The sequence below is a fragment of the Amaricoccus sp. genome (assembly GCF_036846665.1).
In the GTDB taxonomy this organism is placed as follows: Bacteria; Pseudomonadota; Alphaproteobacteria; order Rhodobacterales; family Rhodobacteraceae; genus Amaricoccus.
Genome location: NZ_DAIUBO010000003.1, coordinates 1 through 51112 on the forward strand (window position 1 = coordinate 1; position 51112 = coordinate 51112).

Consider the following 51112-nt stretch of genomic DNA (forward strand, 5'->3'; position numbering starts at 1 on the left):
TCCGCCCGCCGCAGGCGAGGCCGGCCGCGAAGGCGTCGGCGTCGCTCACGCCGTAGTCGAGGATCCGCGGCGCGCCCGCCTCCAGCGCCTCCAGCGCCTCGGCCACCACCGCGCCCTCGACGCAGCCGCCCGAGACCGACCCCATCATCTCGCCGTCCGACCGGATCACCATCTGCGCGCCGCATTGCCGCGGCGCCGAGCCCCAGGTCTCGATCACGGTCGCGAGCGCGGCGCCCTTGCCCGCGCGCGACCAGTCGAGCGCAATCTCGGGAATGCGGTCGAGATCGGCGATCATGCGGCATCCTGTCTCAGGGTCACAGCCGTGATATAGACCTCCGGCCGCGGCAGGGACAGAGGCTGCGCCGCAGCGCGGCGCGGCAGGCTACCGAGCAATCCGCACGGGCGGGGCCGGGACCGGCGGCGCCCCGGTCTCAGCCCCGGCGCTCCGCCGGGAAGAGATGCCGATAGGGTCGCGCCTCCTCGACCACGCGGGCGACGGAAGGCCGCGCCCGCAGCCGCGCCAGATAGGCAGCCGCAGCGGGATGGTCCGGCAAGAGCGGCTGCACCCAATTGGCGTAGAAGAGCGCCGGCGCCGCGGCGCAATCGGCCATGCCGAAGCGATCGCCGGCAGCCCATTCCCGCGCGCCCGCCTCCGCCTCGATCATGGCATAGGCGGTCGCCAGCGTGGCGCGCGCCTCCTCCACCCCCTGCGGATCGGCCCGCCCCTCCGGCCGGATGCAATCGGTGACGATCTTCTGCATCGGCAGGTGCACGTAGGTGTCGTAGAAGCGGTCGGCCGTGCGCACGGCGAGCGCCGAAGCCGGTTCCTCCGGCACCATGCGTGGCGCCCGGGGATGGCGCAGGTCGAGATATTCGATGATCGAGCTCGATTCGGCCACGACCCGCCCGGCATCCTCCAGCACGGGAAATTTCCCGAACGGCCAGAGGCGGGTGAGCGCGGCGCGTTCCTCGGGATCTCCCAGGTCGACGAGGTTCGGCCGGAAGGGGATTGCCTTCTCGTAAAGCGCGATCAGCACCTTCTGGCAGAAGGAGGCGAAGGGATGATAGTGCAGCGTCGGCTGTTCGGCTTCGGTCATTCGCTCCTCCCCGCCCGGCCTTCGCCCGGCCTGCGCATGGCGCGCAGCATAGCAGCCATTCGCGGCAAGGGATCGGTCGAAAGCGTCGCGGGAAACCGGCCGGCGGCTATCCGGCGGCGCGGGGGTCGGCGAGAGGCCGCGCCGGCGTTGTCACGGGCGAGCGCGCCGTCTAGCCTCCCCGGGCGCCGTCGCGGCGCCGGGAGGGCAAGACATGACGCTCAAAGTCATCGGGACCGGATTCGGCCGCACGGGCACCGATTCCATGCGCGAGGCGCTGAACATCCTCGGCTTCGGTCCCTGCCACCACCAGCGCGAGGTGATCGCCAATCCCGAGACGCGGGCGCATTGGCGCGCCATCGCCTGCGGCGCGACCCCGGACTGGGACCTGCTGCTCGGTGGCTACCGCTCCTGCCTCGACTGGCCCTCGGCCTATTACTGGCCGCAGCTGGTCGAGGCATTCCCGGACGCGAAGGTCCTGCTGACCTGGCGCTCTGCGGAAAGCTGGTGGGAGAGCTATTCGAAGACGATCCTGCGCGTCGTGCTCGCGGATACCGAGACCGAGGAGAGCGCGCCGGGCAGCCAGCTGCTGTCGCTGCGCGTCTTCGGCGGCAGGCCCGCGGACCGGGAGCATTGCATCGCCGTCTACGAGGCGAATGTGGCGGCGGTGAAGGCGCGCGTGGCGCCGGAACGGCTGCTGATCCACAAGCTCGGCGACGGCTGGGGGCCGCTCTGCGACTTCCTCGGCGTTCCGGTTCCGGATGTGGCCTTCCCGCGCGTCAATGCGACGAAGGATTTCCAGAAGGGCGTGGACGAATTCCTGGCGAAACGGGCCGCCGAGCAGGCCGGTCGGCAGGCCTAGGGATCGTCTCGCGCCAGCTTTCTCATGTCGCTCTGGTGCGGGAAGGCGCCCCTGGCGAGATATTCGGCCTCCTCCGGGGTCGAGGCCCGGCCGAGGATCACGTTGCGGTGCGGATGGCGTCCGAAGGCGGCGATCACGGCGCGCACGGCGGGCGCCTGTCGACGGGCCATGTTCCGGTACATCGGTCTCAGCCGCTCCGGCGCCTCCTCGGCGATCCGCGCCGCGAGCGCGAGGTTGCGGTCGAGATTGGCGAGATGGCCGGGGCATTCGCAATGCACCAGCGGCAGCTTGAAGGTGGCCTTTTGCCAAGCGTTCTCCAGCGCGTCGAAATCGCCGTTGTCGAGCCCTTCGAGGCAGAGGGCGAGCGCCTTCGGGTCCTGGGCGAAGGCGCGCGGCGTGCCTTGCCAGACCGAGCGGGAGAACTGGTCGAGCAGGATGATCAGGGCGAGGCGGCCGCGCGGCGTTCCGGCCCAAGCGTCGAACTCGCCCGCGGCGGCGCGTTCGGTCGCGCCGGAGAAGCGCGCGACGACCTCCGCATGGGCGCCGCCGCGCATGCGCCATTCCCAGAGGCCGATATGGGCGTCGGGCTCCGGATCGGGGCCGTCGGGGAACCAGAAGGCCAGGATCTCGTCGGGCGTCGGATCGCGGTCGGTCATGGGCCAGCCCTACTTTGTGCCGAACATGCGGTCGCCGGCGTCGCCGAGGCCGGGCAGGATGTAGCCGCGGTCGTTGAGCCGCCGATCGAGCGCGGCGGTCACGATGCGCACGTCCGGATGGGCGTCCTTCATGCGCGCCACGCCTTCGGGGGCGGCGAGCAGGCAGAGGAAGCGCACGTCGGTCGCGCCGGCCGCCTTGATGAGATCGACCGCCGCGGCCGAGGAATTGCCCGTGGCCAGCATCGGGTCCACCGCGATCGTCACCCGCTCGGCCAGATCGGCGGGCAGCTTGGAATAATATTGCACCGGCTGCAGCGTCGCCTCGTCGCGGTAGAGGCCGACGAAGCCCACCCGTGCGGAGGGGATCAGCTCCAGCACGCCGTCGAGCAGCCCGTTGCCCGCGCGCAGGATCGAGACTAGCGCGAGCTTCTTGCCCTTCAGCACCGGCGCCTCCATCTCTTCGAGCGGCGTCTCGATGGTGCGCGTGGTCATCGGCAGGTCGCGGGTGACCTCGTAGGCGAGCAGGTGGCTGATCTCGCGCAGGAGCCGCCGGAAGCTCGCGGTCGAGGTGTCGCGCTCGCGCATGAGCGTCAGCTTGTGCTGCACCAGCGGGTGCTCGACGATGGTCAGGTGCTCGGGCATCGGGGCCTCCTCGCAGGCGGCTCGGCAGGGTTGTGCGCGCGCGCACATCTCAGCAAACAGTTGATATTTCAGCGTTATCGTTTCGGCGTTAACCCGGTGTCAATCCTCCTCGATCGGTGTCCGCGCCCACCGGAGCCGCTGACGCGCCCTGCACATCCACCCCGCCCGGCGGGCATCGCCGGGCAGCGACAGGTCGGCCATCGTCACAGGAAGCTCCGCCCGTGCCTGCCCGGCGGGATGCCGAGATGCGCCGCGAGCGTCTCGCCGACATCGGCGTAGCCGACGAGCCCGATGCTCCGCGGCGCGAGCCCCGGCCCGCATCCCAGCACCGGCACGCGCTCGCGGGTGTGGTCGGTGCCCTCCCAGGTCGGGTCGTTGCCGTGGTCGGCGGTGACGACCATCAGGTCGCCGGGGCGCAGCCGCGCGAAGACCTCCGGCAGGCGCGCATCGAAGGCCTCCAGCGCCCTTGCATAGCCCGCCACGTCGCGGGCATGGCCGTAGAGCGTGTCGAAATCCACGTAATTGGCGAAGATGAGATCGCCATCGTCTGCCGCCTCCAGCGCCGCCAGCGTCGCATCCACCAGCGCCATGTCGTCCTTGCCCTTGGCGAGCGTGGTGATGCCGCGATGGGCGAAGATGTCGCCGATCTTGCCGATGGCATGGGTTCGCCCGCCCGCCGCCACCACCCGGTCGAGCAGCGTCGGCTCGGGCGGCGGGATCGCGAGGTCGCGGCGGTTCGGCGTGCGGAAGAAGGTCTCGGCCGTCTCGCCGACGAAGGGCCGGGCGATCACCCGGCCCACCCGCAGGGGATGCACGATCTCCGCGGCGATCCGGCAGGTATCGTAGAGCCGCTCCAGCCCGAAATGCGTCTCGTGCGCGGCGATCTGCAGCACGCTGTCGACGGAGGTATAGAGGATCGGCTTGCCGGTGCGGATATGCTCCTCGCCGTATTCGCGCAGCACCGGCATGCCCGAGGAATGCACGTTGCAGAGCGTGCCCTCGAGGCCGGCGCGCGCGATCAGCGGCTCGGTGACCTCCGGCGGGATGGCCGGATCCTCGCGCGGGAAATAATGCCATTCCCAGGGCACCGGCACGCCGGCGAGTTCCCAATGGCCCGAGGGCGTGTCCTTGCCGCGCGAGACCTCCGTCGCCGCCCCCCAGAGGCCGCGGGGCGGAGCATCGAGCCCCGGGAGCGCGATGTCGGAGGCGAGCCGCAGCGCGCCGCCGAGACCCAGCGCCGCGAGGTTCGGCACCTGGAGCGGGCCGGAGCGCCCCTCCTCGGCCCGGCCCTCGGCGCAGGCCTGCACGATATGGCCGAGGGTATTGGCGCCGGCGTCGCCGAATTCCGCCGCATCCGGCGCGCCGCCGCAGCCGGCCGAATCCATCACCATGAGGAGCGCGCGCGGCATCAGGCGATCCGCTCGCGGATCAGCGGGCCGGTCTCGGGCGCCTCGGGGCCGATCGCATAGGCGGCGAGCAGGCGCGCCCGCGCTGCCTCGAGGCCCGCGGCATCGGCGGCATGGATGCGCGCGAGCGGCGTGTCGGCCTCGACCGCGAGGCCGAGCCCGGCGAGCTGGTCGAGCCCGACCGAATGGTCGATGCGGTCGCTCGCCCGCCGCCGGCCGCCGCCGAGCTCGACCACGGCGAGCCCCAGCGCGCGGGTGTCGATCGCGGTCACGAAGCCCTCGGCCCCCGCGGGCACGTCCTCGACAACGGCGGCCTCGCGCAGATGCGTCTCGAAATTCTCCAGGAAATCCGCCGGCCCGCCCAGGGCCGCGACCATGCGCCCGAAGCGCTCCGCCGCCCGGCCCGACTGGAAGGCCTCGCCCATCGCCTCGGCCCCTTCCGCCGCGTTCGCGGCGAGCCCCGCCTGCACGAGCAGCGCGCCCCCGAGCGCCACGGTCACGTCCCAGAGCCGCGCGTCGACCGCCTCCATGCGCAGGAAGCGCGCGGCATTGGCCATCTCCAGCGCATTGCCGGCGGCGCTGGCGAGCGGCTCGTTCATGTCGGTGACGAGCGCCGAGGTCGGGCAGCCCGCGCCCTTCGCCACCTCGACCAGCGCGCGGGCCAGCGCCTCTGCGTCTTCGAGCCGGGCCATGAAGGCGCCCGTGCCGGTCTTGACGTCGAGCACCAGCGCGTCGAGCCCGGCGGCGAGCTTCTTCGACAGGATCGAGGCGGTGATCAGGTCGATCGATTCCACGGTCCCGGTCACGTCGCGGATGCCGTAGAACCGCCGGTCCGCGGGCGCGATATCCGCCGTCTGGCCGATGATCGCACAGCCGGCCTCGGCGACGACGCGGGCGAAGGTCGCGGTGTCGGGCTGGGTCGCATAGCCGGGGATCGCGTCGAACTTGTCGAGCGTGCCGCCGGTATGCCCCAGTCCCCGCCCGGAGATCATCGGCACATAGGCGCCGCAGGCAGCGAGCGCCGGGGCGAGCATCAGGCTCACGTTGTCCCCCACCCCGCCGGTCGAATGCTTGTCGACCACCGGGCCGGGCAGGTCCCAGTCGAGCACCCGGCCCGAGTCGCGCATCGCCAGCGTCAGCGCCACCCGCTCGGCGGTCGTCATGCCGCGGAAGAGGACCGCCATGGCGAAGGCCGCGACCTGGCCCTCGGAGATCGTCTCGTCGCTCAGGCCCGCGACCATGAAGCGGATCTGGTCCCCGGTCAGCTCCCCGCCGTCGCGTTTGGCTGCGATGATCTCCTGGGGCAGCATCAGTAGTCCTCGTCGTCCTCCGCGGCCTCGGTCCCCTCGAGCGTCGCGAGCAGGGCGTCGAGCAGCCCGGAGGCGCCGATGCGGAAATGCCTCGGCCCGGCCCAGCCCGGCCCCATGATCTCGTCGGCGAGGCCGAGATAGACCCCGGCGTCGGCGACGCTGCGCACGCCGCCGGAGGCCTTGAAGCCGGCGCCGCCGCCGTGGCGCGCGATCGCGTCGAGCAGGATGCGCGCCGCCTCGGGGGTGGCGTTGACCGGGACCTTGCCGGTGGAGGTCTTGAGGAAATCCGCCCCGCCCCGGAGCGCGCGCTCGGCGGCCACGCCGATCAGCGCGGGGTCGCGCAATTCGCCGGTCTCGAGGATCGCCTTGAGCGGGGCCGGGCCGCAGACCGCCTTGATCCGGCGCACCGCCTCGGTGACCGCATCCTCGCCGCCGGCGCGCAGCCCGCGCCAGGGCACCACCATGTCGATCTCCTCGGCGCCGGCGTCGAGCGCCGCCCGCGTCGCCGCCTCCACGGCATCGAGCTTCTCGTCGCCGCCGGGGAAGTTCACGACCGTGGCGACGCGGATGCCGGTATGGGCCAGCGCCGCCTTCGCCTGCGCCACGAAGCGCGGCCAGATGCAGACCGCCGCCACCGAGCCATGCGGCGTCTGCGCGCGCGCGCAGAGCTTCTCGATCGCCGCGGCGTCGCTGCCCTCGTCGAGATCGGTGAGATCGAGGCAGACCAGGGCGCGGCGCGCGATGGTCCTCTGCTCGCTGTCCACAATCATGTCTCGCCCCGCTCCAGATGTTGCCGCGTGAAGGCGCCCGGCAGCAGGGCGCCGAGGGTCATGCGCGCCCGCTCGCCTTCGGGGCCGGCGAGGATCACCGGCGTCTCCGGGCCGGCGAATTCCGCCAGCTTCTGGCGGCAGCCGCCGCAGGGCGGGACCGGATCCGGGGCGTCGGCGAGGACCAGCACCTCGGCGATGTCCCTTTCGCCCGCCGCCACCATCGCCGCGATCGCCCCGGCCTCCGCGCAGGTGCCCTGGGGATAGGCGACGTTCTCCACGTTGCAGCCGGCGAAGACCCGGCCGTCGCGGCAGCGGATCGCCGCCCCGACCCTGAAGCCCGAATAGGGTGCATGCGCGTTCTCCCGGGCCCGCGATGCGGCGTCGAAGAGGCTCATGGCTCAGGATCCGATCCAGCTTGCCGGCCGAGTATTGGCGAGCGGGCCGGGCTTGGCAAGCGCGGGCGGCCGCGGCCTCCCGGTCAGGCCCCGGTCAGGCCCCGGCCTGGCGCTGGCCCGCGGACCAGCTCTCGATCTTGCGGTAGATCGTCGAGGGGGAAAGCTCGAGCACCTTGGCGGCGCGCGGGATCGAGCCGCCGCAATGCTCGATCGTCGCCTCGATCAGCTGGCGCTCGACCTCGGCGAGCGGCGTTCCCACCAGCGGCGCGATGCGGTCGCCGAGACTGCCGGCGCTCCGCACCCCGTTGCCGCCGGCCGCCGGCTCGGCCGCCGTCGCGGGCGCCGGCACCGGTGCGGACGGGGCCTCGGTCAGCGACAGCTCGACCGGCAGCATGCCCGCCGTCACCAGCGGGCCGTCGTGGAGCACCACCACGTTGCGCAGCACGTTGAGGAGCTGGCGCACGTTCCCCGGCCAGGGCCGGCTCGCGAGGATGCGCGAGACCTCGGGATCGAAGCCGGTGAAGGTCTTGCCCTCCTCGGCGGCGAAGGCGGCGAGATTGGCGGAGGCGATCTCGATGATGTCCTCGGGCCGGCCGCGCAGGGGCGGCATGTGGATCGGCACCACATGCAGCCGGTAGTAGAGATCCTCGCGGAACCTGCCGGCGCGGACCTCCTCGGCCGGGTCGCGATTGGTGGCGCAGACGATGCGCACGTCGACCGGCGTGGCGCGGGCCGAGCCGACCGGCTGGATCGTCGAGGTCTGCAGGAAGCGCAGGAGCTTGGTCTGGAGGCTGAGATCCATCTCGCAGATCTCGTCGAGGAAGAGCGTGCCGCCATTGGCGACCGCCGCGGCACCGGGCTTGTCGGAAAGCGCGCCGGTGAAGGCGCCCTTGAGATGGCCGAAGACCTCCGATTCCAGCAGGTCGCGCGGGATCGCGGCGCAGTTGAGCGGCACGAAGGGCCTGGCCGCGCGCGCCGAGACCGCGTGGATCGCCCGGGCGCAGACGTCCTTGCCGGTGCCGCTCTCGCCGGTGATGAAGACCGTCGCGGTGGAGCGGCCGATGGAGCGGACCATGCGGTAGATCTCGCGCATCGCCGTGGAGCGCCCGATGAAGCCCTCGAAGCCGTCGCGCCCGGTCTCCGCCTCCACCGCCGCCTCCGGCACGAAGGGCGCGGTCGCCAGCGCGTTCTGCACCGCGCTCAGCAGCCGGGTCTCGTCGAACGGTTTGACGAGGAAGTCGAAGGCGCCGGCGCGCATCGCCTGGACCGCGCGGTTGATCGAGCCGTTCGCGGTGATGACGATCACCCGGACCTCGGGCCGGTCGCGATGCAATTCGTCGAGCAGGTCGAGGCCGTCCCCGTCGGGCAGCTGCAGGTCCAGCATGACCAGCCGCATGCGCTCCGCGCCGATCTGTGCCCGCGCCTCGGCCAGGGTGGAGGCCGAGATCACCGGATGGCCGGCGCGTTCCAGCACCTGCCGGTAGACCATCGAGAGCGATGGCGTATCCTCGACGAGCAGCAATCGGCCGGGCATTCAGGTCTCCGTCCGCCGGGCCTCGGCATAGATCACCGCGGCGTCGATCTCCGACATGCAGATGCGGACCAGATCGGCGATGCCCGTCAGATCCTCGGCATGGGCCGCGGTGTTGAGCTTGCGGGCGCAGCGCTGGAGCCGGTTCGCCCCGATCGCGCCCGCCACCGAGATGAGGATATGCGAGGCCGAGCGGATCGGGCCGCGCTCGACCGGGGCGAGGCTGCCCGCCAGATCGTCGCGGGCGCTGCCGAGATCGGCCACCACCTTCTCCAGCAGCTCCGACATCATCTCCGCGCCGATCGCCTCGGCGAGCGCGTCATAGATCGCCAGATCGACCACCGGCTCGCCATCCGCCATCGCCGCCTTCCCCGCCGGTGCCGGCGCGGCCTGGGGTCCCCGCCGCACATGCTCGGCGAGCCCCCTGGCAAGGGCCTCGATGCTGGCGATCGGCTTGGAGATCAGCCCGTTCGCCCCCGCCCCGGCGATGCGGTCGCGATGCTCGCGCAGGGCATAGGCGGTCAGCGCGACGATCGGCGTGTCCTGGCGGCCGTCGCGGCGCGACCGGATGGCGCGGATCACGTCGAGGCCGGTCATGCGCGGCATCTCGATATCGACCACCACGAGATCGAACGCGGTCTCCTCGAAGCGTTCCAGCGCCTCGATCCCGTCCGCGCTGAGCGTGACCTCGGCATCGAGCATGTTGAGCATCTGGGTGGCGACCATCTGGTTGGTCGGATTGTCCTCGGCGAGCAGGATCCTCAGGCCGGCCAGAAGGCCGCGCCGCTTCTCCCCGGTGCGCATGGAGGGCAGCACCGCGGTCTCGATGCAGAGCGCCGCCGGCAGTTCCAGCAGGGCCTCCACGCCGCCCGCATCGCGGTTGCCGATGGCGATGCGCGCACCGATTTCCGCCGAGAGCTCCTGCACGATGCGGAGCCCCAGCCCGTGCCCGGAGCTGGCGAGGCCGGTGACGCGGCCGCGGGAGCCCGAGACCGCGGCCAGCGCGGCGGCATTCAGCCCCGATCCCTCGTCGGTCAGCCGGAAGGCGATGCCGCCTTCGGGCGCGCGCCGGACCGCGACCGAGACCGTGCCGCGATCGCTGTGGGCGATGGAATTGCCGACGAGATTGCCGAGCACCCGCGCCAGCGCCAGGCCGTCGGTCGCGAGCGCCGAGGGCAGGCTGCGCTCCGCCATGAGCTCGAAGCCCAAGCCCCTCGCCCTTGCCTCCGGCGCCCAGCGGCTCTCGAAGGCATCGAGAAATCCGCCGAGATCGGTGCAGCCGTCGCTGGCCACGGCGCTCTCCGCCGCCCGCCTGGAACCCGCCAGCACGTCCGACAGCGCCTCGATCGTCCGCGCCGCCGCGGCGATCCGCTGGATCTGCGCCCGCGCTTCGGACGGAGGATCGGCGGCTTCGAGCGCCCCGAGGCCACCGAAGATGCCTTGCAGGGCGTTGCGCATGTCATGGGCGAGCATCGCCAGCTCGAGCCGGCTCTCGGGCAGCGGCGCCGCGGCGGCCGGGCTCAATCCGGAATCGAACGCTGCGTTCAGTGGTTTCATTCTATCCTCGGGCACTCCGGGAAACGCCCCTCGCGTCACCGCCCGACAACACTCAATAGTTGAATCGGCCTGGGCGATTTCAGCGTACAATACACGAGGTGCTGCAAAATGCAAAAGCAATGCATCCAGCGGTCAGGAGGCGACCCGGCTGAAGATGCTCCGGCGCAGGCCGTTCACGTCGCTTGGAATTTCAACGACATCGTCAAAGATATCAGGCTTCTGCGGCAATCCGAGCGATACGAAGAGCGCGCCGGGAAAGCGCTCGCGCAAACGTGACATCAGCGGATCTTCGCCCACGCTCGTGGTATCGACCAGCACCACGTCGACGGGCTCCGTATCCTCGGGCTCGGCGAAGGTCACCCGCTCGGAGCGCAGCGCGGCCTGGTAGATCGTCGCCAGCGCCGAGGAGCGCGTCTCCAGATGGATGCGGATCCGCTCGCTCTTCACCGGCGCGGCCGGGAGGGAGACCCGGATCACCTGCCGCCCGCCGGGCCCGTCCTCGAGGCTGAGCATGCCGCGCGCCGTGGCGATCAGCCCCCGGGAGATCAGCGGCCGCAGGGCGTCGGCCGAGACCTGGTCGGCCGCCACGTCGCTGAGGCCCATCAGCAGGTCGAGCTTCCAGTCCATCGTCGCGTCGCCGGCCCCGAGGGCAATCTCGCCGACCAGCGCCTTGCCGTCATGGCCGAAACTCAGCGAGACGTTCTCCGTCGGCCGGGCCTCCAGCACGAATTCGGTCAGATGCACGAAGATCTGGCAGATGCGGTCGACATCCCCGTCCAGCCGGTCCGGGGTTTCCGGCAGGACCTTCACCTCGAGGTCGGCCGCACCGTCGCTCGCCAGCGCCTCGCGCACCGAGTTGCACAATTCCGCCACCGAGAACGGCGCGCGCACCAGGAAGAGCCGCCCGTCCTGCATCTCGGAATAATCGAGCAGGCCCGCGAGCATCTGCAGCATGGAGCGGCCGCATTGCTGCGCCTGCCCCACCAGGCGCTGCTGCACGCCGCCCAGCTCGGTCTGGTTGAGCAGCGCCAGCGGCCCGAGCACGCCGTTGAGCGGATTGCGCAATTCGTGGCTCATCATCGTCAGGAAGCGCGATTTGGCCCGGCTCGACAGCTCGGCTTCCTCGGCATGCTGGCGGCTCAGCCGGACCAGCTCGCGCTGGCGCCGGTTCTCGCGCAGGATCAGGAAGAGCGACAGCACGCTGAGCAGCACCGCCGCGATGCTGACGATGGCGGTGGTCTGCGCGCTGGACTGGATCCGGTCCCGCACCAGCGCGCTCGCCGCGGTGTCGGCGCGCACCACCCGCAGCGTGTAGAGCCGGAGCTCCTGCTGGAAACCCTCCAGTTCCACCTGCATCCGCTCGATCGTCACGATGTCCTCGGGGTGGAGCGCCTGCAGGACGGGGTCGATCTCCTCGAGATAGGTGGCGATCTTCTTGAGCGACCCGAAACCCTCGTCGTAACCGCGCATCACCTGGCCCACGCGGCCGCGGTTCATCAGGAAGACCCGGCTCCAGAGAATGTCGAAGCGCTCCCGCACGTCCTCGAGCGCCTCTTCGGTCAGGTCGCTGCGGAGCTCGGCGAGGCTGAGCTCGAAGCGCAGGAGCTCGACCTCCATCTGCGTCGCCGACCAGAGGATGTTGTCCTGGCTGATCACCCGCAGACCCTCGACGTCGCGGCGGATCGTGAAGAAGCCCACGGCGGCGAACCCGGCCATGGCCAGGAGCACGATCAAACCGAGGTAGCGGGGGGTGGGACGCATCAGCGGTCAGAGCGATTCGATGCGGACGACCTGCCAGATGAGGCGCGAATAGATCTCCCGGGAACGCAGCTCGTCGTGATCCGAGATCGGATACATGACCCAGAGCGGCCCCTTGTCGCGCCGGGAAAGGGGCTTGCCGTCGGCCTCGATCGCGATGATCGCGTCGTATCGGCGGAAGTCGCTGCCGGGGATGTCGACATAATAGTCGTTGGCCGCGGTGAAGCGCAGGGTCTCCGCATCCTGGAGCGCGAGGCGCTCGAGCACGTCGCGAACCAGCGGTCCGGTGTAGCTGACCGGGCCGTCGGTCCATTCGTTGTCGGTCCGGATGGTGACCTGCGGCATGGCCGCGAGATCCGCGAGCGTGAAGGCGAGCGTCTCGACGTTCTCCGGTCCGCGGCTGAGCGAGAGGAGGATGTCGTCATCGGCCGAAGCGGGGCGCGCCGCGGCAAGGATCACAAGGATCGCCATCGCGGCGGCGCGGCGCGCCCAGGCGGCCAGAACGGGCTTCACAGGCACGCTCGTTACTCCTCGACTCACCCCGCCGCATCTCAGCGGCGAGGACTCGCCCCGTTGCACCCACCCATGATCAAGCAAGACTCGTGCCAAAGACGCCGGATCGGGTCAATACTCGCAGATCGAATATTCAAGACTTCGAACTCAACCAGATTTGCAAGACGCCACGCTTTCCGCGAGATCCCTTGCAAAATGCAACGCCCAGTCCCTGGAGGGGCCGGATCAATGGGCGTGCGGATAGCCGATCTGCGCCAGCGATTCGCTGATCTCGCCGAGGATCGCCGGGTCGTCGATGGTCGCCGGCGCCTTGAATTCCTGGCCGTCGGCGATCCGCCCCATGACCCCGCGCAGGATCTTGCCCGAGCGCGTCTTGGGCAGCCGGTCCACCACCACCGCCGCCTTGAAGGCCGCCACCGGCCCGATGCGCTCGCGCACGAGCTTCACGCATTCGCGGATGATCGCGTCGTGGTCGCGCTCGCAGCCGCGGTTGAGGCAGATGAAGCCCATGGGCAGCTGGCCCTTGAGCTCGTCGGCCACGCCGATCACCGCGCATTCCGCCACGTCGGGATGGCTCGCGAGCACCTCCTCCATGGCGCCGGTGGAGAGACGATGCCCGGCCACGTTGATGACGTCGTCGGTGCGCGCCATGATCGAGACATAGCCGTCCGCGTCGATGATCCCGGCGTCGCCGGTCTCGTAATAGCCCGGGTAGGTGGTGAGATAGGATGTCACGAAGCGCGCCTCGGCGTTCCAGAGCGTCGAGAGCGTGCCCGGCGGCAGCGGCAGCCGGATCGCCACCGCGCCGAGCTGGCCGGTGGGCAGCGGCTCGCCCGCCTCGCCGAGGATCTGCACGTCGTAGCCCGGCATCGGCACGGTGGGCGAGCCGAGCTTGACCGGCAGGAGCTCGATCCCCGCCGGATTGGCGGCGATCGCCCATCCGGTCTCGGTCTGCCACCAATGGTCGATCACCGGGACCTTCAGGTGGCGCTGCGCCCATTCGATCGTGTCGGGATCGGCGCGCTCGCCGGCGAGGAACAGGTATTTCAGCGAGGAGAGGTCGTAGTCGCCGACGAGCTTCGCCTCCGGATCCTCGCGCTTGATCGCGCGGAAGGCGGTCGGCGCGGTGAAGAAGCTCTTCACCCCGTGCTCGGCGATGACGCGCCAGAAAGTGCCGGCATCGGGCGTTCCCACCGGCTTGCCCTCGAAGACGATGGTGGTCGCGCCGGCGATCAAAGGCCCGTAGCAGATGTAGGAATGGCCCACGACCCAGCCCACGTCCGAGGCCGACCAGAAGACGTCCCCCGCCTCGACCCCGTAGATGTTCCTCATCGTCCAGGCCAGCGCCACCAGATGGCCGCCGCTCGGGCGGACCACGCCCTTGGGCGCGCCGGTCGTGCCGGAGGTATAGAGGATGTAGAGCGGGTCCATGCCGCCGACCGGGACGCAATCCGCCGGCGCGGCGCCTTCCTGGAAGGCCTCCCATTCGTGGTCGCGGCCGGCGACCAGATCCGCCCGCGCCTGGTCGCGCTGGAGGATGACGCAGAACTCGGGCTTGGATCGCGCCAGGTCGATGGCCGCATCGACCATGGGCTTGTAGGGCACCACCCGGCCGGGCTCGAGGCCGCAGGAGGCCGCGATCAGCGCCTTGGGCCGGGCATCGTCGATGCGCACGGCGAGCTCGGGCGCCGCGAAGCCGCCGAAGACCACCGAATGCACCGCGCCGAGCCGGGCGCAGGCGAGCATGGCGACGAGCGCCTCGGGCACCATGGGCATGTAGATGACGACGCGGTCGCCCTTGCCCAGGCCCCGCGCGGCGAGCGCCCCGGCGAGCCGCGCGACCCGCTCGCGCAGCTCGCCATAGCTGATCGCGGATTTCGTCCCGGTGATCGGCGAATCATGGATGATCGCGGTGCGCTCGCCGTGACCGGCGAGCACGTGGCGGTCCACCGCGTTGAAGCAGGTGTTGCAGACCCCGTCGGCGAACCAGCCGTAGAGCGGCGCCCGGCTGGAATCGAGCACCGCGCGCGATGGCTCGATCCAGTCGATCGCTTCCGCCGCCTTGCGCCAGAAGCCTTCGGGATCGGCCTTCCAGCCCCGGTAGATCTCTGCATATCCCATGTCTTCCCCCTTTCGGGCCGGGGCGCTCGGTCCTCCTCAGGCGTAGCTCTGCACCGGCGCCCCGGCCAGGGCCGCGATGTTGAGCAACCCGCGCGCGGTGATGGAGGGCGTCACGATATGCGCCTTGTTGCCCATCCCCATGAGGATCGGCCCCACCTCCAGGCCGCCCGCGACCATCTTGATGATGTTGCGCACCGCGCTCGCCGAATCCGTGGTCGAGTAGACCAGCGCATTGGCCGCGCCCTCGAACCGCGAGTTCGGGAAGATCCGCGCGCGCACGGCGGCATCGAGCGCCGCATCCGACTGCATCTCGCCGTCATAGGCGAAATCGAGTCCCTGGGCGTCGAGGATCTCCAGCGCCGCGCGCATCCGCCTGCCGGAATCGGAATCGAGATTGCCGAACTGGGAATGCGAGCAGAGCGCGATCTTCGGCTCCAGTCCGAAGCGGCGCACGTGCCGGGCGGTGGCGACGACCGTGTCGGCGACCTGCTGCGGGGTGGGCACCGGGTTGACCTGGGTGTCGGCGACGAAGAGCGCCCCGCCCTCGTGGATCATCAGGGAGAGCGCCCCGACCGGCCGCAGGGCGGAGGTGCCGAGAATCTGGCGCACGTAGTTGAGGTGCCAGAGATACTGGCCGAAGGTGCCGCAGATCAGGCTGTCGGCATCCTCGCGATGCACCATCACCGCCCCGATCGCGGTGGCGTTGGTGCGCATGATCGCCCGGGCGAGATCCGGCGTGATGCCGCGGCGCTCCTGGAGCGCGTGATAGGTCTCCCAGTACTCCCGGTAGCGCGGGTCGTCCTCGGGGTTCACCAGATCGAAGTCGCGGTCGATCTTGAGCGGAATGGCGTTGCGCTCGCAGCGCCGCTCGATGACCTCGGGGCGCCCGATCAGGATCGGCCGGTCCACGCCCTCCTCGCCCATGGCCAGCGCGGCCCGCAGCACCCGCTCGTCCTCGCCCTCGGCGAAGACGATGCGGCGCACGCTGGTCTTGGCCACCTCGAAGACCGGGCGCATGATGAAGGCGGAGCGGTAGACCGACCGGTTGAGCTCCTGCCGATAGGCTTCGAGATCGGCCAGCGGGCGCTCGGCGACGCCGCTGTCCATGGCGGCCTTGGCCACCGCGAAGGCGACGATGGCGAGCAGCCGCGGGTCGAAGGGCTTGGGGATCAGGTATTCGCGGCCGAAGCTCAGCCGCTCGCCGCGATAGGCGGCCGCGGCCTCCGCGCTCGACGAGCCGCGCGCCAGCGCCGCGATCCCCTCGACGCAGGCGATCTCCATCTCGTCGTTGATCGTCGTGGCGCCGACATCGAGCGCGCCGCGGAAGATGAACGGGAAGCAGAGCACGTTGTTGACCTGGTTGGGGTAATCCGACCGGCCCGTGGCGATGATCGCCCGCGGATTGGCGGCGCGCGCCACCTCGGGGTCGATCTCCGGATTGGGGTTGGCGAGCGCGAGGATGATCGGATCCTCGCTCATTTCCTTGACCATCTCGCCGCTCAGCAGGTTCGGCCCCGAGAGGCCGAGGAAGAGATCCGCGCCGCCGATCACATCGCCGAGCGTGCGCTTGTCGCTGGCCTGGGCGAAGAACGCCTTCTCCGGGTTCATGTCGACTTCGCGGCCCTCGTAGACCAGGCCGTGAATGTCGCAGAGCCAGATGTTCTCGCGCTTCGCGCCGAGCTTGATCAGCATCTTGAGGCAGGCGATGCCGGCGGCGCCGCCGCCGGTGGAGACGATCTTGACCTCCTCGATGTTCTTCTCGGCCACGCGCAGCGCGTTGATCGCCGCCGCGCCGACCACGATCGCCGTGCCGTGCTGGTCGTCGTGGAACACCGGGATCTTCATGCGCTCGCGGCAGAGGCGCTCGACCACGAAGCAATCGGGCGCCTTGATGTCCTCGAGGTTGATCGCGCCGAAGGTCGGCTCGAGCGAGGTGACGATCTCGGCGAGGCGCTCGGGGTCCTTCTCGTTCACCTCGATGTCGAAGCAATCCACATTGGCGAACTTCTTGAAGAGCACCGCCTTGCCCTCCATGACCGGCTTCGAGGCCAGCGCGCCGATATTGCCGAGCCCGAGCACCGCCGTGCCGTTGCTGACCACCGCCACCAGGTTGCCGCGGGCGGTGTAGCGCGCCGCCGCGCCGGGATCGGACTTGATCTCGAGGCAGGCCTCGGCGACGCCGGGGGAATAGGCACGGGCGAGGTCGCGCTGGTTCGCCATCGGCTTGGTCGCCCGGATCTCGAGCTTCCCCGGCTTGGGATATTCGTGGTAGTCGAGCGCCGCCTGGCGGACGTTGTCAGTGCTGCCGTCACTCATCTCAGCTTCCTCCGTTCATCTCGCTGTGCGAGCGCCGTCCCGGCCGGGCGACGCTTTCTCCCCTCCTTCCTAGCGCGCTTCTGCGGCGCGTCGAAAGGCCCCTCGTGCGGCGTCAGCGGCGCGCGCTGCGGATCAGGTCGAGGATCTCCCGCGCCGCCCGGGGAATGTTGGTTCCGGGCCCGAAGATCGCGCTCACCCCCGCCTCCCGGAGGAAGCCGTAATCCTGCTGGGGGATCACCCCGCCGCAGATCACCAGGATCTCCCCGGCCCCCTGCGCCCGGAGCGCGGCGACGAGCTTCGGCGCCAGGGTCTTGTGCCCGGCCGCCTGGCTCGAGATGCCCACCACATGCACGTCGTTGTCGACGGCGTCCTGCGCCGCCTCCTCGGGGGTCTGGAAGAGCGGGCCGACGTCCACGTCGAAGCCGATGTCGGCGAAGGCGGTGGCGATGACCTTGGCGCCGCGGTCGTGGCCGTCCTGGCCCATCTTGACCACCAGCATGCGCGGCCGGCGCCCCTCCTCCTCGGCGAATCGCTCCACGTCCGCCTGGATCGCGGCGAAGCCCGCGTCGCCCTCGTAGGCCGCGCCATAGACCCCGGCGAGCGTCTTCACCTCGGCCCGGTGCCGCCCGAATACCTTTTCCATCGCGTCCGATATCTCCCCCACGGTGGCGCGTGCGCGCGCCGCCTCGACCGCCGCCGCCAGCAGGTTGCCGCCCTCGCGCGCCGTGCGCTCCAGCCCCTCGATCGCCTGCGCCCAGGCCTCCGGGTCCCGCGTCGCGCGGATCCGCTCCAGCCGCGCCACCTGCGCCTCGCGCACGCGGGCATTGTCCACGTCGCGGATCTCGATCGCATCCTCCCGCTCCAGCCGGTAGCGGTTGACGCCGACGATCACCTCCTCGCCGCGGTCAACGGCCGCCTGCCGCCGCGCCGCCGATTCCTCGATGCGGAGCTTGGGCATGCCGCTCGCCACCGCCTTGGTCATGCCGCCCATCGCCTCGACCTCGCCGATCAGCGCCCAGGCCTGATCCGCCAGCGCCGCGGTCAGGCTCTCCACGTAATAGGAGCCCGCCAGCGGATCGACCACGCGCGTCACCCCGGTCTCGTGCTGCAGGATCAGCTGGGTGTTGCGCGCGATCCGCGCCGAGAATTCGGTGGGCAGCGCGATCGCCTCGTCGAAGGAATTGGTGTGCAGCGACTGGGTGCCGCCGAGCACCGCCGCCAAGGCCTCGTAGGCGGTCCGCACCACGTTGTTGTAGGGGTCCTGCTCCTGCAGGCTGACGCCCGAGGTCTGGCAATGGGTGCGCAGCATCAGGCTCGCGGGCTTCTTCGGCCCGAATTCCGTCATGATGCGGTGCCAGAGCAGCCGCGCCGCCCGGAGCTTCGCCGCCTCCATGAAGAAGTTCATGCCGATGGCGAAGAAGAAGCTCAGCCGCCCGGCGAAGGCGTCCACGTCCATCCCCGCCGCGATCGCCGCCCGCACGTATTCGCGGCCGTCCGCCAGCGTGAAGGCGAGCTCCTGCACCAGGTTCGCGCCCGCCTCCTGCATGTGGTAGCCGGAGATCGAGATCGAGTTGAACTTGGGCATCTCGGCGGCGGTATAGGCGATGATGTCCGAGACGATCCGCATGGAGGGGTCCGGCGGATAGACGTAGGTATTGCGGACCATGAACTCCTTGAGGATGTCGTTCTGGATCGTGCCCGAGAGCTCGCCGCGCGCCACGCCCTGCTCCTCGCCGGCGACGATGAAGGAGGCCAGCACGGGGATCACCGCGCCGTTCATGGTCATCGAGACCGAGACCTTCTCCAGCGGGATGCCGTCGAAGAGGATCTTCATGTCCTCCACCGAATCGATCGCCACGCCCGCCTTGCCGACATCGCCCTCCACCCGCGCATGGTCGCTGTCGTAGCCGCGGTGGGTCGCGAGATCGAAGGCGACGCTCACCCCCTGCTGCCCGGCGGCCAGCGCCTTGCGGTAGAAGGCGTTCGATTCCTCCGCCGTCGAGAAGCCGGCGTATTGCCGGATCGTCCAGGGCCGGCCGGCATACATCGTCGCCCGCGGCCCGCGGGTGAAGGGCGCGAGGCCGGGCAGGCTGCCGAGATGGCCGAGGCTCGCCAGATCTTGCCCGGTGTAGAGCGGCCGCACGGTGATGCCCTCGGGCGTCGCCCAGTCGAGGCTCTCCACCTTCGCGCCCTTCAGCTCGCGCTCCGCCAGTTCGCGCCAGCGCGCCAGATCCGCCTCGCCCATCGCTCCGCTCCTCATCCCGCCACGCAGGGGCGGCGCAAAATCCCCGCCCCCGACCCGAATTGCCCGGATTCTCTCTCGCATCCCGCAACGGTGTGCCTATGTCTTGGGACGAGGGAGAAATTCATGCCGCCTGCCCGCCTGATCGCCATCGCCATCCTGCTCGCGGCCGGCCCGGCCGCGGCCCAGGACGGGGCACCCGTCCAGGCCACGGCCACGGCCACGGCGCAATCCGCCGCTGCGGAGGCGTCCGAGCAGCCGGCGCTCGAGGATCTGCTCTGGGTGGCCCGGCCGATCGTGGTCTTCGCCGACACCCCGAACGATCCGCGCTTCCAGCAGCAGATGCGCATGCTCGACGAGCGCGCCGTCGAATTGGCCGAGCGCGACGTGGTCATCCTCACCGACACCGATCCCGCCGCCAAGGGGCCGCTGCGCACCGCGCTCAGGCCGCGCGGCTTCAACCTCGTGCTCATCGACATCGACGGCACCGTCGCCCAGCGCCGCCCGGCGCCGACCACGGCGCGCGAGCTGATCAATCTCATCGACCGCATGCCCTCGCGCCGGCAGGAGACCGGCTCGCGGCGGCAGTGAGCACGAGCGGCTGGCGTCGCGACGCACCACCCTCCAGCATCCGTCGGATTGCCCGACGTCACCAGCGCCCACAGGAAACCCCCATGCGCCTGCTTGCCATCGCTCTCCTCCTCGTCGCGGCACCGGCCTTCGCGCAGAACCTGCCGCCCGCCAACGGGCTGCCGCTCAGCCAGATCGTCGCCGGGGTCGAAACGAGCCAACCGGTCCGGGTCTTCACCGAGATCGAATGGGACGACGACGGCTACTGGGACGTCGAATTCATCAACGCGGACAACCGCCGCAGGAGCGTCCGCATCGATCCTTTCAGCGGCGAACCCCGGAGCCGCCGCAACCGCTGAGGCCGGCATCACTCGAACTCCAGGATGACGGCATCGACGGCGAGGCTGTCGCCGGGGCTGGCATGGATCTTCGCGACCCGCGCCCGGCGCTCGGCGCGCAGCACGTTCTCCATCTTCATCGCCTCGATCATGGCGAGCGACTGGCCGTCGAAGACCTCGTCGCCCTCGGCCACGTCGATGCGCACCACCAGCCCCGGCATCGGGCAGAGCAGGAGCTTCGAGGTGTCGGGCGGCGCCTTCTGCGGCATCTTCGCGGCCAGTTCCGCGTGGCGCGCCGAGCGCACCGAGACCTTGAGATCCGCGCCGCGGTAGCGCATGCGGTAGCCGCCGGGGATGCGGTCGAGCTTGACCGAGCGCGGCCGCCCGCCCACCGCGACCGCCACCACCGGATCCCAGAAGGCGCCGGCATGGTCGCTGGCGATCGTGAGGCGCGCGCCGTCCTCGAGCTCGATCACCGGGCCGCTGCCCTCCTCGATCACCCGCGCGGGCCAGGACCGCCCCGCCATGCCAACCACCCAGGTGTCGCCCACATGGCGCTCGTGATGCGAGAGCCGGCCGCTGATCCGCGCCGCCCGCTTCTCCCCGGCGTGATGCACCGCCACGGCCAGCGCCGCGAGATCGCGCAGCACCGCCTCCGGCAGATCCACGCCGGCGAAGCCCTCGGGATATTCCTCGGCGATGAAGGCGGTGGTGATCTCGCCCGACCGGAACCGCGGATGCTCCATCACCGCAGAGAGGAAGGGCAGGTTGTGGCCGATTCCCTCGACCTCGAATTCGTCGAGCGCCACGCCCATGGCCGCGATCGCGGCGGCGCGGTCCGGCGCCCAGGTGCAGAGCTTGGCGATCATCGGGTCGTAGTACATCGAGATCTCGCCGCCCTCGAAGACGCCGGTGTCGTTGCGCACCACCCGCTCCGCCTCGCGGATCTCCACCGGCGGGCGGTAGCGGGTGAGCCGGCCGATCGAGGGCAGGAAGTTGCGATAGGGGTCCTCGGCATAGAGCCGGCTCTCGATCGCCCAGCCGTCGAGGCGCACGTCCTGCTGCCCGATCGCCAGCCTCTCCCCCGCCGCCACCCGGATCATCTGCTCCACCAGGTCGATGCCGGTGATCAGCTCGGTCACGGGATGCTCGACCTGCAGCCGCGTGTTCATCTCCAGGAAGTAGAAGTTGCGCGCGCCGTCGACGATGAATTCCACCGTCCCGGCGGAGCAGTAGTCGACCGCCTTCGCCAGCGCGACCGCCTGCTCGCCCATCGCCCGGCGCGTGTCGGCATCGAGAAAGGGCGAGGGCGCCTCTTCGATGACCTTCTGGTTGCGCCGCTGGATCGAGCATTCCCGCTCGTGCAGGTAGATGCAATTGCCGTGCTGGTCGCCGAGCACCTGGATCTCGATGTGCCGCGGCTGGGTGACGAACTTCTCGATGAAGATGCGGTCGTCGCCGAAGCTCGAGGCCGCCTCCGAGCGCGACCGCTCGAAGCCCTCGCGCGCCTCCGCCTCGTCCCAGGCGATGCGCATGCCCTTGCCGCCACCCCCGGCCGAGGCCTTGATCATCACCGGATAGCCGATCTCCGTGGCGATGCGCGCGGCGTGCTCCGCATCGTCGATCAGCCCCATGAAGCCCGGCACCGTCGAGACGCCCGCCTCGGCTGCGAGCTTCTTCGAAGTGATCTTGTCGCCCATCGCCTCGATGGCGCCCACCGGCGGGCCGATGAAGGCGACGCCCTCCGCCGCCAGCGCCGCCGCGAAATCCGCGCGCTCCGACAGGAAGCCGTAGCCCGGATGCACCGCCTCGGCCCCGGTCGCCCGGATCGCCTCCAGGATGCGCTCGATCACGATATAGGACTGGCTCGCCGGCGCCGGGCCGATATGCACCGCCTCGTCGGCCATGCGCACATGCAGGGCATGGGCATCGGCGTCCGAATGCACGGCGACGGTCGCGATGCCCATCCGCCGGGCGGTCTTGATGACCCGGCAGGCGATTTCGCCCCGATTCGCGATCAGGATCTTCTCGAACATCGTTCCTCGCTCGCTCCTCCGCTCCGCCTCTCGCTCGCTCGGGGGTCCGTCACGGACCAATCGTCGGGCCCTGGCCCGGGATGAAGCCCGACGAAAGGCTGTCCTGCTGCAGCATCTGCTCGTTCAGCGCCGCGCGGTTCTCGGGCGAGGCCTCGGGGGCCGAGCCGCTCGCGCAGGCGGCGGTCATCAGCACGGCGGCGAGGCTCGCCAGTCCCTTGATGCGTTTCATCGTCTCGCTTCCTCTCAATTGGCGCCTCCCGGCGCAGGATCGCAGCGCGACGAGGCGGATGCGGGCGTCACCCATCCTCGAAGGCTTCCGGAAAACTCGCGCGCGCCCGCGCCTCGTCGATCACCAGCCGCGCCTCGTAGCTCGCGGGGTCGAAGGGATCGTCCGCCGGCAGGATCTCGCGCCCGAAGAGCCAGCCGAGCCGGCCGGCGTCGAGGTTGCCGCGCTCGAAGGGCTCCGCCCCGAACTGCGCCCAGAGTGCCGCCAGGAACGCCCGGTCGGCGGCGCGGTCGAGCGGCCGCCGGTCGGCGTAGCGCTCGCGCGCCTTCAGCGGCGTGGCGCCGTCGCGCGCCGCCCGGCGGATGGTGAACTGAAGGTCGGTTCCGGGCAGCCGGCCGGGGAAGCCGCGATGCTTCAGCACCCCCCGCCTCCCGCCGGCTGCGGCGTCCCGGTCAATCCTCGCCGAGATGCATCACCGCCACGCCCATCGAGACCGCCCCGAAGGTGAGCGCGGTCTGGAAGAAGAGCAGGAAGGTCGCGAGCCCGCTGGTGTCGCTTTCGAGCAGCCCCGCGAGGCCCGCCACGTCGAACCAGATCAGCACCAGCAGGAAGCTGCAGCCGATGACCATGCCGTTCGCGATATGGACCAGCATGAAGCGAATGAGCTTTGGCAGCGACATCCAGAGGCGGCGCATGGCGAAAGCTCCCGTCTTGAGCCATCTCTGGACATAGTGCGCCACTCGCCCGCTGTCCATCGGACGAGCCCTGGCCGACGGCGATCGGATGGGTCCGTTTCATGCCCCTCTCCCCCGCCCGCCCGATCACAGCGGAATGTTGTCGTGCTTCTTCCACGGGGTCTCCGCCCGCTTCGAGCGCAGGCCGGCGAAGGCCCGGGCCACCCGCCGCCGGGTGGAATGCGGCATGATCACCTCGTCGATGAAGCCCTTCTCCGCCGCCACGAAGGGATTGGCGAAACGCGCCTCGTAGTCCCGGGTCCGCGCCGCGATCTTCTCCGGCTGGGCGAGCTCGGAGCGATAGAGGATCTCCACCGCGCCCCGCGCGCCCATCACCGCGATCTCCGCCGTCGGCCAGGCGTAGTTCACGTCGCCGCGCAGGTGCTTGGAGCTCATCACGTCATAGGCCCCGCCATAGGCCTTGCGGGTGATGACCGTGACCTTGGGCACCGTCGCCTCGCCATAGGCGAAGAGCAGCTTGGCGCCGTGCTTGATGATGCCGCCGAATTCCTGCGCCGTGCCCGGCAGGAAGCCCGGCACGTCGACGAAGGTCAGGATCGGGATCGAGAAGGCGTCGCAGAAGCGCACGAAACGCGCCGCCTTGCGCGCCGAATCGATGTCGAGGCAGCCCGCCAGCACCAGCGGCTGGTTGGCCACCACCCCGATCGTCGAGCCCTCCAGCCGGATGAAGCCGGTCAGGATGTTCCGCGCGAAATCGGGCTGGATCTCGAAGAAATCGCCCTCGTCGGCGACCTTCCGGATCAGCTCCTTCATGTCGTAGGGCGTGTTCGCATTGGGGGGCACCAGCGTGTCGAGGCTCTCCTCGATGCGCTCGGGCGAATCGTAGAAGGGGCGCACCGGCGGCACCTCGCGATTCGACAGCGGCAGGAAGTCGAAGAGCCGGCGCACCTCCATCAGCGCGACGATGTCGTTCTCGTAGGCGCCGTCGGCGACCGAGGACCGGGTGGTATGGGTCTTGGCCCCGCCCAGATCCTCGGCGGTGACCACCTCGTTGGTCACGGTCTTCACCACGTCCGGGCCGGTGACGAACATGTAGGAGGAGTCGCGCACCATGAAGATGAAATCGGTCATGGCCGGCGAATAGACCGCGCCGCCGGCGCAGGGGCCCATGATCACCGAGATCTGCGGCACCACGCCGGAGGCGAGGATGTTGCGCTGGAACACCTCGCCATAGGCCGCGAGCGAGCCGACGCCCTCCTGGATGCGCGCGCCGCCGGAATCGTTGAGCCCGATCACCGGCGCGCCGTTGCGCATGGCCATGTCCATGATCTTGCAGATCTTCTGGCCATGGGTCTCGGAGACCGAGCCGCCGAAGACCGTGAAGTCCTGGCTGAAGGCATAGACCTGCCTTCCGTTGATCGTGCCCCAGCCGGTGACGACGCCGTCGCCGGGATAGCTGGTCGATCCCATGCCGAACTCGGCGCAGCGATGCGCCACGAACATGTCGAATTCCTCGAAGCTGCCCTCGTCGAGCAGCACCTCGAGGCGTTCGCGCGCCGTCAGCTTGCCCTTGGCGTGCTGCCCGTCGATGCGGCGCTGTCCCCCGCCGATCCGCGCCTCGGCGCGGCGGTCTTCTAGCTCTTCGAGGATGTGCTTCATGCGCCCCTTCCCCCTGCGGCCTGGGGCAGGCATTGCCAGATCGCCCGGATCGCGGCAAGCGGACATCGGCAGATTTGCAAAGCGTATTGCAAAGGCGTACTGCGAATTGCAATATTGCGAAGTCATGGCACAGCAGGCCAAGCTCTACGCCGGGGTCAAGCTGCGCGAGATCCGCGCGCGGCTGCGGCTGACCCAGGCCGAATACGCGGCGCGGCTCGGCGTCTCGCTCTCCTATCTCAACCAGATGGAGAACAACCACCGCCCGGTCTCGGCGAGGGTGATCCTCGCCCTGGTCGAGGAATTCGCCGTCGACGTGAGCGAGCTCGCCGCCGGCGCCCACGAGCGCATCGCTGCCGACATGCGCGAGGCGCTGGCCGATCCGGTCTTCGGCATGGTGCCGCCGCCGGGCGACATCCAGCTCGTCGCCTCCAACGCCCCCAACTTCGCCCGCGCCTTCCTCACCCTGCACCGGGCGCATCGCGAGACCCAGGACCGGCTCGCCCAGCTCAACGAGGCCATCGGCCGCGAGGAGGGCGCGCTCAGCCCGCTGCCCTGGGAGGAGGTGCGCGACTTCTTCCACTACTGCGACAATTACATCGACGCCATCGACCGCGCCGCCGAGCGCCTCGCCTCGCAGCTCGCCCCCGGCGACCGCCGCGCCGCGCTCGAAGCCCGGCTCGCCGAGCGCCACGGCATCGCGCTCGCGACCGAGCCCGGCGGCCCGCTGCGCCGCTTCGACGCCGGGGCGCGCAGGCTCACCCTCGCCGCCGAGGCCGCCCCGGCGAGCCAGGTCTTCCAGGCCCTGCACCAGGTCGCGATGATCGAGCACGACGACCTGCTCGAGGCGACGCTCGATCTCGCCCGCTTCCGCACCGAGGCGGCGCGGGCGATCTGCAAGACCGGGCTCGCCAATTACTTCGCCGGCGCGGCCCTCCTGCCCTACGGGCGCTTCCTCGAGCGCGCCGGCTCGGCGCGCCACGACATCGAGGCGCTGGCGCTCGAGTTCCAGGCCTCCATCGAGCAGGTCGCCCAGCGCCTCTCGACCCTGCAGCGCCCCGGCGCCAAGGGCGTGCCCTTCTTCTTCGTGCGCGTGGACCAGGCCGGCACCATCACCAAGCGCCATTCCGCCACGCGGCTGCAATTCGCCCGATTCGGCAGCGCCTGCCCCTTGTGGAACGTGCACCGCGCCTTCGAGACCCCGGGCCGCTTCCTGCGGCAGCTGGCCGAGACCCCGGACGGCGCGCGCTACCTCTGCCTCGCGCGCGACGTCTCCAAGCCCGGCGGCAGCTTCCGCGCGCCGGTGCGGCGCTACGCGATCGGCCTCGGCTGCGAGATCGCCCATGCCGGCGCGCTGGTCTATGCCGACGATCTCGACATGCGTAACGACGCCGCCTACCAGCCCATCGGCGTCTCCTGCCGCATCTGCGAGCGGCGCGACTGCCACCAGCGCGCCGTCCCGCCGCTCGAGCGCCCGCTCACGGTCGATCCCGACGAGCGCGGCCTGCTGCCCTACCGGATCGGCTAGAACTTGTAGACCGCGCCGAGCAGCAGATCGACGGTCTCGACCTGGGCTTCCCAGGAGAGGTTGTCCGGGCCGTCCAGCGTTCCGCTGTCGGTGGCGAAGTAGCGGACCTCACCCACGACCGACCAGTTCGGGTTCACCGCATAGCCGACGCCGCCGATCAGCTGCCAGGCGAGGGCATTGTCCCGCTTGAACGAGCCGATGTCGTCGATGTCCGATTCCATGTTGGCCCAGCCGAGGCCGCCGCCGACATAGGGCTGCACCGCGCCGCCCGCGCCCATCCCGTCGAACTTGTAGAGCGCGTTCAGCATGACCGCGTTGGAATTGGTCGTGCCGCCGCTCTCGCCGATGCCGGTGAGCTCGGTGGTCGTGTCCGCGTCGCGATAGGCGTATTCCAGCTCCAGCCCGAAGTTCGGCGTATAGTCGTAGCCGACCGCCGCGCCGAGCACGTAGCCGGTGTCGTAGCTGGCGTCGCCATCCGCGAGGAAGCTGCCGCCGCTGTTCACCTCGCCCGACTGGTCCTGCGGCCAGGTCGCGCCGCCGAAGCCCTTGACGTACCATTGCCCGCCGCTCATGAAGCCCTGCGCCGAAGCCGCTCCGGCGGCCAGCATCGTCCCCGCCGCCAGGGCGACCGCGAGTTTCGTGCGATCGAAGCCGTGCATTCTGCCCTCCTGTGCTGTCCGCGCCCGATCCGGGCGAAACGCCTCTCATGTTGGGGCGCCGCCCGCGAAGGTCAACGGCGTCCCCACGGATTCCGGCACGGGCCGCGAGACCGGGCCAAGGGGAGCGCCTCTGGCGTCGCGAACTCGCAGGGCGTGCCCAGTGCAACGATTCCGCCGAGGCCAGGCACCGCCGGGCAGCGATCACCCTAGAGACCCCGGACCCTGCCCTTGCAATGCCTGCCGGCCGCGTCCAAGATCGCCCGGGAAGGAGGGAGCCATGGTCGAGGAACCGGCAGCCGCGTCTCCGCGCATCTCGCGCAAGGCCCTCCTGGAGGCCCTGGCCGCGCTGGTGCTGCTCGCGCTCGCCTTCGCCGGCATCGCCGCCTCGGACGTGTCGGCGGCCGGCACACAGAGCTACTGGACCCTGATCACCCTGATCTTCGCCCTGGCTTCCTTCGCGGTCGACTGGCAGCATTCGGGTCCGGATTTCCGCGGTTCGCGCAGCGCCGTCCGTCTCGGCCTGCACTGGGCCGGGGTGTTCGCGGCGGTCCAGATCGTCTATTTCTTCATCGCCTCAGGCCGGTTGGCGAATGCCGACACCGGGCTCGTCAACGGGCTGATCCTCGCGCTCGGCACCTTCCTCTGCGGCGTCCATGTCAGCTGGCGCCTGATGGTGCTGGGGCTGGCGCTGGGCCTCGCCACCGGCGCGGTCGCCTATGTGGAACAGTATCTCTGGGTCTTGCTCGGCCTCGCGCTGCTCGCCGTCGTAGCACTTCTGCTCGGCACGCGGCTGACCCGTCGCACGATCGCCTGACCGCCGCCGCGGCCGGGCTTCAGGAGAAGGCCGCACCCCGCGCGGCGCGCATGGCATTCCTCCGGACCGATTGCGGCGGGGCGCCGGTGGCGCCTCTCGCGATCCGGTCGCCCGGAGGGGCGCGTCTCAGGCTTCCAGCGCCACCCAGATCGGAACGTGGTCGGAGGGCCTCTCGCGGCTGCGGATCTCCTTGTCGATCCCGCAGGCCGTCAGGCGGTCGGCCGCCTGCGGCGTCAGCAGCACATGGTCGATGCGGATGCCGTTGTTCTTCTGCCAGGCCCCGCCCTGGAAATCCCAGAAGGTGTAGATGCCGGGGCTCGCGTCGGTGGCGCGCAGCGCGTCCGTCAGGCCGAGATTGACGAGGCGGTGGAAGGCGGCGCGGGTCGGGGGCAGGAAGAGCGCGTCCGCTTCCCAGGCCTTGGGGTCGCGGCAGTCCTCGGCCTGCGGGATGACGTTGAAATCCCCCAGGATCACCGCCGCTTCCTCCGCCTCAAGCAGCGCGGCGGCGCGGCTCTCCAGCCGCTCCATCCAGGCGAGCTTGTAGTCGTATTTCGGGCCGGGCGCGGGATTGCCGTTGGGCAGGTAGAGGCCGCAGATGCGCAGGGCGGCATGCTCGCCCACGACGGTCGCCTCGATCCAGCGCGCCTGGTCGTCGGATGCGTCCCCGGGCAGGCCGCGGGCGACGTCCTCGAGCGGCAGGCGGGAGAGGATCGCGACGCCGTTGAAACCCTTCTGCCCATGGGTCGCGACATTGTATCCCGCATCCTCGATCTCGGAGCGCGGGAAGGCCTCGTCGAGCGACTTGATCTCCTGCAACACGGCGACGTCGGGCCGGGCCTCGGCCAGCCAGTCGAGCAGGGCCGGCAGGCGGGCCTTGATTCCATTGATGTTGAAGGAGGCGATCTTCATCCCCGGATCCCGCGCTGGCCTGGGCGGAGCCTAGGAGCGGGACCGAAGCACCGCAAGGGCGGCGGGCCGGAAAACGGTCTGGGCGAGCCATGCCGGCGCCATGCAAGGGCCTCGCACCGGCTGACCCGCCCCGCCCCCCGCAGGACGGCCGCGGCTCGATCCGCCGCGGGTCAGATCGAGAAGGAGGTGCCGCAGCCGCAGGAGGAGGTGGCGTTGGGGTTCTTGACCACGAAGCGGGCGCCGATCAGCTCGTCGGCGAAGTCGATCTCGGCATCGGCGAGGAAGGGCAGCGAGACCGGGTCGATCAGCACCCGCGACCCGTCCTTCTCCAGCACCAGGTCGTCGGAGGCGGGCGCGGGCTCGAGCGTGATGTCGTACTGGAAGCCCGAGCAGCCGCCGCCCTCGACGGCGACGCGCAGGCATTGCACGCCGGCGCCGATCTCGGCGAGCCGGGCGAAGGCGCGGTCGGTCACGCGCGGCGGGAGAGTTATGTCCATCTTTCGACCCCTGGCGGGATGCGTTAGAGGGAAGTTAGGCGCGGCAGGACCGCGAGACAAGACGGACGGCGGCCCGGAGATGCCAGCAGCCTTCGCAACCTCGCCCGCGATCAGCCGGGGCCGGCTCTTCGCGGAGGAGGATTCCACGCACCGGTCCTGCTACCAGCGCGACCGCGACCGGATCATCCATTCCTCCGCCTTCCGCCGCCTCAAGCACAAGACCCAGGTCTTCGTGGAGCACGAGGGCGATTACTACCGCACGCGGCTCACGCATTCGATCGAGGTGGCGCAGGTCGCGCGCACGCTGGCGCGCACGCTCGGGCTGAACGAGGAGCTCGCCGAGGCGGTGGCGCTCGCCCACGACCTCGGCCATCCGCCCTTCGGCCATACCGGCGAGGAGGCTTTGCAGGCGGTGATGGAACCCTGGGGCGGGTTCGATCACAACGCCCAGGCGCTGACCATCGTCACCCGGCTCGAGGCGCATTACGCCGAGTTCGACGGGCTGAACCTGACCTGGGAGACGCTGGAGGGCATCGCCAAGCACAACGGCCCGGTGAAGGGCGAGGTTCCGGCGGCGCTGGCGGATTATACCGCGCGGCACGACCTCGAGCTCGGGACGCATGCCAGCGCCGAGGCGCAGGTGGCGGCGATCTCCGACGACATCGCCTACAACAACCACGATCTCGCCGACGGGCTGCGCGCGGGGCTCTTCAGCCTCGAGGATCTGCGCGCGCTGCCGCTGATCGGGCGCTGCATCGCCGAGGTGGACGCGCGCTGGCCGGGGCTGGCGCCGGCGCGGCGCGAGCACGAGGCGCTGCGGCGCTTCTTCGGGCTCTTGGTCGAGGACGTACTGGCCACGAGCCGGGCGCGGATCGCCGAGCATGACCCGAAGGACGCCGCGGCGATCCGTCATCTCGGGGTGCCGGTGGTGCGCTTCTCGGAGGCGAGCTTCGCGGAGCTGAAGGTGATCCGCGAGTTTCTCTATCACCGCATGTACCGGCACTGGACGGTGCAGCGGATGCGGCGCAAGGCGCGCGCGGTGGTGCGCGAGCTCTTCGAGATGTTCCTCGACGCGCCGGAGCTCATGCCGCCGGAATGGAACGCCTGCGCCGGGCTCGGGACCGGCGCGCGGGCGCGGGTGGTCTCGGATTACATCGCCGGCATGACCGACCGCTTCGCGCTGCAGGAGCACCGCAAGCTGACCGACCCGGACGTGCGGGCATGAGATGGTGGACATTTTCGCCGCAATCGGGTTTCAGGATCTCGGTCCGGGTTGTCCGGACGGGCGACAGGATCGAAAGGCAGGCAAACAGGATGAGAATGACGGATTTCGCGAAGGTTTCCGGCGCGGCGCTGGTGGCGCTGGGCCTTCTGGGCTGCACGCCGCAGAACACCGGGAACCTCGTCAGCGCCAATCAGGCGCAGGGCGCGCAGTCGGTGTCCTTCGGCGAGATCATCGGCGCCCAGCCGGTGCAGGTGCAGGGCGGCAACAAGACGGCCGAGGTCGTGGGCACGCTGGCCGGCGGCCTGGCCGGCGGGCTGCTCGGCAACGAGGTCGGGGGCGGCCTCGGCCAGGACATCGCGACGGTGGCGGGCGCGACCGCGGGTGCCGCGGCGGGCAACCGGGTGGCCGGGGCGGCGACCACGGTGCAGTCGACCCAATGGACGGTCCGGCTCGACGACGGGCGCACCATCGCGGTCATCCAGGCCGAGCCGGTCTTCTCGATGGGCCAGCGGGTGCAGGTGATCCAGAGCGCCGACGGCACGACCCGGCTCCTGCCCTGAGGTTGGTCCGGCGCGTCCCGCGCGGCTGCGGTGCCGGCCCTTGTTGCCGGCCCGCAACAGCCGCGGAGAAGCTGCCGGGACATCTTCACCTGGGCGGCGGCCGCGCCGAAGATGCGGGATCGTGCAATGCTGATCGAGGTGAGATCATGACGGGACGATCGAGGTTCTTCGCGGCCGCGGCGATCGCGACGCTGGCGGCCGGCGCGGGCGCGGCCTCGGCGCAGGGGTTCGGCGGCTCCTTCTATCTCAAGGGCTTCGGCGGCGCGACCTGGCCCTCGGGCGAGGAGAACGAGCTGCAGTTCCTCGGCGGCGGCACCGATGTCGACGTCAAGCTCGACTACGACACCGGCTACGTGCTCGGGGTCGCGGTCGGATACAACTACACCCCGAACATCGGGCTGGAGCTGGAATACGGCTTCCGGCAGGCGGATCTGAAGGGTCAGGTCAGCGGCGACACGCGGTCGAACGCGGTGATGGTCAACGCGATCTACCGGCTCGACGGCATGGGGGCGGACGGCGCCTTCCAGCCCTATTTCGGCGCCGGCATCGGCGGGGCGAACATCGACCTGCAGTCGGAGGACGACGGATCCTTCGACAGCGGCGGGCTCTTCGCCTGGCAGCTGATCGGCGGCGTCGGCTACCGGCTCACGCCGGACTGGACGGTGATGGGCGAGGCGCGCTGGTATTCGGTCAACAGCGGATCGCTCGACGGCGCGGACGGGTTCTCGCTCGACTCCGGCTTCGAAAGCTTCGACCTGCTGCTGGGCGCGGCCTACAGCTTCTGACCGGGTGAATGCGACGCGGGCCGCGCCGGGCGCGGCCCTCTCCCAGGGCCCGGCCTCCGGATCTCCGCATCGGTCAACCGGAACGGCCACCGGCCCGGGACGTCACCCCGTCGCCCGGTCGCTCACCACATCCGCCCCGAAGAGCCAGTCGAATCGCCGCGTCAGCAGGCCCGGCGCCGTGACGCTCACCGCCCGCAGCCCCAGATGCGCGGCATCGCGAATGCCCGGCCGCAGGTGGAAGATCCGGCCGTTCCGCGCCGAAGCCCGCTGCACCCGCCCCGCCCGCGGCGCCCGCCGCGCCTCGTAGGCGAGAAGCCCGCGCTCCGGCGTCTCCGCCACGTCGAGCTCGGCGGCCAAGACCCAGGCATCCTCCAGCGCCATGGTCGCGCCCTGCGCGAGATAGGGCAGCATCGGATGGCAGGCATCGCCCAGGAGCGCGATCCGGCCCGTCACCCAGCGCGGCAGCGGCGGGTGATCGAAGAGCCCCCAGAGGAAGGTTTCCTCCACCCCCTCGAGCAGATCCGCCGCCGGCCCGCCCCAATCGGCGAAGGCCCGGCGCAGATTGGCCGGATCGTCCGCCTCCATCCAGCCCTCCGCCGTCCAGGAGGCGCGCTCCTCGACGGCCACGAAATTGACCTGCCGCCCGCCGCGCAGCGGATAGGTGACGAGATGCCGCCCCGGCCCGACCGTGACCCGCGCCACCTCGGCGAGCCCCGGCGCGCCCAGCCGCGCCGCATCGACCAGCCCGCGCCAGGCCACATGGCCGGTGAAGCGCGGCGGCTGCCCCTCCAGCCAGTCGGCGCGCAGGCGCGAGCGGATGCCGTCCGCGCCGACGACGATCTCCGCGGCATGCTCGGGGCCCGCCTCCGGCACCACCCGGAGCCCCTGCGCGGTGTCGGCCACCTGGGTGATCGCCGTGCCGAGGCGCAGCTCGACGCCGGCCTCGCGCGCGGCCTCCGCCAGCAGCGCCAGCAGATCGGCGCGGTGGAAATGCCAGTAGGGGCGGCCGTAGCGCGCGACGCTGGTCGGGCCCAGCGGCACGCGGGCGAGGATGCGGTCGGAGCGATGGTCGCGCAATTCGATGCCCTGGGGGAGGCCGGCCCGGGCCTCGGCGGCATCGCGCATCCCCAGCGCTTCCAGCACCGCCACGCCGTTGGGGGCGACCTGCAATCCGGCGCCGACCTCGCCGAGCGCCGGCGCCCGCTCGAAGACCGTGACCCTGGCCCGCCGCTGCGCCAGCGCCGTGGCGGCGGCGAGGCCGCCGATCCCCGCGCCGATCACCGCGATTTCGCGTCCCGCAAGCGCCATGCCATCCCCCCGGTCCGGACGGCCGCTCTATAGGACAGACTGCGCCCGGCGTCAGGCCGGAATCGACCCGCCTCCGCCCTCCGCCACCTCCCGGCTAGCGGCGGGCGCTCCGCAACAGGCGCTGCGCCTCGGCCCTGAGCTCGCCCGCGCGCAGCACGAGCGCCTCTTCGGCGGCGGCCGCGCGCCGCTGCTTCGGGGCGAAGCCGGAGGCGGCCATCGGCATGGCGGCCGCTGCCGAGCGCGCCGGCCGGATCGCCGCGATCATTCCCACCAGCCGGCCGGTGCGGTCGAACATCGGCCCGCCCGAGAACCCCGGCCGCACCCCGGGCAGAAGGGCGACGAGCCCGGGGCCGAAGCCGGTGGAATCGTTGGCCGGGTCGATGACGCGGCCGGCCAGCTCCAGCCGCGGCAGGCCGCGCCGGCCGCCGCCCGCATCGATCCCGGCCGCGACCACCGCGAGCCCCGCGACCCGGGGCGCATCCTCCCCCGGCACCGGCGGCGCGAGGCCGCCCGGCACCGAGAGCACCGCGAGATCCATGCGCGGGCTGATCGCGAGCACCATTCCCGCGCCCCTGGCGCGCCCCGGGCCGGAGGCGACGAGGTCGAGGCGCCCGCCGGGACGAAGCCCGCGCACCACATGCGCATTGGTGACCGCGAGCCCCTCGGCGATCACGAAGGCCGATCCGACGATCCTGCCGTTGAAGACCGTGAGGTGATGGTCGAGCGCCCGCCCCCCGCGCTCGGAGGCATCGCCCCGGAAGCCCAGCGCGCAGGCGAAGCCCAGGAGGACCGTCGCGACGATCATCCCCCTGCGACGCACGGCCAGCCGCGCGCCGACACCATGCCGGTCACCCATGATTTTCCCCACCCCAGCCGCCGGACCCCCATGCCGGCGCACGGGGAAAAGCTAGGCCGCGGCCCTTACCGCCCGGCTAACGCGACCCGGATCAGTGCCTAAACTTGATCGTTAAGCGATTTCTGCGCCCCGACCCTGCCGGAGCGGCGGCGGGCATAACTGCAACGATCGCCGGGAATCGGAAAGGTTGTGTTTGATTTCGCTGCACCACTTCGGGTAGTTCTACGAAAAGTTGAATCACTTTTGACCAGTATCCGCGAAACGATAGTGACGAGGGTTCCGATGCGCACGAAGCCTGGCCGCCCGACGCGGGCGCTCATCCTGCTCGGGGTCTCGGCCTTCGCCCTTGGCGCCTTCCCGGCCGTGGCCCAGTCGCCGCAGGGCGGGACCGTGGCCTCGGGCGCCGCGCGCATCTCGCAGACGACCCGGCAATCGACGATCCGCCAGACCTCGGAGCGCGCCGTCATCGACTGGAAGAGCTTCGACGTCGGCCGCGCGCACAGGGTCGTCTTCGACCAGCCGGGCAAGTCCTCGGCCACGCTCAACCGCGTCAATTCCGTGTCGAAGAGCGTCATCCAGGGCTCGATCACCGCGCCGGGCACCGTCATCATCCAGAACACCGCCGGGGTGCTCTTCTCCAAGGGGGCGAAGCTCGACTTGGGCGGGCTCGTGGCGACCTCGCAGACCGTCGATGCCGCGCGCTTCCAGCAGGGCGGCGGGCTCGCGATCGGCGGCGGCGAGCGCCCGGGCGCCCGGGTGGTCAACCAGGGCGAGGTGACGATCGGCGAGACGGGGCTGGCCGCGCTCGTCGGCGGCAATGTCGAGAATGCCGGCGCGATCTACGCCCGCACCGGCACGGTGGCCCTCGCCTCGGGCACCCGCACCACGATCGACCTGAACGGCGACGGCGCGATCCAGATCGCGGTCGACGGCAATCCCGCCCGGGGCGGGGTGGTCAATTCCGGCCTGATCGACGCGGGCGCGGGCCGCGTGCTCCTGACCGCCGGCGATGCCGCGAGCGCGATCGACAGCGTCATCAACACCACCGGCGTGATCCGCGCCGGCTCGAGCAGCGGCAGCGGCGGCAGGGTCGAGCTGACCGGCCGCGGCTCGGGCAAGGTCCGCATCGGCGGCACGGTCTCGGCCGCGGGCGCAACCGGCGGCGGCTCGGTCACGGTCACCGGCGAGACCGTCGCGGTCGAGGGCGCGGCCCGCATCGGCGCCCGCGGCGGCCATGACGGCGGCAATGTGCGCATCGGCGGCGACCTGCGCGGCAAGGGCCCGCTGCGCCGCGCCGACCATGTGACGATCGCCGAAGGTGCCGTGATCACCGCCACCGGGGAAACCGGCAGGGGCGGCACGGTGATCGCCTGGGCCGACGGCACCACGATCTTCGACGGGCGCATCGCGGCCGAAGGCGGCGCCGGCGGCGGGCTCGTCGAGACCTCCGGCAAGTTCGCGCTCGCCATCGGGCCGCTGGCCGCCGTCTCCACCGGCGCGGGCGGCACCTGGCTGCTCGATCCGCGCAACGTCGAGATCGACAACGGCGGCGCCGCCGTCTCGCCCGGCGTCAACAACCCGCCGGACGGACCCGGCATCTGGACGGTGAACACCAATTCGCTGCGCCAGGCGCTCAACGCCGGCGGCAAAGTGGTCATCACCACCGATGCCGACGGCACCACCCCGGGCAACCCCGGCAATTCCGACGGCGACATCGTCTTCCGGCGCGCGCTGAACTGGACCGGCAGCGGCGACCTCACGCTGCTCGCCGACGGCGACGTGGTCTTCGACGCCTCCGTCAGCACCAAGGACGGCGATTTCACCGCCACCGCCGGCGAGGACCTCCGCATCACGAATGCGATCCAGTCGAGCGGCACCGGCAACCTGATCCTGACCGCGGGCGAGGCCATCGCCATCGACGCCGACGTGCGCGCCACCGGGACCGGCCGCATCGCCATGCTGGCCCGCAAAGGCGACATCATCGGCACCTGGCGCCCCGCGGGCAATCTCCGGGTGACGACCCGAAGCGGCGACCTCGACCTCGAAGCCACGGAGGGGTCGGTGGTCCTGCGGCGGTTCAGCACCGCGTCCGCCGACAACATCCAGGTCTTCTCCGATTCGGGCGACCTGAACGTGACCGCCGGGGACAGGATCCGGATCCAGGGCGAAAGCGCGAGCGGCCGCTGGGTGCGGCTCGGCAGCTCCGGATCCTCCGGCGACGTGACGCTGACGGCACCATGGATCAAGGTCTTCGGCGGCAGCGCCGACAATACCTTCGCCGAGGTCGCCGCCGGCGAGGGCGGCTCGATCACCATGAACGCCGGGACGATCCTGCTGCGCAACGGCGTCTCGGAAGGCCGCGTCGCGGCGCTGAACCGGGCGGATCTGGCGATGCGGGCCGAAACCCAGAGCTGGGACGGCCCGGTGCGCGCGGGCACCGGCGGCGACAACGGCGGCAATGTCGCGCTTTCGGGTGCGATCACCGCCCTGGTCGAGCCGCTCTTCGGCCTCGCGGCGAACCGGACCTTCGTGCTCGAGCCCAGCACCCCCGGCGGCGCGCCCTCCTCCTACGCCTCTTCCGTCCGGCTCGGCGTCTCCACCTCCGGCACCGGGACCGTCGAGATCGGCGCGCCGGTCGAGGCGGCGCAGATCGCGCTCATCTCGCAGGAGCGCGTCGGCATCGGCGCGGGCGCCGGCCTGCGCGCGACGGGCGCCGGCGATTCGCTCGTGGTCGCCGCGGGGCGGCAGTTCCGCAACGATGCCGGCACCGACGCGCTGGAAACCACAACAGGCGGCGCGCGCTGGCTGCTCTACATCGACCGCTTCGACGGGCTGGTGGGAGCGGAGCCCACCTCGGGCAATTTCGACCTCTACGGCCGGCTCTTCGCCGACACGCCGCCCTCCCTGGTCACCTATGGCGGCAACCGCATCATCTACGGCGAGCGGCCGGTCCTGACCATCACCGGCGACACCCTCGACAAGACCTACGGCACCGCGGTGACGCCCGGGCTGACCGTCGCCGGCCTGCGCCCCGGCGACAGCCTCGGCACCGCGCTCGCGACCGGACCGGACGTGGCCAGCGACGGCGCCGCCGCGACCGCGCCCGTCGGCAGCTACGCCACCGACGTCACCGCCACGCCCTCCGACCAAGGCTACCGGCTCGACCTCCGCGACGGCCTGCTCACCGTCGACCCCGCCCTGCTGACGATCACCGCCGACGACAAGTCCCGCATCTACGGTTCCGCCAATCCGCCGCTCACCGCGAGCTATTCCGGCTTCGTGCTCGGCCAGGGCATCGCCGATCTCGACGGCACCCTGACGCTTGCCACCGCCGCCACCCAGGCGAGCGACGCGGGCAGCTACGCCATCACCGCCTCGGGCCAAAGCAGCGACAATTACGCGATCAGCTATGTCGACGGCACTATGAGTGTGGGCAAAGCCGCGCTCAGCGTCGTGGTCGACGACAAGTCCCGCACCTACGGCGCCGCCAATCCCTCGCTCACCGCGACCTTTACCGGCTTCGTGTTGGGCCAGGACGCCAGCGTGCTCGGCGGCGCGCTCACCACCAACGCGACGCAGGCCAGCAACGCCGGCCGCTACGCCATCACCGGCGACACGCTGACCAGCCGCAACTACGCCATCACCTCCACCGACGGCACTATGACCGTGGCCAAGGCCGCGCTCCGCGTCGTGGCGAACGACGCGAGCCGGCCGGAGGGAAGCGCGAACCCGCCCTTCACCGCCACCATCAGCGGCTTCGTGCTCGACCAGTCGATCGCCGATCTCGGGGGCGAACTCGCCTTCGCGACGCCCGCGACCCCCGCGAGCCCGGCGGGCAGCTACGCCATCACGCCCGAGGGGCTCGCGAGCCGGAACTACGCGATCGCCTATGTGGACGGCCTGCTCACGGTCACGCCGGGCGGCGCCCAGCCGCAGGCGCCCGCGCCCTTCGGCATCGCCGGGGCGGCGGAGCGGTTCGAGCGCGGCGTGCCGCCGCTGACGCCGGGGGACGCGACCTTCCGCACCACCATCGCCGAGGCGCCGCCGGCGCTGGCCGATCCGTTCCTGCTGACCTATTCGCTCGGCGACGTCGTGCAATACGTGCCGGCCGCTTCCGCGGCGCCCGCCGGCGCGGATGCCCAGGGCTTCGTGCCGGCCTCGGGCGGCCTCGCCGAAGGCGGCCTGGCCCAGGGCGGGAGCGCCGATTGCAGCGGCCCGATCAACCGGGCGGGCAGCGAGGCGGGCTGCACGCGGCAGACATTCGCGGAATCCTTCTGGACAACGAGGGCGGAAGAGAGCCAGTGACGCGCAGGATCCTCCATCTCGCGGCCACCGCGGCCGCATTCGCGGCGGCGCATCCCGCCTTCGCCCAGCCGGCGGTCGAGCTGATCCCGCCGCCGCCCCCCGGCGTCTTCGACCGGCCCGAAGGCGAGGTGAGCCCGCCCGAGGAGCCCGGCGCGGACGGCCCGATCGCCGAGGCGGTCGGCACCGGCCCGAGCTTCACCCTGCGCAACGTCAGCCTGCGTGGCGCGACGGCGATCCCGGAGGCGGAGCTCGCGCCGATCTGGGCGGAGCTCATCGGCACGCCGGTCACCCTGGCGACGCTCGAGGACATCGCGGCGCGGATCGGCGCGCGCTACCGCGCCCGGGGCTTCGTGCTGTCGCAGGCGCTGCTCCCGGCCCAGACCATCGAGCAGGGCGATGTCGAGATCGTGGTGGTCGAGGGCTTCGTCGACCGCATCGAGATCACCGGCGGCGCGGCGAACCAGCAGGCGCTGGCGAGTCGGCTCTTCGCGCCGGTGGTGGCCGAGCGCCCGGCGGCGCTGCCCACGCTGGAGCGCGCCGTGCTGCTCTCGCGCGACACCTTCGGGCCTTCGGTCGAGACGGTGCTGGAGCCCTCGCCGGACGTCTTCGCCGCCGCCGATCTCGGGGTGCTGATCACCCCCGACCCCTTCACCGGCTTCGCCGCGGTCGACAACCGCGGCTCGCGGCTCTACGGCACCTGGACGCTCAGCGCCGGCGGCTCGAGCTACAACCTGCTCGGCCTCAACGAGCGGCTCGACGGCCTGGTCGTGGCGGCGCCGGGCGACGGCTCGCTCGCCTTCGGGGGCGCGGTCTTCGACGCGCCGCTCGAGCCGCTGATCGGCACCTGGCTCGACGGCGGACGGCTGGAGATCTCGGGCAACTATTCGCACGCGGACCCCGATCTCGCCAAGAGCGGCTACCAGCAGGACCTGACGGTCACCACCCGCGAGACCGACCTCGCCGCCGGGCTGATCGTGCCCTTCGTGCGCACGCGCTCGCAGAACCTCTTCGGACGGCTCGCCCTCGGCTGGCGCGACAGCACCAGCGACACCGCCTTCACCGGCACCAGCGACACCTCGAGCACCGACCGGCTGTCGATCCTCGAGGCGCGGCTGACCTGGGACATCGCCGACCGCTTCGGCGGCGTGAACCTGGTGGACGCGAGCCTCAAGCAGGGGCTCGACATCCTCGGCGCCAGCATCGGCGACCCGGGCCCGGCCTCCGGCAGCACCGATTTCACCTATGGCTCGCTGGTGCTCTCGCGGCTGCAGCAGATCGGCACCGGCGATTGGTCGGTCTTCGGCGAGGCGATCGGGCAATACGCCGCGAACGTCCTGCCCAATACCGAGCGCTTCGGGCTCGGCGTCTCGACCATCGGCCGCGGCTTCGCGCCCGGCAATACCACGGGAGATTCCGGCTACGGCCTGCGGCTGGAGCTGCGCCGCGAATTCGGGCCGGAGATGATGGGCAATACCGGCCTCTCGGCGGCCCAGGGCTATGTCTTCGCCGATTACGGCCAGGCCTACGACCGGACCGGCGAGCGCGACGGCGAGCAATGGGAGCCGCTCGGCTCGGTGGGCATCGGCGCCCGGATCGACATCCGGCCCTGGCTCTCGATCACGCCGGAGATCGTGCGCCAGACCGAGGGCGTGGCCACCGACACCACCCGCTCCGGCCTCGAGACCCGCGGCTTCATCGGCGTCGTGGCGCGCTTCTGACCCCTCCCCCCGGCGCCGCGCCTCCGGTGCGGCGCTGGACGGCGGATGCCGCATCCCATAGAACGGCCGGGACCATGGGGGACCGGCGATGCGCATCCTGATCACCAATGACGACGGCATCACCGCGCCCGGCCTCGAAGTCGCCGAGGCGATCGCCGTGGAGATCGCCGGGGACGGGGGCGAGATCTGGGTCGTGGCCCCGGCCTTCGAGCAATCCGGAGTCTCGCATTGCGTCTCCTACATCCGGCCGATGCGCATCGAGCATCTCGCCGAGCGCCGCTATGCGGTCGAGGGCTCGCCGGCGGATTGCGTGCTCGCCGGGCTCAACGAGATCCTCGCGAAATCCCCGCCCGACCTCGTGCTCTCCGGCGTCAACCGCGGGCACAATGTCGCCGAGGACACGCTCTATTCCGGCACGGTGGGCGGCGCGATGGAGGGGGCGCTCCACGGCATTCCCTCGGTGGCGCTCTCGCAATACCACGCGCCGGGCGCCGCCGCCTCGGCCGATACCTTCGCCCCGGCCCGCGCCCATGGCGCCGGGGTGATCCGCCGCCTGCTCGCCCATGGCGTCTGGACCGGCGAGCGCTACGACGTCTTCTACAACGTCAACTTTCCCGCGCTCGACCCGGGCGCGGTGCGCGGCCTGCGCGCGACCGTCCAGGGCCATCGCGACGCCCCGACCTTCGGCGTCGCGCCGCAGACGGCGCCGAACGGCCGCAGCTTCCTCTGGCTCACCCACGGCCGCGGCAATGCCCATACCGCGCCCGGCACCGACAGCCGCGACTGCCACGACGGCTATATCACCGTCACGCCGCTCACGGCCGATCTGACCGCCCACGGCCTCGTCGCGCCCCTGGCCGGGGCCCTGGCCTGAGGAGCGCGCCATGGACCCCTTCGAGCGGCAGATGCAGTTCGTCTTCACCCTCCGCTCCCGCGGCGTGACCAATGCCGAAGTGCTCAAGGCGATGGAGGCGACGCCGCGCGAACGCTTCCTCGAAGGCATCTTCCAGGACCGCGCCTACGAGGACACGCCGCTGCCGATCTCCTGCGGCCAGACCATCAGCCAGCCGACGGTGGTCGGGCTGATGACCCAGGCGCTCGAGATCACGCGGCGCTGCAAGGTGCTCGAGATCGGCACCGGCTCGGGCTACCAGGCGGCGATCCTCGCCAGGCTCGCCCGGCGGGTCTATACCGTCGAGCGGCACCGGCGGCTGGCGCGCCGGGCGCGGGAGCTCTTCCTCGACCTCGGGCTGCACAATGTCACCGTGGTGCATGGCGACGGCTCGCTGGGACTGCCGGAACAGGCGCCCTTCGACCGGATCATCGTCACGGCGGCGGCCGAGGATGCGCCGGGCACGCTGATCGAGCAGCTGCGCGAGAACGGGATCATGGTGCTGCCGGTCGGCCAGAGCCATTCGGTGCAGCAGCTCATCAAGGTGGTCAAGACCGCCCAAGGGCTGGAATACACCGAGCTCGGCGCGGTCCGGTTCGTGCCCCTTGTCGAAGGCGTGGCACAGGATGTATTGGACTGAAGGGCAGGCACCATCATATGGGAGCGGGATGATGGCTTGGGGATGCCGGGGGCCGATACTGCGCAATCTGGCGGCGGGGGCCCTGATGATCGGGACCGCGGCCTGTAACCAGGGCGTCGGCGCGGGCGGCAGCGCCGCGGTGGTGCCCAATGCGGCGCCGGATTCCCGCGGCGTCATCACCTATGCCACCTATCAGGTGGCCGTGGCGCAGAACGGCGACACCATGGCGACCGTCGCCACCCGGGTCGGCACGACCCCCGAGGCGCTGGCGAGCCGCAACGCGCTGCCGCTCGACTACCGCCTGCGCGCGGGCGAGGTGCTGCTCCTGCCCGACAGCGTGCCGCGTCCCACCGGATCGGACCTGACCACCGGCGAGGTCTCGACGACCCCCCTGGGCTGGAGCCCGGAGCAGGCCTCGGCGGCGATCAACGGCGCGCCCGGCAACCCGCCGGCGGGCAATCCCTTCCAGAACGGCCAGGCCGATCCGCTGATCGACCCGGTCCGGCACCGGGTCGAGGCCGGCGAGACGGCCTATTCCATCGCGCGGCTCTACGGCGTCTCGGTGACGTCGCTCGCCTCGTGGAACGGCCTCGGCCCCGATCTCACCGTCCGGGTGAACCAGGAGCTGCTGATCCCCATCGTCAGCGACGCGAACCGCATCTCGGGCTCGGCCGATACCGAGCCGGGCCAGGGCACGCCGGTGACCGCGCCGCCCAGCGCCGCCGCGCCGCTGCCGCAGGACATCACCACCGCCGTCGCGCCGAGCTCGCCCAATCTCGGCCAGTACCGCACCCCGCCGGGCGGAAGGCTCTCGCCGCCGGTCAGCGGTTCCGTCAACCGGCCCTACAATCCCGCGAACCCCAACGGCATCGGCTATTCGGCCGCGCCGGGAACCCCGGTCAAGGCCGCGGCCGCCGGCGAGGTCGCGCTGATCTCCGAGGAGCTCGGCGGCCAGGGCACCATCGTGCTGATCCGCCACAACGACGACCTGATGACCACCTATTCGACCCTGTCGGACGTCACCGTCACCAAGGGCGCGACGGTCTCGGCCGGCGAGGTGATCGGCAAGGTCGCGCCCCGCGACAAGCCCGAGCTGCAGTTCGACGTATTCCGCGGCACGACCAGCGTGGATCCGACGCCCTACGTCGGCGGCTGAGGCGTGGCGCGCGAGCCCGTCCGGGTTCCCCATGCGCAGTGGAATTCGCTGCGGGACTTCTGGCACGGCCATGTGGAGGGCCGGGACCTCGGCACCGGCGTGACGGTGCTCTTCTACGCCAACGAGGAGAAGGGCAAGGGCCCGGGCTGGCACGTCCATCCCTATGACGAGGTCTTCATCATCCGCGAGGGCCGCGCGCTCTTCACCATCGGCGGGACCAGGATCGAGGCCGAGACCGGCGACGTGCTGCTCGGCCCCGCCGGGATCCCGCACAAGTTCGCCAATATCGGCGAGGGCCGCCTCGACACCGTCGACATCCACCTCAGCGACCGCTGGATCCAGACCGACCTGCCCGACCCGGAAACCGCCTGAGCCGGGTTCCGGCCGAACGGATCGGAAGAACACCCCCCGCAAAAAGACGCATAAAACCAGCGGCCCTCGCCGTCGACTCCTGTTCCTCCCGCGGCCGGGGTGTCCCCAGCCCGATCGACCCGTGGCGATCGGGCCGCGCCGGCCGTCCCGGGGGCCGGCGCGCTTCGCACGCCGTCCAGGGTGGCAAAACCGCCATCAGTCCAGCCGCACCCCGCGCCGCCCCGCCAGGTCGGTGAGGTATTGCCAGGCGACGCGCCCGGAGCGGCCGCCGCGGGTCTGGGACCATTCGATGGCCTCCGCGCGCAGATCCGCCTCCGGGATCGCGATGCCGTAGGCGTCGCAATAGCCGCGGATCATCGCCAGAAAATCATCCTGATTGCAGGCGTGGAAGCCGAGCCAGAGCCCGAAGCGATCGGAGAGCGAGACCTTCTCCTCCACCGCCTCCGAGGGATTCACCCCCGACTGGCGCTCGTTCTCGATCATGTCGCGCGGCATGAGATGCCGCCGGTTCGAGGTGGCGTAGAGCACCACGTTCTCCGGCCGGCCCTCGATGCCGCCGTCGAGCACCGCCTTCAGCGACTTGTAATGGCTGTCGTCCTTGTCGAAGCTGAGGTCGTCGCAGAAGAGGATCACCCGCGCCGCCTGGCCGCGCAGGCTGGCGAGCAGCCGGCCGATCGAGGGCAGATCCTCGCGATGGAGCTCGATCAGCTTCACCCCCGGCACCGCGCGGGCCGCCTCGGCATGAACCGCCTTGACGAGCGACGACTTGCCCATGCCGCGCGCGCCCCAGAGCAGCACGTTGTTGGCGGGATAGCCGCGGGCGAACTGCAGGGTATTGCCGAGCAGCGTGTCCCGCGCCCGGTCGATGCCGACGAGGAGCCCCAGATCGACCCGCGCCACCCGCGCCACCGGCTCGAGCCGGTCGGGGCCGGTCTGCCAGACGAAGGCCTCCGCGAGGCCCAGATCCGGCGCGGCCTGCGGCGGCGGGCTGATGCGCTCCAGCGCCGAGGCGATCCGCGCGAGCGCCCGCGCGGCCTCCTCGCTCACGCGCCGTCCTCGCCCGCGCCCTCGGCCGCCGGCTCGCCCTCGTCCCAGAGCCCCTGCGCCCGCAGCTCGGCCTCGCGCCGCCGGTCGACCATGCGCACCAGGACGATGGAGATCTCGTAGAGGCCGTAGACCACGCTGAAGAGGATCACCTGCGTCACCACGTCGGGCGGCGTGACGATGGCCGCCAGCGTCAGGATGCCGACGATGGCGTATTTGCGCACGTCGCCGAGCCCCTTGGCGGTGACGAGATCGGCCTTGGCCATCAGGGTCAGGAGCACCGGCAGCTGGAAGCAGAGGCCGAAGGCGATGATGAACTTCATCGTCAGCCCGAGATATTCGTTGATGGTGCCGAGGAACTGGATGCCGACCTCGTCGCCGGCCTCGAAGCTCTCCGGGCCCATCTGCTGGAAGCTCAGGAAGAAGTCGAACGCGAGCGGCAGGATCACGTAATAGGCGAAGGCCGCGCCGAGCACGAAGAGCGCCGGCGAGGCGATCAGGAAGGGCAGGAAGGCGCGCTTCTCCTGCCGGTAGAGGCCGGGCGCCACGAAGCGCCACAACTGATAGGCGATGATCGGGAAGGCGGCGACGAAGCCGCCGAACATCGAGATCTTGATCTGCACCATGAAGCCCTGCTGCAGGCCGGTGAAGATCAGGTCGGGCTCCTGGCCATGCTCGACGAGAAGTTTCGCGAGCGGCTGGGCGAGGAAGTTGAAGATCGGCCGCGCCACCACGAAGCAGAGCACCATCGCCACGGTGAAGGCGAGCACCGAATAGATCAGCCGCGTGCGCAGTTCCGCCAGATGCTCGATCAGCGGCGCGGTGGTGTCGTCGATCTCGTTGTCCTTCATGGTCCCGCCGCGCCGTCGGTCTTCTCGGCCGCGGGCGCGCTCGCGGCGGCGGCCGGCGGCTCCTCCGCTTCCGGCGCCGGGGCCGGGGCCGCCGCAGGCTTCGCCGCCGCCTTCGGCTCGGTTACCGCGGAGGCGGCGTATTTGCGCGCCGAGCTCGTGGCCGAATTCAGGTTGATCCGGTCGAGGGACTTCAACCCGCTCGCCGCATCCTTCAGGCCGGATTCATCGGCGGCCTCTTCCAGCGAGCGCTGGAACTCGCGCGCCATGCCGCGCGCCTTGCCCATGAAGCGCCCCACGGTGCGGAAGAGGCCCGGCAGTTCCTTGGGCCCGACCACGATCAGCGCCACGATGCCGATGAGCAGAAGCTCCGACCAGCCGATGTCGAACATGTCCCTGACTCACCCGGCCGGAGCGGTCAGACCTTGTCCTTCTCGGGCGTGACGTCGCGGGCGGCATCCGCGGCCGCCGAGCGCGAGGCGTTCTCGATCTCGTCGGTGCCGTCCTTGAGGCCGCGCTTGAAGCTCGTGATGCCCTTGCCGACCTCGCCCATGAGGCCCGCGACCTTGCCGCGCCCGAACAGGACCAGCACGACGATCGCAATCAGGATCAGGCCGGCAGGACCGATGTTGTTCAGCATTTGTCGTCTCCATTGCCAAGCCGGCCGCGCCACGGGCGCCGCCTGCCTACCGGCCACACATATTGCGTCTGCGGTCCGCATTCAAACCCCAAACGACCGGCGAACCTGCGTGTGATGGGGAACCGGTAACGATTCCCGTCATTCCGGCAGCCCGGCGATCCGCATCGCGCCCTTCCATTTCGCGATCTCCGCCGCGCCGGCAATGGGAAAGGCCGCATCGAGGTTCGATAGCCGCAGACCCGGATCGATCCGCAGAACGTGATCGAGCGCGAGCCCCGCGCCGGCGACATCGCCCAGGGCGGCTCGGCCCGCGGACAGGACGCACCAGGCGATCCAGTAGTTCGGCTGCATGAGGACCGCCCGCTCGGCCCAGTCCACGGCCTCCCGCTCCCTTCCGGCAAAGAAGTGGGCGCAGCCCGTCGCGGCCTGCATCATGGCGTATTGCGGATCCTGCGGGCTCAGGCCCATGGCGCGCTCGATATGCCCGATGGCGAGGTCCGGCCGGCCGAGCCAGACCTGGATCCAACCGCTGAATAGCCAAGCGAGCGCGAGGTTCGGGTTGAGCTCCAGCGCCCTTTCCACCAACCGCGCGCCCTTCGCGGGATCCCCGACCACGAAGCCGAACCCGATCCCGGCCGTCGCCAGTGCGAGCGCGTCATCGGGTCCGCAATCCGCCGCCAGCCGCGCGAGGCGCGCGACCTCGGCCGTCTCCTCGGCCCGGTTCCGGACCCAGCCGCAGGCCTTGCGCTGGGAGTAGCAGCGCACGGCCATACCGTAGGCGGCCGCGAAGTCGGGGTCGAGCTCGCTCGCCCGCCGAAACAGGGAAATCGCCTCGGCGCTCCCCTCTTCGGTCCAGAGATGCATCGCCGCCAGCCCGCGCAGGTAGAGATCATAGGCGTCGAGACTTTCGGTGGGCTTGCGGAAGGCGCGGGCGATCTCGGCCGCCTCAACCCTGGGAAGCAGCGCGCCGACGACCCGGCCGGCGATCCGGTCCTGCAACTCGAAAACGCGCGTCAGGGCTCCCTGGAAGCTGTCCGACCAGATCACCGTGCCGGCGATGGAATCGATAAGGGTGGCAGTGATCCTGACATTGCGCGCATCCTGGCGGGCGCTGCCGCGCAGGAGATAGCGCGCACCCAGTGCCTCGCCGACGGATTTGCTGTCTGCGGAGCGACCGCGAAAGGCGAAGCTGGAGTTGCGGGCGATCACGAAAAGCCCGCGCACCCGCGACAGCGCGGCGATGATTTCTTCCACGACGCCGTCGGCGAAATAGTCCCGCCGCGCATCGTCCCCGAGCGTCTCGAACGCCAGAACGGCGATGGACGGCCGCGTGGAAGGCGGCGTCGGTTCCGCCGTGGCCAGGCCGGGCTTCGCATCGGCGCGCGATCGCGGCGCCTCCCGCGGCGGGACGCGGCTTGCCCGGATGGCGTCGTGAAGCGCGACCGTCTCGGGTTCCGGCGCGACCGCGAGCTCCCGGTCGAGCAGCGCGCGAAACTCCGAGAAGACCCGCAGCGCCTGGACGGTGTCGCCGGAGGAAGCCTTCACTTTCATCAGGAGGCGGTATGCGGGCTCGTTCAGCGGATCGAGCCGCAGCGCCCTTCGCGCCGCGGACTCTCCCTCCGCCAGATCCTGACCGTTACCGAAGGTAGCGACCAGCGAGGTTGCCGCTTGCTCGGCAATGCGGCGCAGCCGCCGACGCTCCGCCAGAAGCCAGTCCTCCGCCTCGGCTCCCCCAAGGGAGACCCCTTCGAGGAAGTCACCAGCATAGAGGTCGAGCGCCCGTTCGAGCTGCGCGCGGGAACCCCGGCGGACCAGACCCTCGAAATCGCGCACGTCGAAACGGATCTCGTCGGCGGAAAGCCGGACGGCGTGCCTGTCCGCCTGCAACACCGCCTCGCCGGCATCGCCCAGGACCGCCTTCAGTCGCGCCAGGGCGTGTTTCAGGCTGTCCCTCGCCCGCGCGTCGTCGGAATCGCTCCAGAACAATCCGGCCAGCCGCTCGCGACTCTGCGGGGCGCCCGAATCGAGCGCGAGGAAGGCGAGCATGGCGCGATCCTTCTGCCCGGTGATGCTCACGGCCGCGCCATCCGCCAGCCGGACCTCGAACCTTCCGAGCGAAAGCAAATCCAGGACGGGCATTCCCCCTCCAGAGGAATCGGAACGAGGCCGGGCGGGATACCGGCCTACCGGCGCTTTCCCGTTGGGTTCCCGCTGCCCGTCCCGCTGCGATCCCCCTCCGCGACTACGGTCGATCCTACCACTTCGCCGCATCGAACAGGAGGAAAGATCGCTCATGACTGCGCAGAACCAAGGCTCGACGAAAACCCGCGCATCCGGAACCGAGAGGGGCCAAGGCCCGCTCGGCGGCTACCTTCCGCCTTCGATCGCCGCATTCGGACCCGGGGTGCGCCCGGACGACCGGTCGCTGGCGGTGCAGGCCGGCACATACCGTCTGATCCTCGCGCTCGCGCGCCTGTGGGATAGTCGGTTTCAGTCGCGTCCGGCCGGATCACTGACCGCACCCCGATCCGTCGCGGCGCGCCTGCAGGGCCCCTGAGACATGCGGCCCCCCGGCCAGGCAAAAGGCCGCGCCCCACGCGATCCGCGCCGCTTTCCCCCGGACCGGGCGAGGCAAGAGAGGGGCACCGCATCGCCGCCGTTCGGGGATCGGGACGGGTCGGCCCTGGACGGCGCGCCTGCGGGCCAGACCCCGGAAGGGCCGGCGCGGCCCGAGCGGAATGGTTCGGCTGAGAGGACCGCTGGTATGAGACCCGCGAACGTAGCTGTCCGAGCTTCGGCCCGGCCGGTCTATTGCGCGAAATAGGGGCTCTTGAGCACGCTCTGCTCGCGGCAGGGGAAGACGAAGCAGCGGTCCCGGCGCAGCGAGAGCCAGAGCGGCGTGCCGGGCCGGGGCAGGAAGACCCCCGGCACCGTCGCCTTGAGCTGCGAGCCGTCGTGATCCATGGTCAGCTCGACGATGCTGCGGTGGCCCATGAAGCGCGCCCGGCTGACCCGCCCGCGCGCGGGCACGCCGTCCGACGGCGTGGGCAGGGGGCCGGCGCCGTTGCGGTCGAAATCCATCTTCAGATGCTGCGGCCGGATGATGATCTCCACATCCGCCCGGTCGGCGAGGCCCGGCGTCAGGAACTGGCCGAAGGGCGTCTCGGTGGCGAAATTCGTCACCACGCCGTGGATCACGTTGACGTCCGAGAAGAACATCGCCGCCTCCTTGTCCACGGGGTTGTTGTAGATGTTGTAGGGCGCGCCCTGCTGCACGATGCGGCCGTCGCGCATCAGCGCGATCCGGTCGGCCATGCGCATCGCCTCCTCCGGCTCGTGGGTGACGAGCAGCACCGCCGTGCCTTCCTCCTTCAGGATGTCGAGGGTCTGGTCGCGGATGCCGTCGCGCAGCCGGTTGTCGAGCCCGGAGAAGGGCTCGTCCATCAGAAGGATCGGCGGCCGCGGCGCCAGGGCGCGGGCCAGCGCCGCGCGCTGCTGCTCGCCGCCCGAAAGCTGATGGGGATATTTGGCGCCGTGCCGTTCCAGCCCGACCCGCGCCAGCAGCGCCCGCGCCCGCTCGGCCCGCTCCGGCGCCGGGCCGCGCAATCCGAAGGCCACGTTCCGGGCGATGCTCAGATGCGGGAAGAGCGCGAAATCCTGGAACATGAGCCCGATGCCGCGGCGCTCGGGCGGCATGTGGCGCGTCGCGTCCGACACCACCCGTCCCCCCACGACCACGACGCCCTCGTCCTGCCGCTCCACCCCGGCGACGATGCGCAGGAGCGTCGACTTGCCGCAGCCGGAGGGGCCGAGCAGGCAGGTCACCTCGCCGCGGCCGAGCTCCAGCGACACCCCCTCCAGCACGCGCGTGCCGTCGTAGGAATGCCCGATATCCTCCACGGCCAGCCGAATCTCCCCGGGATCCGGTCGGATGTCCTTCACGGGCGCACCCCATGTATTCCGATTGTTTTCATCGGGTATCGACCGAAATAACCACCGTTCCAGGGTGTGACAAGCCCCGGGGAGCCGCGCCGCCTCAGATCGTCGCGAAGGTGGCGCCGCCGTCGATCAGGATGTTCTGCCCGACGATGAAGCCGGCATGGACCGAGCAGAGGAAGGCGCAGGCCGCGCCGAATTCCGCCGCCGTGCCGTAGCGCCCGGCGGGAACGCCGGCCGCACGCCTGGCGCGCGCCGCCTCCATGGAGAGGCCCTCGGCCTCCACCACGTCGCGGTCGAGCGCCTCGGCCCGGTCGGTGTCGTGGATGCCGGGCAGCAGGTTGTTGATCGTGACCCCCTTCGAGGCCACCTGCCGGCTCGTCCCGGCCACGAAGCCGGTCAGCCCGGTGCGCGCCGTGTTCGAGAGCCCGAGCGCCAGGATCGGCGCCTTGACCGATTGCGAGGTGATGTTGACCACCCGCCCCCAGCCGCGCGCCATCATGCCCGGCAGCACCGCCTGCATGAGCGCGATGGGCCCCAGCATGTTGGCGTCGAGGGCCCTGATGAAATCCTCCCGCGACCAGTCGCTCCAGAGCCCGGGCGGCGGGCCGCCGGCATTGGTCACCAGGATGTCGGGCCCGGGGCCGGCGGCGAGCAGCGCCGCGCGCCCCTCGCCGGTCGTGACATCGGCGGCGACCGTGGTCACCTGCACCCCGTGCCGGTCGCGGATCGCGGCGGCGGTCGCCTCCAGCGCCTCGACCCCGCGGGCGTTGAGCACCAGGTCGACCCCGGCCGCGGCCAGCGCCTCGGCGCAGCCGCGCCCGAGCCCCTTCGATCCTGCGCAGACGATCGCGCGCTTGCCTCCGATGCCGAGATCCATGGTCTTCCCCCGTTCGAAAATGTCAGTCGAGCGCCGCGAGCACCGGTGCCCATTGCGCCTGCATCGGCGCGAAGGCGCGCTGGCGGCGGTCGAAGATCGCGAGCCCCTGCTCGGCCAGCTCGCCATAGGCGGCGCGGTCGCTGATCCAGGCGATCGGCTCCTGGCCGAGGCCGGCGAAGAACTCCCTGAGCCGCGCGGTCGCGCGCTGGTTGGGATGCACCCGGTTGGCCACCACGTGAAGCCCGACCTTGCCCTTGCGGATGCGCTTGATCGCCTCGATGTCGCGCAGGAACCGCTTCGTGCTGTCGGCGTCGAAATAGGAGGGCAGCACCGGGGCGATCACGGTGCCCGCCTCGGCGATCAGCGCCTCGGCCCGGCCGCCGCGCAGCGCGCCCGGCGCATCGATCACCAGCCAGTCGAAGCCGCGCGGCACCTCGCCCACGTCGCCCTTCGACGACCAGTCGAGCCCCGCGATCACCGGCACGCCCACCGGCCGCTGCCGGAGCCAGCGCATGGCGGATTTCTGGGCGTCGGCATCGACCAGCGCCACCCTGGCCCCGCGCCCGGCGAGCGCCGCGGCGAGCGTGATCGCGGTCATGGTCTTCCCGCAGCCGCCCTTCCGGTTCGCGACGAGAATCGTCTGCATGGGCGTCCCCTTTTCCCGCTCGCAGGTTAGGGTCATTTCGCCGCGACGCAACCCGCGTTGAGGCATCCCGCGAGGCGATCGCGTGGGAACCCAGTTCTCTCTTCCTCGATCGCCCCGCCACAAGAAGAGGGCAGCGCCCGACCCGGGCGGGTGCGAAGCGCCCGCGTCGTGCCGGAGGCACGCCGTTGGCGTGACGGGCG

Annotated in this window: 48 protein-coding genes; 15 read left to right on the plus strand and 33 right to left on the minus strand. The window is 70.9% G+C overall.

Annotated features, from left to right (window positions below; genetic code table 11):
• Together V7050_RS00540 and V7050_RS00545 are read right to left on the minus strand one after the other, a co-directional pair.
• Positions 1–295: XdhC family protein (locus V7050_RS00540; protein WP_324410166.1), on the minus strand; the 295-nt coding region annotated here is incomplete at its 3' end.
• 136 nt (positions 296–431) lie between these two features.
• Positions 432–1097: a glutathione S-transferase family protein gene (locus V7050_RS00545; protein WP_324364982.1), complete on the minus strand. Its 666-nt coding sequence runs from the start codon at positions 1095–1097 to the stop codon at positions 432–434.
• A 211-nt stretch (positions 1098–1308) separates the two neighbouring features.
• On the opposite strand from V7050_RS00545, the gene V7050_RS00550 reads away from it, so the two are divergent.
• A complete protein-coding gene (locus V7050_RS00550) occupies positions 1309–1956 on the plus strand; it encodes a sulfotransferase family protein (RefSeq protein ID WP_324364984.1) in 648 nt (215 codons plus the stop codon).
• Here the strand turns inward: V7050_RS00550 and V7050_RS00555 are convergent.
• The 13 genes from V7050_RS00555 to scpA form a co-directional block, all read right to left on the minus strand.
• Positions 1953–2612 carry a DUF924 family protein gene (locus V7050_RS00555; protein ID WP_324364986.1) on the minus strand — a complete coding sequence of 220 codons (660 nt, stop codon included), beginning with the start codon at positions 2610–2612 and terminating at the stop codon, positions 1953–1955. The genes V7050_RS00550 and V7050_RS00555 overlap by 4 nt on opposite strands.
• Positions 2613–2621: 9 nt before the next feature.
• Complete coding sequence (upp, locus tag V7050_RS00560; protein ID WP_324364988.1) at positions 2622–3254, minus strand: uracil phosphoribosyltransferase; 633 nt, start codon at positions 3252–3254, stop codon at positions 2622–2624.
• Between the two features lie 203 nt (positions 3255–3457).
• Complete coding sequence (locus V7050_RS00565) at positions 3458–4663, minus strand: phosphopentomutase (RefSeq protein ID WP_324364990.1); 1206 nt, start codon at positions 4661–4663, stop codon at positions 3458–3460.
• Positions 4663–5970 (minus strand): thymidine phosphorylase, encoded by a 1308-nt coding sequence (deoA, locus tag V7050_RS00570; RefSeq protein ID WP_324364992.1) that lies wholly within the window; start codon positions 5968–5970, stop codon positions 4663–4665. Before deoA ends, V7050_RS00565 begins: the two co-directional genes overlap by 1 nt.
• Positions 5970–6740: a deoxyribose-phosphate aldolase gene (gene deoC / locus V7050_RS00575; protein ID WP_324364994.1), complete on the minus strand. Its 771-nt coding sequence runs from the start codon at positions 6738–6740 to the stop codon at positions 5970–5972. Before deoC ends, deoA begins: the two co-directional genes overlap by 1 nt.
• The gene (locus V7050_RS00580; RefSeq protein WP_324364996.1) at positions 6737–7135 is read right to left on the minus strand and encodes a cytidine deaminase; all 399 of its coding nucleotides are present in this window, start codon (positions 7133–7135) and stop codon (positions 6737–6739) included. Before V7050_RS00580 ends, deoC begins: the two co-directional genes overlap by 4 nt.
• A gap of 94 nt (positions 7136–7229) precedes the next feature.
• Entirely contained in the window at positions 7230–8669 is a 1440-nt protein-coding gene (locus V7050_RS00585; RefSeq protein ID WP_324364998.1) for a sigma-54-dependent transcriptional regulator, read from the minus strand.
• On the minus strand, positions 8670–10223 hold the full coding sequence (locus tag V7050_RS00590) for a response regulator (RefSeq protein ID WP_324365000.1): 1554 nt from the start codon (positions 10221–10223) through the stop codon (positions 8670–8672).
• A 132-nt stretch (positions 10224–10355) separates the two neighbouring features.
• Positions 10356–11984 (minus strand): sensor histidine kinase, encoded by a 1629-nt coding sequence (locus tag V7050_RS00595; protein ID WP_324365002.1) that lies wholly within the window; start codon positions 11982–11984, stop codon positions 10356–10358.
• A gap of 6 nt (positions 11985–11990) precedes the next feature.
• The gene (locus V7050_RS00600; protein WP_324365004.1) at positions 11991–12500 is read right to left on the minus strand and encodes a molybdopterin-dependent oxidoreductase; all 510 of its coding nucleotides are present in this window, start codon (positions 12498–12500) and stop codon (positions 11991–11993) included.
• A gap of 219 nt (positions 12501–12719) precedes the next feature.
• Entirely contained in the window at positions 12720–14615 is a 1896-nt protein-coding gene (locus V7050_RS00605; protein WP_324365006.1) for an AMP-binding protein, read from the minus strand.
• Between the two features lie 36 nt (positions 14616–14651).
• Positions 14652–16931, minus strand: coding sequence for an NADP-dependent malic enzyme (locus V7050_RS00610; RefSeq protein WP_324365008.1), 2280 nt, complete (start codon positions 16929–16931; stop codon positions 14652–14654).
• A 112-nt stretch (positions 16932–17043) separates the two neighbouring features.
• Positions 17044–19176 carry a methylmalonyl-CoA mutase gene (gene scpA / locus V7050_RS00615; RefSeq protein ID WP_324365011.1) on the minus strand — a complete coding sequence of 711 codons (2133 nt, stop codon included), beginning with the start codon at positions 19174–19176 and terminating at the stop codon, positions 17044–17046.
• A 123-nt stretch (positions 19177–19299) separates the two neighbouring features.
• Here scpA and V7050_RS00620 point away from each other — a divergent pair, with 123 nt between their 5' ends.
• Together V7050_RS00620 and V7050_RS00625 are read left to right on the plus strand one after the other, a co-directional pair.
• The gene (locus V7050_RS00620) at positions 19300–19764 is read left to right on the plus strand and encodes a DUF4174 domain-containing protein (RefSeq protein ID WP_324365014.1); all 465 of its coding nucleotides are present in this window, start codon (positions 19300–19302) and stop codon (positions 19762–19764) included.
• 83 nt (positions 19765–19847) lie between these two features.
• Entirely contained in the window at positions 19848–20102 is a 255-nt protein-coding gene (locus V7050_RS00625) for a PepSY domain-containing protein (protein ID WP_324365016.1), read from the plus strand.
• An 8-nt stretch (positions 20103–20110) separates the two neighbouring features.
• On the opposite strand, the gene V7050_RS00630 is transcribed toward V7050_RS00625, so the two are convergent.
• The 5 genes from V7050_RS00630 to V7050_RS00650 all read right to left on the minus strand — a co-directional run bounded on the left by V7050_RS00630 (position 20111) and on the right by V7050_RS00650 (position 24697).
• Positions 20111–22117, minus strand: a complete 2007-nt coding sequence (locus tag V7050_RS00630; RefSeq protein WP_324365018.1) for an acetyl/propionyl/methylcrotonyl-CoA carboxylase subunit alpha — start codon at positions 22115–22117, stop codon at positions 20111–20113.
• A gap of 49 nt (positions 22118–22166) precedes the next feature.
• Entirely contained in the window at positions 22167–22346 is a 180-nt protein-coding gene (locus V7050_RS00635) for a hypothetical protein (RefSeq protein WP_324365019.1), read from the minus strand.
• Between the two features lie 67 nt (positions 22347–22413).
• Positions 22414–22764, minus strand: coding sequence for a hypothetical protein (locus V7050_RS00640; protein WP_324365020.1), 351 nt, complete (start codon positions 22762–22764; stop codon positions 22414–22416).
• 31 nt (positions 22765–22795) lie between these two features.
• Positions 22796–23038 (minus strand): hypothetical protein, encoded by a 243-nt coding sequence (locus V7050_RS00645; RefSeq protein WP_324365021.1) that lies wholly within the window; start codon positions 23036–23038, stop codon positions 22796–22798.
• Positions 23039–23164: 126 nt separating this feature from the next.
• Positions 23165–24697, minus strand: a complete 1533-nt coding sequence (locus V7050_RS00650; protein ID WP_324365023.1) for an acyl-CoA carboxylase subunit beta — start codon at positions 24695–24697, stop codon at positions 23165–23167.
• A 124-nt stretch (positions 24698–24821) separates the two neighbouring features.
• Here V7050_RS00650 and V7050_RS00655 point away from each other — a divergent pair, with 124 nt between their 5' ends.
• Positions 24822–26222: a helix-turn-helix domain-containing protein gene (locus V7050_RS00655; RefSeq protein ID WP_324365025.1), complete on the plus strand. Its 1401-nt coding sequence runs from the start codon at positions 24822–24824 to the stop codon at positions 26220–26222.
• Here the strand turns inward: V7050_RS00655 and V7050_RS00660 are convergent.
• The gene (locus tag V7050_RS00660) at positions 26219–26881 is read right to left on the minus strand and encodes an outer membrane protein (RefSeq protein ID WP_324365027.1); all 663 of its coding nucleotides are present in this window, start codon (positions 26879–26881) and stop codon (positions 26219–26221) included. The genes V7050_RS00655 and V7050_RS00660 overlap by 4 nt on opposite strands.
• A gap of 277 nt (positions 26882–27158) precedes the next feature.
• Here V7050_RS00660 and V7050_RS00665 point away from each other — a divergent pair, with 277 nt between their 5' ends.
• Positions 27159–27695, plus strand: coding sequence for a hypothetical protein (locus V7050_RS00665; protein WP_324365029.1), 537 nt, complete (start codon positions 27159–27161; stop codon positions 27693–27695).
• A 126-nt stretch (positions 27696–27821) separates the two neighbouring features.
• On the opposite strand, the gene xth is transcribed toward V7050_RS00665, so the two are convergent.
• Positions 27822–28604 (minus strand): exodeoxyribonuclease III, encoded by a 783-nt coding sequence (xth, locus tag V7050_RS00670; RefSeq protein WP_324365031.1) that lies wholly within the window; start codon positions 28602–28604, stop codon positions 27822–27824.
• A gap of 170 nt (positions 28605–28774) precedes the next feature.
• Positions 28775–29095, minus strand: a complete 321-nt coding sequence (locus V7050_RS00675; protein ID WP_324365058.1) for a HesB/IscA family protein — start codon at positions 29093–29095, stop codon at positions 28775–28777.
• A gap of 85 nt (positions 29096–29180) precedes the next feature.
• Here V7050_RS00675 and V7050_RS00680 point away from each other — a divergent pair, with 85 nt between their 5' ends.
• The 3 genes from V7050_RS00680 to V7050_RS00690 all read left to right on the plus strand — a co-directional run bounded on the left by V7050_RS00680 (position 29181) and on the right by V7050_RS00690 (position 31671).
• Positions 29181–30326 carry a deoxyguanosinetriphosphate triphosphohydrolase gene (locus V7050_RS00680; protein ID WP_324365033.1) on the plus strand — a complete coding sequence of 382 codons (1146 nt, stop codon included), beginning with the start codon at positions 29181–29183 and terminating at the stop codon, positions 30324–30326.
• Positions 30327–30421: 95 nt separating this feature from the next.
• Positions 30422–30886, plus strand: a complete 465-nt coding sequence (locus tag V7050_RS00685; protein ID WP_324374071.1) for a glycine zipper 2TM domain-containing protein — start codon at positions 30422–30424, stop codon at positions 30884–30886.
• Between the two features lie 146 nt (positions 30887–31032).
• Entirely contained in the window at positions 31033–31671 is a 639-nt protein-coding gene (locus tag V7050_RS00690) for an outer membrane protein (RefSeq protein WP_324365037.1), read from the plus strand.
• Between the two features lie 102 nt (positions 31672–31773).
• On the opposite strand, the gene V7050_RS00695 is transcribed toward V7050_RS00690, so the two are convergent.
• Positions 31774–32979, minus strand: a complete 1206-nt coding sequence (locus V7050_RS00695) for an FAD-dependent monooxygenase (protein ID WP_324365039.1) — start codon at positions 32977–32979, stop codon at positions 31774–31776.
• A gap of 94 nt (positions 32980–33073) precedes the next feature.
• Complete coding sequence (locus V7050_RS00700) at positions 33074–33835, minus strand: S1 family peptidase (RefSeq protein ID WP_324365041.1); 762 nt, start codon at positions 33833–33835, stop codon at positions 33074–33076.
• Between the two features lie 282 nt (positions 33836–34117).
• Between V7050_RS00700 and V7050_RS00705 the strand changes: the two genes are divergently transcribed.
• The 6 genes from V7050_RS00705 (at position 34118) to V7050_RS00730 (ending at position 42918) form a co-directional block, all read left to right on the plus strand.
• A complete protein-coding gene (locus tag V7050_RS00705) occupies positions 34118–38140 on the plus strand; it encodes an MBG domain-containing protein (RefSeq protein ID WP_324374068.1) in 4023 nt (1340 codons plus the stop codon).
• Positions 38137–39858 carry a ShlB/FhaC/HecB family hemolysin secretion/activation protein gene (locus V7050_RS00710; protein ID WP_324365048.1) on the plus strand — a complete coding sequence of 574 codons (1722 nt, stop codon included), beginning with the start codon at positions 38137–38139 and terminating at the stop codon, positions 39856–39858. The genes V7050_RS00705 and V7050_RS00710 overlap by 4 nt, the downstream gene beginning before the upstream one ends.
• Before the next feature lie 88 nt (positions 39859–39946).
• Positions 39947–40732 carry a 5'/3'-nucleotidase SurE gene (gene surE / locus V7050_RS00715; RefSeq protein ID WP_324365050.1) on the plus strand — a complete coding sequence of 262 codons (786 nt, stop codon included), beginning with the start codon at positions 39947–39949 and terminating at the stop codon, positions 40730–40732.
• A gap of 10 nt (positions 40733–40742) precedes the next feature.
• On the plus strand, positions 40743–41390 hold the full coding sequence (locus V7050_RS00720) for a protein-L-isoaspartate(D-aspartate) O-methyltransferase (protein WP_324365052.1): 648 nt from the start codon (positions 40743–40745) through the stop codon (positions 41388–41390).
• A gap of 85 nt (positions 41391–41475) precedes the next feature.
• Positions 41476–42546: a LysM peptidoglycan-binding domain-containing M23 family metallopeptidase gene (locus tag V7050_RS00725; RefSeq protein WP_324365054.1), complete on the plus strand. Its 1071-nt coding sequence runs from the start codon at positions 41476–41478 to the stop codon at positions 42544–42546.
• A gap of 3 nt (positions 42547–42549) precedes the next feature.
• Positions 42550–42918: a cupin domain-containing protein gene (locus V7050_RS00730; RefSeq protein WP_324365056.1), complete on the plus strand. Its 369-nt coding sequence runs from the start codon at positions 42550–42552 to the stop codon at positions 42916–42918.
• A gap of 195 nt (positions 42919–43113) precedes the next feature.
• Here V7050_RS00730 and V7050_RS00735 read toward each other — a convergent pair whose 3' ends face one another.
• The 5 genes from V7050_RS00735 to V7050_RS00755 form a co-directional block, all read right to left on the minus strand.
• Positions 43114–43965 carry an ATP-binding protein gene (locus V7050_RS00735; protein WP_324369390.1) on the minus strand — a complete coding sequence of 284 codons (852 nt, stop codon included), beginning with the start codon at positions 43963–43965 and terminating at the stop codon, positions 43114–43116.
• Entirely contained in the window at positions 43962–44813 is an 852-nt protein-coding gene (gene tatC / locus V7050_RS00740; protein WP_324369392.1) for a twin-arginine translocase subunit TatC, read from the minus strand. Before tatC ends, V7050_RS00735 begins: the two co-directional genes overlap by 4 nt.
• Entirely contained in the window at positions 44810–45202 is a 393-nt protein-coding gene (gene tatB, locus V7050_RS00745) for a Sec-independent protein translocase protein TatB (RefSeq protein WP_324369394.1), read from the minus strand. Before tatB ends, tatC begins: the two co-directional genes overlap by 4 nt.
• Before the next feature lie 26 nt (positions 45203–45228).
• Entirely contained in the window at positions 45229–45450 is a 222-nt protein-coding gene (locus V7050_RS00750; RefSeq protein ID WP_324369396.1) for a twin-arginine translocase TatA/TatE family subunit, read from the minus strand.
• Positions 45451–45588: 138 nt separating this feature from the next.
• Positions 45589–47589: a BTAD domain-containing putative transcriptional regulator gene (locus V7050_RS00755; protein ID WP_324374067.1), complete on the minus strand. Its 2001-nt coding sequence runs from the start codon at positions 47587–47589 to the stop codon at positions 45589–45591.
• Positions 47590–47743: 154 nt separating this feature from the next.
• Here V7050_RS00755 and V7050_RS00760 point away from each other — a divergent pair, with 154 nt between their 5' ends.
• On the plus strand, positions 47744–48007 hold the full coding sequence (locus tag V7050_RS00760; protein ID WP_324374065.1) for a hypothetical protein: 264 nt from the start codon (positions 47744–47746) through the stop codon (positions 48005–48007).
• Positions 48008–48258: 251 nt separating this feature from the next.
• On the opposite strand, the gene V7050_RS00765 is transcribed toward V7050_RS00760, so the two are convergent.
• From V7050_RS00765 to V7050_RS00775, 3 genes are all read right to left on the minus strand, one after another.
• Complete coding sequence (locus tag V7050_RS00765) at positions 48259–49392, minus strand: ABC transporter ATP-binding protein (protein WP_442885335.1); 1134 nt, start codon at positions 49390–49392, stop codon at positions 48259–48261.
• Between the two features lie 94 nt (positions 49393–49486).
• Positions 49487–50266 (minus strand): SDR family oxidoreductase, encoded by a 780-nt coding sequence (locus tag V7050_RS00770; RefSeq protein ID WP_324369400.1) that lies wholly within the window; start codon positions 50264–50266, stop codon positions 49487–49489.
• A gap of 22 nt (positions 50267–50288) precedes the next feature.
• Positions 50289–50912 (minus strand): ParA family protein, encoded by a 624-nt coding sequence (locus V7050_RS00775; RefSeq protein WP_324369402.1) that lies wholly within the window; start codon positions 50910–50912, stop codon positions 50289–50291.
• Positions 50913–51112: the final 200 nt, after the last annotated feature.

Excerpts from the sequence above, each read along its gene's own strand:
- V7050_RS00720 (WP_324365052.1), top strand. The coding sequence starts at position 40,743 with ATGGACCCCTTCGAGCGGCAGATGCAGTTCGTCTTCACCCTCCGCTCC.
- V7050_RS00660 (WP_324365027.1), bottom strand. The coding sequence starts at position 26,881 with ATGCACGGCTTCGATCGCACGAAACTCGCGGTCGCCCTGGCGGCGGGG.
- V7050_RS00595 (WP_324365002.1), bottom strand. The coding sequence starts at position 11,984 with ATGCGTCCCACCCCCCGCTACCTCGGTTTGATCGTGCTCCTGGCCATG.
- V7050_RS00690 (WP_324365037.1), top strand. The coding sequence starts at position 31,033 with ATGACGGGACGATCGAGGTTCTTCGCGGCCGCGGCGATCGCGACGCTG.
- V7050_RS00680 (WP_324365033.1), top strand. The coding sequence starts at position 29,181 with ATGCCAGCAGCCTTCGCAACCTCGCCCGCGATCAGCCGGGGCCGGCTC.
- V7050_RS00610 (WP_324365008.1), bottom strand. The coding sequence starts at position 16,931 with ATGAGTGACGGCAGCACTGACAACGTCCGCCAGGCGGCGCTCGACTAC.
- V7050_RS00650 (WP_324365023.1), bottom strand. The coding sequence starts at position 24,697 with ATGAAGCACATCCTCGAAGAGCTAGAAGACCGCCGCGCCGAGGCGCGG.
- scpA (WP_324365011.1), bottom strand. The coding sequence starts at position 19,176 with ATGGGCGAGGCGGATCTGGCGCGCTGGCGCGAACTGGCGGAGCGCGAG.
- V7050_RS00635 (WP_324365019.1), bottom strand. The coding sequence starts at position 22,346 with ATGAAACGCATCAAGGGACTGGCGAGCCTCGCCGCCGTGCTGATGACC.
- V7050_RS00565 (WP_324364990.1), bottom strand. The coding sequence starts at position 4,663 with ATGCCGCGCGCGCTCCTCATGGTGATGGATTCGGCCGGCTGCGGCGGC.
- tatC (WP_324369392.1), bottom strand. The coding sequence starts at position 44,813 with ATGAAGGACAACGAGATCGACGACACCACCGCGCCGCTGATCGAGCAT.
- V7050_RS00545 (WP_324364982.1), bottom strand. The coding sequence starts at position 1,097 with ATGACCGAAGCCGAACAGCCGACGCTGCACTATCATCCCTTCGCCTCC.
- V7050_RS00755 (WP_324374067.1), bottom strand. The coding sequence starts at position 47,589 with ATGCCCGTCCTGGATTTGCTTTCGCTCGGAAGGTTCGAGGTCCGGCTG.
- upp (WP_324364988.1), bottom strand. The coding sequence starts at position 3,254 with ATGCCCGAGCACCTGACCATCGTCGAGCACCCGCTGGTGCAGCACAAG.
- V7050_RS00700 (WP_324365041.1), bottom strand. The coding sequence starts at position 33,835 with ATGGGTGACCGGCATGGTGTCGGCGCGCGGCTGGCCGTGCGTCGCAGG.
- V7050_RS00620 (WP_324365014.1), top strand. The coding sequence starts at position 19,300 with ATGCCGCCTGCCCGCCTGATCGCCATCGCCATCCTGCTCGCGGCCGGC.
- V7050_RS00725 (WP_324365054.1), top strand. The coding sequence starts at position 41,476 with ATGATCGGGACCGCGGCCTGTAACCAGGGCGTCGGCGCGGGCGGCAGC.
- V7050_RS00695 (WP_324365039.1), bottom strand. The coding sequence starts at position 32,979 with ATGGCGCTTGCGGGACGCGAAATCGCGGTGATCGGCGCGGGGATCGGC.
- V7050_RS00555 (WP_324364986.1), bottom strand. The coding sequence starts at position 2,612 with ATGACCGACCGCGATCCGACGCCCGACGAGATCCTGGCCTTCTGGTTC.
- V7050_RS00775 (WP_324369402.1), bottom strand. The coding sequence starts at position 50,912 with ATGCAGACGATTCTCGTCGCGAACCGGAAGGGCGGCTGCGGGAAGACC.
- deoC (WP_324364994.1), bottom strand. The coding sequence starts at position 6,740 with ATGATTGTGGACAGCGAGCAGAGGACCATCGCGCGCCGCGCCCTGGTC.
- V7050_RS00630 (WP_324365018.1), bottom strand. The coding sequence starts at position 22,117 with ATGTTCGAGAAGATCCTGATCGCGAATCGGGGCGAAATCGCCTGCCGG.
- xth (WP_324365031.1), bottom strand. The coding sequence starts at position 28,604 with ATGAAGATCGCCTCCTTCAACATCAATGGAATCAAGGCCCGCCTGCCG.
- V7050_RS00585 (WP_324364998.1), bottom strand. The coding sequence starts at position 8,669 with ATGCCCGGCCGATTGCTGCTCGTCGAGGATACGCCATCGCTCTCGATG.
- tatB (WP_324369394.1), bottom strand. The coding sequence starts at position 45,202 with ATGTTCGACATCGGCTGGTCGGAGCTTCTGCTCATCGGCATCGTGGCG.
- V7050_RS00590 (WP_324365000.1), bottom strand. The coding sequence starts at position 10,223 with ATGAAACCACTGAACGCAGCGTTCGATTCCGGATTGAGCCCGGCCGCC.
- V7050_RS00655 (WP_324365025.1), top strand. The coding sequence starts at position 24,822 with ATGGCACAGCAGGCCAAGCTCTACGCCGGGGTCAAGCTGCGCGAGATC.
- V7050_RS00605 (WP_324365006.1), bottom strand. The coding sequence starts at position 14,615 with ATGGGATATGCAGAGATCTACCGGGGCTGGAAGGCCGATCCCGAAGGC.
- V7050_RS00760 (WP_324374065.1), top strand. The coding sequence starts at position 47,744 with ATGACTGCGCAGAACCAAGGCTCGACGAAAACCCGCGCATCCGGAACC.
- V7050_RS00665 (WP_324365029.1), top strand. The coding sequence starts at position 27,159 with ATGGTCGAGGAACCGGCAGCCGCGTCTCCGCGCATCTCGCGCAAGGCC.
- surE (WP_324365050.1), top strand. The coding sequence starts at position 39,947 with ATGCGCATCCTGATCACCAATGACGACGGCATCACCGCGCCCGGCCTC.
- V7050_RS00705 (WP_324374068.1), top strand. The coding sequence starts at position 34,118 with ATGCGCACGAAGCCTGGCCGCCCGACGCGGGCGCTCATCCTGCTCGGG.
- V7050_RS00645 (WP_324365021.1), bottom strand. The coding sequence starts at position 23,038 with ATGCGCCGCCTCTGGATGTCGCTGCCAAAGCTCATTCGCTTCATGCTG.
- V7050_RS00550 (WP_324364984.1), top strand. The coding sequence starts at position 1,309 with ATGACGCTCAAAGTCATCGGGACCGGATTCGGCCGCACGGGCACCGAT.
- deoA (WP_324364992.1), bottom strand. The coding sequence starts at position 5,970 with ATGCTGCCCCAGGAGATCATCGCAGCCAAACGCGACGGCGGGGAGCTG.
- V7050_RS00625 (WP_324365016.1), top strand. The coding sequence starts at position 19,848 with ATGCGCCTGCTTGCCATCGCTCTCCTCCTCGTCGCGGCACCGGCCTTC.
- V7050_RS00685 (WP_324374071.1), top strand. The coding sequence starts at position 30,422 with ATGACGGATTTCGCGAAGGTTTCCGGCGCGGCGCTGGTGGCGCTGGGC.
- V7050_RS00770 (WP_324369400.1), bottom strand. The coding sequence starts at position 50,266 with ATGGATCTCGGCATCGGAGGCAAGCGCGCGATCGTCTGCGCAGGATCG.
- V7050_RS00750 (WP_324369396.1), bottom strand. The coding sequence starts at position 45,450 with ATGCTGAACAACATCGGTCCTGCCGGCCTGATCCTGATTGCGATCGTC.
- V7050_RS00580 (WP_324364996.1), bottom strand. The coding sequence starts at position 7,135 with ATGAGCCTCTTCGACGCCGCATCGCGGGCCCGGGAGAACGCGCATGCA.